Origin of the sequence: Niallia oryzisoli, assembly GCF_043641075.1 — a bacterium.
In the GTDB taxonomy this organism is placed as follows: Bacteria; Bacillota; Bacilli; order Bacillales; family Cytobacillaceae; genus Bacillus_BD; species Bacillus_BD oryzisoli_A.
On record NZ_JBHZRC010000001.1, the window covers coordinates 1,123,212 to 1,180,882 of the forward strand.

General features: G+C 36.9%; 64 protein-coding genes (2 of these 64 cut by a window edge). 16 read left to right on the plus strand and 48 right to left on the minus strand.

Going from position 1 to position 57,671, the window contains the following annotated elements; genetic code table 11:
• From bshC to ACHUFV_RS05705, 5 genes are all read right to left on the minus strand, one after another.
• On the minus strand, positions 1–1,219 hold the 5' portion of the coding sequence (bshC, locus tag ACHUFV_RS05685) for a bacillithiol biosynthesis cysteine-adding enzyme BshC (RefSeq protein ID WP_394232620.1). The gene continues 407 nt to the left of window position 1, outside the view; the window shows 1,219 of its 1,626 coding nt (coding positions 1–1,219); it begins with the start codon at positions 1,217–1,219; its stop codon lies beyond the left edge, outside the window.
• Between the two features lie 26 nt (positions 1,220–1,245).
• Positions 1,246–1,641: a DUF3397 domain-containing protein gene (locus ACHUFV_RS05690; RefSeq protein ID WP_394232621.1), complete on the minus strand. Its 396-nt coding sequence runs from the start codon at positions 1,639–1,641 to the stop codon at positions 1,246–1,248.
• A gap of 4 nt (positions 1,642–1,645) precedes the next feature.
• Positions 1,646–2,542 (minus strand): 2-dehydropantoate 2-reductase, encoded by an 897-nt coding sequence (locus ACHUFV_RS05695; RefSeq protein WP_394232622.1) that lies wholly within the window; start codon positions 2,540–2,542, stop codon positions 1,646–1,648.
• Between the two features lie 149 nt (positions 2,543–2,691).
• Positions 2,692–4,233: an acyl-CoA carboxylase subunit beta gene (locus ACHUFV_RS05700; RefSeq protein WP_394232623.1), complete on the minus strand. Its 1,542-nt coding sequence runs from the start codon at positions 4,231–4,233 to the stop codon at positions 2,692–2,694.
• A 34-nt stretch (positions 4,234–4,267) separates the two neighbouring features.
• The gene (locus ACHUFV_RS05705) at positions 4,268–4,480 is read right to left on the minus strand and encodes a biotin/lipoyl-containing protein (protein ID WP_394232624.1); all 213 of its coding nucleotides are present in this window, start codon (positions 4,478–4,480) and stop codon (positions 4,268–4,270) included.
• A 209-nt stretch (positions 4,481–4,689) separates the two neighbouring features.
• Between ACHUFV_RS05705 and ACHUFV_RS05710 the strand changes: the two genes are divergently transcribed.
• Entirely contained in the window at positions 4,690–5,163 is a 474-nt protein-coding gene (locus ACHUFV_RS05710; RefSeq protein ID WP_394232625.1) for an N-acetyltransferase, read from the plus strand.
• 42 nt (positions 5,164–5,205) lie between these two features.
• Here ACHUFV_RS05710 and ACHUFV_RS05715 read toward each other — a convergent pair whose 3' ends face one another.
• From ACHUFV_RS05715 to ACHUFV_RS05730, 4 genes are all read right to left on the minus strand, one after another.
• The gene (locus ACHUFV_RS05715; protein WP_394232626.1) at positions 5,206–5,844 is read right to left on the minus strand and encodes an RsfA family transcriptional regulator; all 639 of its coding nucleotides are present in this window, start codon (positions 5,842–5,844) and stop codon (positions 5,206–5,208) included.
• Positions 5,845–6,002: 158 nt separating this feature from the next.
• Entirely contained in the window at positions 6,003–6,761 is a 759-nt protein-coding gene (locus ACHUFV_RS05720; RefSeq protein WP_394232627.1) for an enoyl-CoA hydratase/isomerase family protein, read from the minus strand.
• A 126-nt stretch (positions 6,762–6,887) separates the two neighbouring features.
• Positions 6,888–7,061: a 50S ribosomal protein L32 gene (gene rpmF / locus ACHUFV_RS05725; RefSeq protein WP_071395445.1), complete on the minus strand. Its 174-nt coding sequence runs from the start codon at positions 7,059–7,061 to the stop codon at positions 6,888–6,890.
• 82 nt (positions 7,062–7,143) lie between these two features.
• Complete coding sequence (locus ACHUFV_RS05730) at positions 7,144–7,668, minus strand: YceD family protein (protein WP_394232628.1); 525 nt, start codon at positions 7,666–7,668, stop codon at positions 7,144–7,146.
• A gap of 194 nt (positions 7,669–7,862) precedes the next feature.
• Here ACHUFV_RS05730 and ACHUFV_RS05735 point away from each other — a divergent pair, with 194 nt between their 5' ends.
• A complete protein-coding gene (locus tag ACHUFV_RS05735; protein WP_394232629.1) occupies positions 7,863–9,110 on the plus strand; it encodes a nucleotidyltransferase in 1,248 nt (415 codons plus the stop codon).
• A 5-nt stretch (positions 9,111–9,115) separates the two neighbouring features.
• Here ACHUFV_RS05735 and ACHUFV_RS05740 read toward each other — a convergent pair whose 3' ends face one another.
• Together ACHUFV_RS05740 and ACHUFV_RS05745 are read right to left on the minus strand one after the other, a co-directional pair.
• Entirely contained in the window at positions 9,116–10,144 is a 1,029-nt protein-coding gene (locus ACHUFV_RS05740; RefSeq protein WP_394232630.1) for a SepM family pheromone-processing serine protease, read from the minus strand.
• Complete coding sequence (locus ACHUFV_RS05745; protein WP_394232631.1) at positions 10,141–10,932, minus strand: patatin-like phospholipase family protein; 792 nt, start codon at positions 10,930–10,932, stop codon at positions 10,141–10,143. Before ACHUFV_RS05745 ends, ACHUFV_RS05740 begins: the two co-directional genes overlap by 4 nt.
• Before the next feature lie 353 nt (positions 10,933–11,285).
• Here ACHUFV_RS05745 and ylbJ point away from each other — a divergent pair, with 353 nt between their 5' ends.
• Complete coding sequence (ylbJ, locus tag ACHUFV_RS05750) at positions 11,286–12,506, plus strand: sporulation integral membrane protein YlbJ (RefSeq protein WP_394232632.1); 1,221 nt, start codon at positions 11,286–11,288, stop codon at positions 12,504–12,506.
• Positions 12,507–12,548: 42 nt separating this feature from the next.
• On the opposite strand, the gene coaD is transcribed toward ylbJ, so the two are convergent.
• From coaD to ACHUFV_RS05800, 10 genes are all read right to left on the minus strand, one after another.
• Positions 12,549–13,040, minus strand: coding sequence for a pantetheine-phosphate adenylyltransferase (coaD, locus tag ACHUFV_RS05755; protein WP_394232633.1), 492 nt, complete (start codon positions 13,038–13,040; stop codon positions 12,549–12,551).
• 9 nt (positions 13,041–13,049) lie between these two features.
• The gene (gene rsmD / locus ACHUFV_RS05760) at positions 13,050–13,607 is read right to left on the minus strand and encodes a 16S rRNA (guanine(966)-N(2))-methyltransferase RsmD (protein WP_394232634.1); all 558 of its coding nucleotides are present in this window, start codon (positions 13,605–13,607) and stop codon (positions 13,050–13,052) included.
• A gap of 291 nt (positions 13,608–13,898) precedes the next feature.
• Positions 13,899–15,320 (minus strand): hypothetical protein, encoded by a 1,422-nt coding sequence (locus ACHUFV_RS05765; RefSeq protein WP_394232635.1) that lies wholly within the window; start codon positions 15,318–15,320, stop codon positions 13,899–13,901.
• A gap of 155 nt (positions 15,321–15,475) precedes the next feature.
• Entirely contained in the window at positions 15,476–15,751 is a 276-nt protein-coding gene (locus tag ACHUFV_RS05770) for a YlbG family protein (protein ID WP_394232636.1), read from the minus strand.
• 134 nt (positions 15,752–15,885) lie between these two features.
• A complete protein-coding gene (locus ACHUFV_RS05775) occupies positions 15,886–16,326 on the minus strand; it encodes a YlbF/YmcA family competence regulator (protein WP_394232637.1) in 441 nt (146 codons plus the stop codon).
• A 96-nt stretch (positions 16,327–16,422) separates the two neighbouring features.
• Positions 16,423–16,824: a hypothetical protein gene (locus ACHUFV_RS05780; RefSeq protein WP_394232638.1), complete on the minus strand. Its 402-nt coding sequence runs from the start codon at positions 16,822–16,824 to the stop codon at positions 16,423–16,425.
• Between the two features lie 147 nt (positions 16,825–16,971).
• A complete protein-coding gene (locus tag ACHUFV_RS05785) occupies positions 16,972–17,211 on the minus strand; it encodes a YlbE-like family protein (protein ID WP_394232639.1) in 240 nt (79 codons plus the stop codon).
• 20 nt (positions 17,212–17,231) lie between these two features.
• Complete coding sequence (ylbD, locus tag ACHUFV_RS05790) at positions 17,232–17,627, minus strand: spore coat protein YlbD (RefSeq protein WP_394232640.1); 396 nt, start codon at positions 17,625–17,627, stop codon at positions 17,232–17,234.
• Between the two features lie 65 nt (positions 17,628–17,692).
• On the minus strand, positions 17,693–18,727 hold the full coding sequence (locus tag ACHUFV_RS05795) for a CAP domain-containing protein (protein ID WP_394232641.1): 1,035 nt from the start codon (positions 18,725–18,727) through the stop codon (positions 17,693–17,695).
• 215 nt (positions 18,728–18,942) lie between these two features.
• Complete coding sequence (locus ACHUFV_RS05800; protein WP_394232642.1) at positions 18,943–19,374, minus strand: CBS domain-containing protein; 432 nt, start codon at positions 19,372–19,374, stop codon at positions 18,943–18,945.
• 223 nt (positions 19,375–19,597) lie between these two features.
• Between ACHUFV_RS05800 and ACHUFV_RS05805 the strand changes: the two genes are divergently transcribed.
• Entirely contained in the window at positions 19,598–19,960 is a 363-nt protein-coding gene (locus ACHUFV_RS05805; RefSeq protein WP_394232643.1) for a YugN family protein, read from the plus strand.
• A gap of 86 nt (positions 19,961–20,046) precedes the next feature.
• Here ACHUFV_RS05805 and ACHUFV_RS05810 read toward each other — a convergent pair whose 3' ends face one another.
• From ACHUFV_RS05810 to cyoE, 7 genes are all read right to left on the minus strand, one after another.
• On the minus strand, positions 20,047–20,514 hold the full coding sequence (locus ACHUFV_RS05810; protein ID WP_394232644.1) for a DUF420 domain-containing protein: 468 nt from the start codon (positions 20,512–20,514) through the stop codon (positions 20,047–20,049).
• Between the two features lie 224 nt (positions 20,515–20,738).
• The gene (gene ctaG, locus ACHUFV_RS05815; RefSeq protein ID WP_394232645.1) at positions 20,739–21,641 is read right to left on the minus strand and encodes a cytochrome c oxidase assembly factor CtaG; all 903 of its coding nucleotides are present in this window, start codon (positions 21,639–21,641) and stop codon (positions 20,739–20,741) included.
• Between the two features lie 156 nt (positions 21,642–21,797).
• Positions 21,798–22,130, minus strand: coding sequence for a cytochrome c oxidase subunit IVB (gene ctaF, locus ACHUFV_RS05820; RefSeq protein ID WP_394232646.1), 333 nt, complete (start codon positions 22,128–22,130; stop codon positions 21,798–21,800).
• 4 nt (positions 22,131–22,134) lie between these two features.
• Positions 22,135–22,764, minus strand: a complete 630-nt coding sequence (locus ACHUFV_RS05825; protein ID WP_394232647.1) for a cytochrome (ubi)quinol oxidase subunit III — start codon at positions 22,762–22,764, stop codon at positions 22,135–22,137.
• Positions 22,764–24,656 carry a cytochrome c oxidase subunit I gene (ctaD, locus tag ACHUFV_RS05830; RefSeq protein ID WP_394232648.1) on the minus strand — a complete coding sequence of 631 codons (1,893 nt, stop codon included), beginning with the start codon at positions 24,654–24,656 and terminating at the stop codon, positions 22,764–22,766. The genes ACHUFV_RS05825 and ctaD overlap by 1 nt, the downstream gene beginning before the upstream one ends.
• Positions 24,657–24,690: 34 nt before the next feature.
• Entirely contained in the window at positions 24,691–25,749 is a 1,059-nt protein-coding gene (gene coxB / locus ACHUFV_RS05835) for a cytochrome c oxidase subunit II (RefSeq protein WP_394232649.1), read from the minus strand.
• A 233-nt stretch (positions 25,750–25,982) separates the two neighbouring features.
• Positions 25,983–26,921: a heme o synthase gene (cyoE, locus tag ACHUFV_RS05840; protein WP_394232650.1), complete on the minus strand. Its 939-nt coding sequence runs from the start codon at positions 26,919–26,921 to the stop codon at positions 25,983–25,985.
• A 607-nt stretch (positions 26,922–27,528) separates the two neighbouring features.
• Between cyoE and ACHUFV_RS05845 the strand changes: the two genes are divergently transcribed.
• Positions 27,529–28,497: a COX15/CtaA family protein gene (locus ACHUFV_RS05845; protein WP_394232651.1), complete on the plus strand. Its 969-nt coding sequence runs from the start codon at positions 27,529–27,531 to the stop codon at positions 28,495–28,497.
• Positions 28,498–28,533: 36 nt separating this feature from the next.
• On the opposite strand, the gene pyc is transcribed toward ACHUFV_RS05845, so the two are convergent.
• From pyc to ACHUFV_RS05860, 3 genes are all read right to left on the minus strand, one after another.
• Positions 28,534–31,974: a pyruvate carboxylase gene (gene pyc, locus ACHUFV_RS05850; protein ID WP_394232652.1), complete on the minus strand. Its 3,441-nt coding sequence runs from the start codon at positions 31,972–31,974 to the stop codon at positions 28,534–28,536.
• Positions 31,975–32,142: 168 nt separating this feature from the next.
• Positions 32,143–33,366, minus strand: coding sequence for an FtsW/RodA/SpoVE family cell cycle protein (locus ACHUFV_RS05855; protein WP_394232653.1), 1,224 nt, complete (start codon positions 33,364–33,366; stop codon positions 32,143–32,145).
• A gap of 280 nt (positions 33,367–33,646) precedes the next feature.
• Positions 33,647–33,928: an Fpa/YlaN family protein gene (locus ACHUFV_RS05860; protein WP_394232654.1), complete on the minus strand. Its 282-nt coding sequence runs from the start codon at positions 33,926–33,928 to the stop codon at positions 33,647–33,649.
• Between the two features lie 313 nt (positions 33,929–34,241).
• Between ACHUFV_RS05860 and ACHUFV_RS05865 the strand changes: the two genes are divergently transcribed.
• Complete coding sequence (locus tag ACHUFV_RS05865) at positions 34,242–34,736, plus strand: peptidyl-prolyl cis-trans isomerase (protein WP_394232655.1); 495 nt, start codon at positions 34,242–34,244, stop codon at positions 34,734–34,736.
• A gap of 63 nt (positions 34,737–34,799) precedes the next feature.
• Here ACHUFV_RS05865 and ACHUFV_RS05870 read toward each other — a convergent pair whose 3' ends face one another.
• A complete protein-coding gene (locus ACHUFV_RS05870) occupies positions 34,800–36,128 on the minus strand; it encodes a PhoH family protein (protein ID WP_394232656.1) in 1,329 nt (442 codons plus the stop codon).
• A gap of 360 nt (positions 36,129–36,488) precedes the next feature.
• Here ACHUFV_RS05870 and ACHUFV_RS05875 point away from each other — a divergent pair, with 360 nt between their 5' ends.
• Positions 36,489–37,070: a YhcN/YlaJ family sporulation lipoprotein gene (locus tag ACHUFV_RS05875; RefSeq protein WP_394232657.1), complete on the plus strand. Its 582-nt coding sequence runs from the start codon at positions 36,489–36,491 to the stop codon at positions 37,068–37,070.
• 47 nt (positions 37,071–37,117) lie between these two features.
• On the opposite strand, the gene ACHUFV_RS05880 is transcribed toward ACHUFV_RS05875, so the two are convergent.
• The gene (locus ACHUFV_RS05880; protein ID WP_394232658.1) at positions 37,118–37,573 is read right to left on the minus strand and encodes a pyridoxamine 5'-phosphate oxidase family protein; all 456 of its coding nucleotides are present in this window, start codon (positions 37,571–37,573) and stop codon (positions 37,118–37,120) included.
• A gap of 178 nt (positions 37,574–37,751) precedes the next feature.
• On the opposite strand from ACHUFV_RS05880, the gene ACHUFV_RS05885 reads away from it, so the two are divergent.
• Positions 37,752–37,955: a YlaI family protein gene (locus tag ACHUFV_RS05885; RefSeq protein WP_394232659.1), complete on the plus strand. Its 204-nt coding sequence runs from the start codon at positions 37,752–37,754 to the stop codon at positions 37,953–37,955.
• A 48-nt stretch (positions 37,956–38,003) separates the two neighbouring features.
• On the opposite strand, the gene ACHUFV_RS05890 is transcribed toward ACHUFV_RS05885, so the two are convergent.
• The 3 genes from ACHUFV_RS05890 to typA all read right to left on the minus strand — a co-directional run bounded on the left by ACHUFV_RS05890 (position 38,004) and on the right by typA (position 40,610).
• Positions 38,004–38,291: a hypothetical protein gene (locus ACHUFV_RS05890; protein WP_394232660.1), complete on the minus strand. Its 288-nt coding sequence runs from the start codon at positions 38,289–38,291 to the stop codon at positions 38,004–38,006.
• Between the two features lie 15 nt (positions 38,292–38,306).
• Positions 38,307–38,618: a YlaH-like family protein gene (locus ACHUFV_RS05895; protein ID WP_394232661.1), complete on the minus strand. Its 312-nt coding sequence runs from the start codon at positions 38,616–38,618 to the stop codon at positions 38,307–38,309.
• Between the two features lie 150 nt (positions 38,619–38,768).
• A complete protein-coding gene (gene typA / locus ACHUFV_RS05900) occupies positions 38,769–40,610 on the minus strand; it encodes a translational GTPase TypA (RefSeq protein ID WP_394232662.1) in 1,842 nt (613 codons plus the stop codon).
• A 209-nt stretch (positions 40,611–40,819) separates the two neighbouring features.
• Here typA and ACHUFV_RS05905 point away from each other — a divergent pair, with 209 nt between their 5' ends.
• Positions 40,820–41,005, plus strand: coding sequence for a DUF5325 family protein (locus ACHUFV_RS05905; RefSeq protein ID WP_394232663.1), 186 nt, complete (start codon positions 40,820–40,822; stop codon positions 41,003–41,005).
• Positions 41,006–41,045: 40 nt separating this feature from the next.
• Here the strand turns inward: ACHUFV_RS05905 and ACHUFV_RS05910 are convergent, their stop codons facing one another.
• Positions 41,046–41,849: an inositol monophosphatase family protein gene (locus ACHUFV_RS05910; protein WP_394232664.1), complete on the minus strand. Its 804-nt coding sequence runs from the start codon at positions 41,847–41,849 to the stop codon at positions 41,046–41,048.
• Positions 41,850–42,036: 187 nt separating this feature from the next.
• Positions 42,037–42,231 (minus strand): hypothetical protein, encoded by a 195-nt coding sequence (locus ACHUFV_RS05915; RefSeq protein ID WP_394232665.1) that lies wholly within the window; start codon positions 42,229–42,231, stop codon positions 42,037–42,039.
• A gap of 231 nt (positions 42,232–42,462) precedes the next feature.
• Here ACHUFV_RS05915 and ACHUFV_RS05920 point away from each other — a divergent pair, with 231 nt between their 5' ends.
• Positions 42,463–43,086, plus strand: coding sequence for a YktB family protein (locus ACHUFV_RS05920; protein WP_394232666.1), 624 nt, complete (start codon positions 42,463–42,465; stop codon positions 43,084–43,086).
• 133 nt (positions 43,087–43,219) lie between these two features.
• Here the strand turns inward: ACHUFV_RS05920 and ACHUFV_RS05925 are convergent, their stop codons facing one another.
• Positions 43,220–43,495: a UPF0223 family protein gene (locus tag ACHUFV_RS05925; protein WP_394232667.1), complete on the minus strand. Its 276-nt coding sequence runs from the start codon at positions 43,493–43,495 to the stop codon at positions 43,220–43,222.
• A gap of 324 nt (positions 43,496–43,819) precedes the next feature.
• Between ACHUFV_RS05925 and ACHUFV_RS05930 the strand changes: the two genes are divergently transcribed.
• The gene (locus ACHUFV_RS05930) at positions 43,820–45,289 is read left to right on the plus strand and encodes an aminotransferase class I/II-fold pyridoxal phosphate-dependent enzyme (protein WP_394232668.1); all 1,470 of its coding nucleotides are present in this window, start codon (positions 43,820–43,822) and stop codon (positions 45,287–45,289) included.
• A gap of 89 nt (positions 45,290–45,378) precedes the next feature.
• Here the strand turns inward: ACHUFV_RS05930 and ACHUFV_RS05935 are convergent, their stop codons facing one another.
• Both ACHUFV_RS05935 and ACHUFV_RS05940 read right to left on the minus strand, forming a co-directional pair.
• A complete protein-coding gene (locus ACHUFV_RS05935; protein ID WP_394232669.1) occupies positions 45,379–45,501 on the minus strand; it encodes a GapA-binding peptide SR1P in 123 nt (40 codons plus the stop codon).
• A 194-nt stretch (positions 45,502–45,695) separates the two neighbouring features.
• A complete protein-coding gene (locus ACHUFV_RS05940) occupies positions 45,696–45,995 on the minus strand; it encodes a DUF3055 domain-containing protein (RefSeq protein WP_394232670.1) in 300 nt (99 codons plus the stop codon).
• A 186-nt stretch (positions 45,996–46,181) separates the two neighbouring features.
• On the opposite strand from ACHUFV_RS05940, the gene ACHUFV_RS05945 reads away from it, so the two are divergent.
• On the plus strand, positions 46,182–46,604 hold the full coding sequence (locus tag ACHUFV_RS05945) for a DUF1885 family protein (RefSeq protein ID WP_394232671.1): 423 nt from the start codon (positions 46,182–46,184) through the stop codon (positions 46,602–46,604).
• Positions 46,605–46,665: 61 nt separating this feature from the next.
• Here ACHUFV_RS05945 and ACHUFV_RS05950 read toward each other — a convergent pair whose 3' ends face one another.
• Positions 46,666–46,905: a hypothetical protein gene (locus tag ACHUFV_RS05950; protein WP_394232672.1), complete on the minus strand. Its 240-nt coding sequence runs from the start codon at positions 46,903–46,905 to the stop codon at positions 46,666–46,668.
• 186 nt (positions 46,906–47,091) lie between these two features.
• On the opposite strand from ACHUFV_RS05950, the gene ACHUFV_RS05955 reads away from it, so the two are divergent.
• The gene (locus tag ACHUFV_RS05955) at positions 47,092–47,505 is read left to right on the plus strand and encodes a small peptidoglycan-associated lipoprotein (RefSeq protein ID WP_394232673.1); all 414 of its coding nucleotides are present in this window, start codon (positions 47,092–47,094) and stop codon (positions 47,503–47,505) included.
• A 69-nt stretch (positions 47,506–47,574) separates the two neighbouring features.
• On the opposite strand, the gene lpdA is transcribed toward ACHUFV_RS05955, so the two are convergent.
• From lpdA to pdhA, 4 genes are all read right to left on the minus strand, one after another.
• On the minus strand, positions 47,575–48,984 hold the full coding sequence (lpdA, locus tag ACHUFV_RS05960) for a dihydrolipoyl dehydrogenase (RefSeq protein ID WP_394232674.1): 1,410 nt from the start codon (positions 48,982–48,984) through the stop codon (positions 47,575–47,577).
• Positions 48,985–48,987: 3 nt separating this feature from the next.
• A complete protein-coding gene (locus tag ACHUFV_RS05965; protein WP_394232675.1) occupies positions 48,988–50,283 on the minus strand; it encodes a dihydrolipoamide acetyltransferase family protein in 1,296 nt (431 codons plus the stop codon).
• A gap of 125 nt (positions 50,284–50,408) precedes the next feature.
• Positions 50,409–51,386, minus strand: coding sequence for an alpha-ketoacid dehydrogenase subunit beta (locus tag ACHUFV_RS05970; RefSeq protein ID WP_394232676.1), 978 nt, complete (start codon positions 51,384–51,386; stop codon positions 50,409–50,411).
• A gap of 3 nt (positions 51,387–51,389) precedes the next feature.
• Positions 51,390–52,505 (minus strand): pyruvate dehydrogenase (acetyl-transferring) E1 component subunit alpha, encoded by a 1,116-nt coding sequence (gene pdhA, locus ACHUFV_RS05975; protein WP_394232677.1) that lies wholly within the window; start codon positions 52,503–52,505, stop codon positions 51,390–51,392.
• A 687-nt stretch (positions 52,506–53,192) separates the two neighbouring features.
• Between pdhA and def the strand changes: the two genes are divergently transcribed.
• The 3 genes from def to rnjA all read left to right on the plus strand — a co-directional run bounded on the left by def (position 53,193) and on the right by rnjA (position 56,109).
• A complete protein-coding gene (gene def / locus ACHUFV_RS05980) occupies positions 53,193–53,747 on the plus strand; it encodes a peptide deformylase (protein ID WP_394232678.1) in 555 nt (184 codons plus the stop codon).
• A gap of 481 nt (positions 53,748–54,228) precedes the next feature.
• The gene (locus ACHUFV_RS05985; protein WP_394232679.1) at positions 54,229–54,438 is read left to right on the plus strand and encodes a DNA-dependent RNA polymerase subunit epsilon; all 210 of its coding nucleotides are present in this window, start codon (positions 54,229–54,231) and stop codon (positions 54,436–54,438) included.
• Between the two features lie 3 nt (positions 54,439–54,441).
• On the plus strand, positions 54,442–56,109 hold the full coding sequence (gene rnjA / locus ACHUFV_RS05990; RefSeq protein ID WP_394232680.1) for a ribonuclease J1: 1,668 nt from the start codon (positions 54,442–54,444) through the stop codon (positions 56,107–56,109).
• Positions 56,110–56,154: 45 nt separating this feature from the next.
• Here the strand turns inward: rnjA and ACHUFV_RS05995 are convergent, their stop codons facing one another.
• Together ACHUFV_RS05995 and ACHUFV_RS06000 are read right to left on the minus strand one after the other, a co-directional pair.
• A complete protein-coding gene (locus tag ACHUFV_RS05995) occupies positions 56,155–56,814 on the minus strand; it encodes a potassium channel family protein (protein ID WP_394232681.1) in 660 nt (219 codons plus the stop codon).
• A 125-nt stretch (positions 56,815–56,939) separates the two neighbouring features.
• A protein-coding gene (locus ACHUFV_RS06000; protein ID WP_394232682.1) for an N-acetyldiaminopimelate deacetylase crosses the window boundary here: on the minus strand, positions 56,940–57,671 show its 3' portion. 390 nt of this gene lie beyond the right edge of the window; the window shows 732 of its 1,122 coding nt (coding positions 391–1,122); its start codon lies off the right edge, out of view — the gene reads right to left on this strand; it ends in the stop codon at positions 56,940–56,942.

Genomic DNA, 57,671 nt, shown 5'->3' on the forward strand with positions numbered 1-57,671 from the left:
AAACAGTCTCAAGAGATAAGCCCAGCTCTACTATATCTGTTTCTACTGAACGATCTACAAGCGTAATGTTTAGTCGTGGAACGATTGGCGGCATTTTAATGGAATAGCTTTCAAATGCCTTTTTCAATTCAGCCCAATACGCAATCTCACCAGGACCTGCAATAAAAGCTAATGTTGGGAAAAGCAATTCCTGTGTAATGGGACGAGTCACCACATTATTGCTTAATTTCCAAGGGAATTCAGAAGCAATTTGCAATAATTCCTTTAGCGAAAATGTTAATGCACCGTTTTTACCAATAAATTCTTTTTTCCCAGCATTAAACTCAAGTAGAATTCTTTCCCTGTATTTTTCATCGTAATAAAAAATATTTCCAGCTTGGCTGCTTATATCAATTGAATGAGAAAAACCTTCCTTTTCAAGTTCCGCTTGGACTGCTCTCACATGGTTCGTTATACTTGCCGCTTGATTAATCTGTGATATCAGGATTTCTTTTTCAAGACAACGCAGTCCTGGATAACCGGAATCAATCACGAGCAGCCCATAATCCTTAAATAATTCCATTACCATGTGGGCAAAAAAGTCAACAAATGATTCTGATTGCTTTACAGCCTTTTCCAAAAAGGCTAGCAGTTCTTTTGTGTGTGCAGTTTCACCTAACATTTCAATAATTTCTTCGATCCAATCCATACATAACTCATGATCAAGCGATATATCTGAGACCATTTTCTTTTCAAGAACCTTCTCAGGATATACCTTTTTTTGAACTTTCCCCTCATTCTCTACATAAATATGATTAACTTCTTGATAATCATGATCTTCCCCAGCAATCCAAAAAATTGGCACAACTGGAATTCCCAGTTCAACTTCCTTTTGTCTGGCTAATACAATGATAGAAACAATCTTATGTATGGAGTATAACGGACCCGTTAAAATCCCTGCCTGCTGTCCCCCAATTACGACAACACTCTCAGGCCGAGATAATTTTTCCAATGATTCTAATACTTTGTTAGAGGTTGGAAAACGTTCCATATATTTTGCTATACATGAAGCCAATTCTTCTCTCATGAAAGTTCGCTTTTTCAGTTCTACTACTCTTTCGTTATAATCAGAGACACTCTGATACTGATAGTGAAAAAAGCGTTGTATCTCTGGTGCGCCAGCTAAATATCCAGTTGCAAACCGATTAGTAGCCGGCAGTTCGAGATTTAACATCTCCATTTATGACTTCCTTTCTACTTAACGAATTATGACATTGAAATTGACATACTGACACGATGAAAAAGTCCGTATACAATTAAAATAATATAAATGAAACCAAACAGCAAAAAATTGAACCTCCAGTATCCTTTAAAAACCTTTGAAAACTGAATATCATGTTTCATTTTCCAATGAACGAGGACGAATACCACTGCCAATAAAAGCATGATTAGAAGTATTACCCATAGTAAGGAAGTGTCCCAAATAGCCATGATAAAGTAATGTACAGCCAATATTAATAATAACGTTGTTACATCAATTGCAATTCTAACTGACTTACGATGCTGTTTGGTTACGAACTTACTAATCACAAAAACGATTATATACCCAAGCACTGGAATAGTCACGAATGTTGCAATGATGGAAGAAAAGAATCCTGTCAAGTTATTACTCCTCCATTCTAAACTCCTTCCCTTTAACTGCTTGATAAAAAGAATTAATAATCGGAGTGTTTATTTTTCTTTCTGCTGCTTTCTCCAAAACAAACCCAAGAATGGCATCTATTTCAGTAGGGCGATTCTCCACTATGTCGCGAAGCATGGATGATTGGTTATGTGCTGTTTTTTCACAAACAGCCATGACGTTTTGAAAATAGTCTGCTCCATCCTGCAGGCATAAACTAGTTTCAATCTCCGCAAACATCATCTTCACCATTTGAAAAAAATGAGGATTATGAATGAGCTCACCATTTTCAACCTGCAAAATGGCCGTTAATGGGTTTATTACTGCATTAACTACCAGCTTTTTCAAAAGCATTTTCTCATAATCCTCTTCTAACAAGAAAGGAAAACCCTCATCATGTAGATGCAGTAAAAGGTTTTGAGGCTGTACAATAGAATGGCGAAAGGGAGCTAGTTTTGTTAGACCTATACCTGTATGTATCACACGATTGGAATTTTTCTTCAAAGCCCCATGCTCAACGGTGCCCACAAAGATTTCTCCATTTAATTTATTAAGCATTTTTATATGTCCCATACCATTTTGCAAAAATAAAAGGATTTTATCAGAGCTGCTGTATTCATTTAGCTGTTCCATTAGATCCGGTAAATGATACTGCTTGACAGCAATGATGGTTAGGTCTTCTTCCCCACGCCACTCAGATACTGACTTAACCTCGAGCCATATTTGCTTTACCTCTCCATCACGTTCCAAAAATAATCCCTTTTCTTGAAGTTGTTCCGCTTGCTCTTTGGAACGTACATATAAACAGACAGAATGATGAATATGTAAATAATAGGCAAACAATAAACCGAGGGATCCACCGCCTATAATTCCAATTTTCATGAACTAGTACCTTAATCCTTTCCAGCGTCAATTAAAGTCACAAAGAACTTACTCTACATTTATTATAAAGGATTTACTATCCATTCGTATAGAAGATTGGAATAAATAAAGAAACATCCGTTTACCATATGGTAACGGATGTTTCTTTATTAAACAGGATAGACGGGATGTTTCCTGCTGCTAAACGTCATTTCCTTCGTTTCATACATTTCAAAGCGAGAAACAAGAAATGAGCGTAATTCATGTGGAGAAACAATATCATCTATAATGAGTTCTGCAGCCAGCTTATAAATATCAATCGCCTCTTGGTACTCCTTTTGCTTCTCTACCATAAATGCAAGTTTTTCATTTTGATCCTTTATTTCATTTATTTTATTTGAATAAACAGCATTAACTGCAGCCTCAGGTCCCATTACTGCAATTTGAGCTGTTGGCAATGCAACACAGCAATCAGGCTCAAACGCTGGACCGGCCATTGCATAAAGACCTGCACCATAGGCTTTACGAATAATCACAGAAATTTTGGGAACTGTTGCTGAACTCATTGCAGCAATGAATTTTGCACCATGACGAATGATCCCCGCTTTTTCTACCTTTGTCCCTATCATGAAGCCTGGAACATCCGCTAAAAATAACAGCGGGATATTAAATGCATCACAAAGAGTGATGAACCTAGCACCTTTATCGGCAGAATCAACAAACAAGACTCCGCCTTTTACCTTCGGCTGGTTTGCAATAATCCCCACTACTTTTCCATCTATTCTTGCCAATCCTGTGATCAATTCCGCTGCAAACAACCTTTTTATTTCAAAAAAACTTCCCATATCAATAAGCGAGTCAATACAATGATACATATTAAAAGGAATATTTTGATTTGGTGGGATGATCTTCTCTAACTGAAGACCTTCCTTCGGGTTCTTACCCGCAGTGATTGAAGGCTTTTCTTGATAATTAGAGGGAAAATAGCTTAAGTATTGCTTTGCAAGATTTATTGCTTCTTCTTCGTTCGAAGCTAATACATCACCACACCCGCTAATCGTACAATGCATCCTTGCTCCGCCCATTTCCTCCAAGCTAACCTTTTCTCCGATCACTTTCTCAGCCATTCTCGGAGAACCTAAATACATCGAAGCATTTTGATCAACCATGATGACAAGATCACAAAAAGCCGGGATATAGGCACCTCCTGCAGCAGAAGGTCCAAATAACAAACAAATCTGTGGAATCATCCCAGAAAGCTTTACTTGATTATAAAAAATTCTTCCTGCACCTCTTCTGTTTGGAAACATTTCTAGTTGATCTGTAATTCTAGCACCAGCTGAGTCAACTAAATAAAGAAGCGGTACCTTTATTCTCTCGGCTGTTTCTTGAATACGGATGATTTTTTCAACTGTACGGGCCCCCCATGAACCCGCTTTTACAGTCGAATCATTGGCCATTACGCAGACCGTCTGACCATTAATCCTTCCAGTTGCCGTCACAACACCATCCGCTGGAAGGTCATCATCAAGACAATTGGCGAATCTGCCATCCTCATCGTATTCTCCATTGTCAAACAATAATTCAAGACGTTTTCGAACAAAGAGCTTGTTTTGAAACGCGAGCTTTTCATGGTATTGTTTCTTTCCGCCAGCTTCAAGTTTTTGTTTTCTTTGCTGCAATACCTGAAGTAACAACTGTATGGAAGACATATTCCCCCTCCTTTTTTCCATTAAAGTCCCATTGCTACTTTAAGACCATCAACACGTCACCTTCATTTACAAAGTCACCCACCGCTACTCGAATTTCCGATACTTCTCCTTTCTCACTGCTTTCTATTGGGATGGCCATTTTCATTGACTCCAAAATAATCACTTCCTGCCCAACCGAGACTTGCTCGCCCTGGCTTACTGGTATCATCAGTACCACTCCTGCCATAATTGCTTTTACCTCTTTCATTGTTTTCCCTCCTTGAATCTCATTTCGTTAGTCATTTCGATTATTTGTAACCGTTTTCTTTCAATAAAGCAGAATTTTTTAAATAAATAGTATATAATAATATTTACAAAAGTCATATATTGCTTATGTTTATTAAAGGGTTTATAACTATACCTATTCACTTAAAACATTGAACATGCAATTTTTGCTTCAAAAGGAGGATGGATTAAATGTCGATGGAAATAATTAAACTAAAAGTAAATTACAAAACACTTGAGGAATTTAAGAAATTTAAAGAATACGGAATCCAAGAGCTGTCAATGAGCGAGGATCTCGAAGCAAATATAATTGAGAATGACAGCGAATCTCCATTTTACGGTATTTATTTTGGCGATAAGCTCGTTGCAAGGATGAGCGTATATCAAGTAAACGCGAAATATAATCGTTATTTTGAACCACCTGTAGATTATTTGGAAATTTGGAAGCTTGAGGTCCTTCCAGATTATCAAGATAGAGGCTATGGAACGGCTCTCGTGGAATTTGCTAAAGGATTTGGAATGCCAATCAAAACAAATCCAAGGATTAAGTCCAGAGGCTTTTGGGAGAAGATGGGCTTTCAATCTGTTAACTATGAAATGGAGCGTGACTTAGGAGAGAATCCACTCATTTGGCATCCTGACGGAGTGAAGGAAGCCATAAAGTAAAATAAGAAAAACAAGCAGACAAGGCATTGTCCGCTTGTTTTTTTATTTATCAAGCTTTTCCAGATTGCCATTTTTATCCATTTGAAAACGAACCTTTTGGGCAAATTCTTCTTCTTTTAACACAACCATTTTGCGTGCTCGTTCCATTATTTCAATTAGAGCTTTATAATCATGCTCCATTTCATATAGTTCCTTTGATAAACGAGCATTTTCTGCTGTAATATCTTGTATTTTCTGTTCAAGCCTTTTTATGTTGTTTTTATATATTGACAGACTTTCCTGATAATCTGATGAATTTTGCGCACGATCATATAGTTTGTTCAAATAGACTATTAATTCCTCAAACGTTATTTCCTTCATTACTGGTGGAGATATTTCTTCTGTCTTAACAGGAGGGTTATCGGATGCTTTTATTTCCCGAGTGCTGACTTCATTTTTATCAATAGGACTTCTCTTGGCATCTTTACGTTGTTTTTTTGCAAGTTCAATTCCGGATTTATACTGCTTTCTTATTGATGAATTCCAGCGAAATCCACATGCTGCAGCTGTTCTTGACAGCCTTTTTCCAACCTCCTCAAAAGCTTGAAGCTGTGTTCCACCTTCACGAATATGACGAAGTACAACCTCAGCAAGCAGCAAATCCTCATCCTGTGTCCAAGCATCCTGTCGTGTAGTTGACATCTGAAAATCCCTCCTAGTTTTTTTATTCATACATATGCATCTACTAGAAAAGATAGACTGACATCATCTTAGTTTTCAGTTATTTCTTGAATTTTACCTTTCTTGCTGTAGTAAACATAGTAGTTGCGAACAAACTAAACATCGCTCTTTAACACAGCCTACTTTTTATTTAAAAAATTATCTACTTGCTTATGATGTGCTTCTTGTTCCCATAAAACAGCACAACGTCTTACTTCTTCTTCAATTCTTTCAACCACACTACTCTCATTCCATCTTTTTATTAGCATTTCTTTATAAGCCGAAGTGACGCTAGGTTCAAGCTGTACTATTTTCTGGACAAAGGTTTGCAGTCCTTCTTTTGAATCACCCTCGAACAAATAATCAACAAATCCAAGCTCTTGTAATTCTTCTTCATGGTAGAGCCTGGCTTCCATTAACATTCTTAATCCTTTTGCAGGAGGTATTTTTTCAAGTATCATTGTACCTCCACCCCAGCCAGTCGTTATTGCCAAGGTCCCTTGAATAAATCCCGCTTTGATTCCCCTTCTAGCAATTCGAAAATCACATGCTGCTGCTATCTCACAGCCACCCCCTACAGCTGTTCCATTCAACAAGGCGATGGTTGGCTTTGGCAAAAGGAATATCTTTGTTAAAATATGCGACATTTTTGAAAGCATTCCATATGCTTCTTTTTCAGTATGTAATTGATGAAAAACAGACAAATCTCCGCCAGAGCAAAATGCCCTATCACCAGCACCTGTAATAACAAAGGCTTTCACATCCTTATCATTAGCAAGAGTCACAGCCTGCTCTAACCCCTGCATGATGTCATCATTAACTGCGTTACGTTTTTCAGCTCTATTAATCGTAAAAACTAGCAGTCCATCTTTTTGCTTTTGAATCAAATACGGTTCCATGTATAGTTCCTCCTGTCATCGGTCATTATGTAAAGTATCTATTTGATGTTCTACTTACTATTATTAACTAAAATAACAAAAGCACAAGAACATATATGTTCTTGTGCTTTCATTAAACATGGAAAATTAGTCGTTAACTACTTCCTTGCCTTTGTATGTTCCGCATGCTTTACATACGCGGTGAGCAAGTTTCATTTCACCACAGTTTGGGCATTCTGTCATACCTGGCACCTGTAATTTAAAATGTGTACGACGCTTTCTTTTCGCAGTTTTTGATGTTCTTCTAAAAGGTACAGCCATTATTCCCACCTCCTTAAAGAGTATTAAGAAAGTTGCGAAGACCTGTCATCTATGTCCTCAACTGCCTATTTTCTCCTTCTGATTAGGAATCAGAAGTTCGATCATCTTGATCAAAAAATTTAGCAAGCCCAGCAAGACGAGGGTCAATTTTGTCTTTCTTATCATGTTCATGAATAACTTCCCAATCTTTTCCAGATTGAGGAGCACCTTCTTCCGTGCTATCTTCACAGAAAACCTGCATTGGGACTTCAAGCAATAATATTTCATGAATAATCGGCATAACGTCGATAACATCATTTTTCACTTGATGAACCTCTTCATCGCTTTCAAAATCGTAGCCATTCAGAAGGAAAGTTTCGGTTGTTTCAACATTAATTGGATAATTCACGTCAACTAACGTACGAGAACAAGGAAGAGTTAAATAACCGTTTATCCTTAAATGAAACGTTACCTTTGATGAACTAATATCGGCATAGCCTGTGACATGCATAGGCGAAACCTTACGAATCGAAGGATCGATTTTCATTATTTCATCAGCATCAACGATTTCATCAATTGGAAATTCCATACTTCGATGTTTCTGTAACTGACTTAAAGTCCATTTCATTCGAATCACCCCAAGGCAACAAAGGTAATTATAGCTTTCATATAATTATTTGTCAATATTATTTCTTTACAGTAAAAACAACTGAGTTTTAACATTTGTACACACTATTAGTAGTTTACCCCAATAAGTTGTTTACAACCACATTTTAGATTAAAATGGTAAAAAATTCTTTTTGTGAATAAAGGAGTAAGTAAATGAAAGCAGTTGGAGTTGTTGTTGAATATAATCCTTTCCATCATGGACATGCCTATCATATTGAAAACGCAAGAAAAGCAACGGGAGCAGATGTAGTCATTGCAGCGATGAGCGGAAACTTCCTGCAAAGAGGCGAACCAGCTATTGTTTCAAAGTGGACCCGGACGGAAATGGCACTGAAAGGTGGAATTGACCTTGTCTTTGAGCTCCCCTATTCATATGCGGTCCAAAAGGCTGATACATTTGCAGCTGGTGCCGTTTCACTTTTAGGAGCAGCTGGCTGTCAATTTATCTGTTTTGGCAGTGAGTCAGGCAATATCGAAGACTTTTATCATACCTATCACTTTCTCGAAAAACATCATGAACCATACAACTACGAAATTAAACGATTTATCAATAAAGGATACAGTTATCCAAAAGCGTTATCACTTGCATTCAAAGCTTTAGAGCCTGCTGAAAATGTAGTCGACCTAAGTTTACCCAATAATATTCTCGGCTTTCAGTATGTTAAAGCTGCTGAAAAAAGCGGGTACCCTGTCAAAATGGTAACGATCGCAAGAAAAAGTGCAAATTATCATGACCAGCATTTTTCCTCCGCATCGATAGCAAGTGCAACAAGTATTCGTAACGCTCTATTTTCTAATAACGCTGATATCACAAAGATTCAATCGTATGTACCCGTTCATACATATGAAGGTTTAATGCAATATCATCATAATTTTGGAGCATTTCATAACTGGAATATGTATTGGCCATACCTCAAGCTCAATCTACTGCAATTAAGCCCTTATGAGCTAAGAGTGATTTACGAGGTAGAGGAAGGAATTGAAAATCGTCTTCTATCTCTTGCCATCAAATGTGAAACATTCCCGCAGTTTATGGAAGAGTTAAAAACAAAACGGTATACATGGACACGTCTACAAAGAACGTTAACCCATATTCTCACACATACCGTAAAAAATGAAATGTCTGCCTTAAATGATAAGGTGCCATACCTACGATTACTCGGAATGACAGAAACAGGTCGAAAATATTTAAATCAATTGAAAAAGGATTGTCCAATCCCCCTCATATCAAAGCGTTCTTCCTTTACGCATCAGCAGATTGTAACGGATACAAGATCAGCTAGGATTTACGCGATGGGATTGCCGGAGCAGTACAGACAAAAGGCCATTGAGCTGGAATTTAAGCAGCAGCCAATCTATATAGAAGATGATCATAATGAACAAAAAAATAAAGCGATTTAATCGCTTTATTTTTTTGGCTTAAGATTTTCCAAATAACTAACAGCATCAGCAAATGTATTAATCGGAATTATTTTCATATCTGTACCGATATCCTTTGCAGTATGAACAGCAGCCTGATAATTAGAATCCTTCGCGCCATTTTCATTTGGAGCAAGGAAAATATCAGCGCCTGCATGATCTGCTGCAATGACCTTCTGTTCAATCCCACCAATTTTACCAACCGTTCCATCAGGCGAAATCGTTCCTGTACCAGCAATCTCATAGCCTTTTGTTAAATCCAACTCCGTTAACTGGTTATAGATTTCAAGCGAAAACATAAATCCCGCAGAAGGACCGCCGATTTCATCAGTTTTAACCTTTACATCTGGTTTTACGATTAATTCCTTATCGTCTACCAGCCCTATCCCTATTCCGACTCTTTCTTTATTCTCATCATCTTTAAACTCTTCGACGTTCACACTCACTTCATTGACTTGTTCTTCTCTTTCATAGGCCAGCAAAATCTGCTTACCCGCTTTTAAACCACTTACATAGTTAATAAATTCTTCAGACGACTGAAATTCAAACCCATCTACTTTAAAAATTCGATCGCCAGGCTTCAATTTTCCCTCTGCAGGCATTTCAGGAACAACATGCAGAACATAAACACCATTATAACGGTAATCCACTGGGATTCCCGCCTTTTTATATGCGACCTCTATCGCAGCAATTTTTGAAGTATCCATTAAATGCAATTGACGGATATTATATTCTTCATCTGTTTCATCCTTCGCTCTGATATCTTCCATAGGGTAGAGTTCTACGTAATCCATGAATTTTGCTGAAAGATAAGAATAGATGTTAGCTCTTCCCATTCGTACGGTTGTAAGCATAAAGTTACCCTCTTCGTCAAATCCATCTTCAACCTTAATAATAGGTTCGAGCTCCTTTGCCATACCTGGCTTGGAAACGTAGTAAGGAAGATAATAAAAAGAAGAAGCTAACAATAAAATGGCTGTTACAAGAAGGATACGAATAATTTTTGTATTTTTCATTCTTTATGAAGCTCCTCCCAGTTATCCATGATTCTTTTTATTTCGTCAAGATGCTTTCGAGCTTCTTCTTCACCCTTTTGAATCATCTCATCTATATTTGTAAATGCTCTTGAACTATATTCTTCCACACGAGGTCTAATCATAATATCAGAAGCTATCTGCCTGTACTCAACCAGTTCCATCTGCATGATATCCAAGCTTTGCATAATCACATCATAGATAGTCGAGATATCTGCGTTTGTTTTAACACGCGAAACATCAACTGCTATCACAATATCTGCTCCCATTTCTTTTACAACCGAAACCGGCACACGGTCTACCACCCCGCCATCAACCAGCAGCCGTCCGTTTTGTTTTTCCGGAACAAAGATACCCGGAATTGAAATACTTGCCCTAACAGCTTCAGCAATCGGACCTGATCGAAAAATAACCTTTTCTCCTGTCATTAAGTCTGTTGCGACGACAGATACAGGAATCATCAATTCCTCAATTCGTTTCCCTTTTGTAAAAACACGTATAAGCTCCTTCACTCGTTTCCCCGCGATAAATCCCATTTTAGGGACAGTAAAATCAAGATAATACTTTCGCTTAAAAGCCGTTGACAGTTTATAGAGACGATCCATGTCAATCCCCGCTCCATAAAAACAGGCTACTAACGACCCCATGCTGCTCCCAGCTATATAATCAATCGGAATTCCATGTTCAACCAACACTTTTATTACACCAAGATGCGAAAATCCCCGTGCCCCTCCTGAACCAAGTGCCAAACCAATTTTGGGACGACCCAAAAATATCCCCTCCACTATCAAATTCGCCCCGTCGAATTTGCGTCCGGATTTTTATTGAGCTCGCTCGATAAATAACCCTTAAAAAATCCGTGACATCCGCCGGAGGCTTAACTTCATTCAGCCGGGTATAGACCCCACTGAATCGGAGAGCTTTTTGCATTCATCCCTTAACTTTAGAAGTGTAGGACTTCTGCTGAATGAAGTTAAAGGTATATAATATTATGGTCTATTTTGTTCTTCTATGAGTATATTGAAATATATGAGGACAAGACCGAATAGAAATTACACTCTTCATTATTTTACCATTGAATGAATCTATTGAACAATTCGTTAAACTTGAGGGAGGAAAGCAAGTGTTTCGTTCCAAATTAAAAACCATTTTTTTAGCCTCTGCTGCATTATTTATGGCGTTTTCGCTTATAGCCTTTCCTCAAGAAGCTGTTTCCGCTTCCATTCGAGGATTGGATATGTGGCTTCAAATTGTATTTCCTTCACTTCTGCCTTTCTTTATTGTATCTGAGATGTTAATCGGATTTGGCGTCGTGAAATTTATTGGAATTTTATTGGAACCCTTCATGAGGCCTCTGTTTCGTGTTCCAGGTGTTGGCGGCTTTGCATTAGCCATGGGGATGGCCTCTGGATACCCCGCAGGAGCCAAATTAACAGCAAGGCTTAGACAGGAAGGTCAGATAACAAAGACAGAAGCCGAACGTCTTGTCTCGTTTACTAACTCCTCTAACCCTCTTTTCATATTCGGTGCAGTGGCTGTAGGGTTTTTCAACAATGCAAAGCTTGGAATTATTCTTGCCATGGCACATTATTTAGGTAATTTAACAGTTGGTCTTATCATGCGATTTTACGGACACAAAGGATCAAAGCAAAAGCCCGTAAAAAAGCAAGTCACAATCAGAGCAGCATTATCAGCTCTCCATAAAACGAGAATAATGGACAATCGTCCAATTGGAAAATTGCTCGGGGATGCAGTCATGTCTTCTGTCCAGACCTTACTAATGATCGGTGGCTTTATCATATTATTTTCAGTTGTAAACAAACTACTATTTCATCTTCATATTACAGCCTTTTTCGCTGAAGCCTTTGAAATTGTCCTATTAGTATTTCATTTACCGGAAGATTTAAGCATTCCATTCATTTCTGGATTATTTGAAATTACCTTAGGAAGTCAGCTTATCAGCAAAATCCAGGAAGCTACGTTAATGGAGCAGGCAATTATCACGAGCCTTATTCTTGGCTTTTGCGGTTTTAGTGTTCAAGCACAGGTTGCCAGTATTATCGCTCAAACGGATATCAATTTTAAACCGTTTTTCTTCGCTAGAATCATCCATGGTTTGATTGCCGCCTTCTATACCTTTATCCTATGGGAGCCTGTATATGAACGCTTTTACAATACTGAACAGCCATCAAATACAGTACCTGTCAGTTTTTTAAACAAAGAATCCCCACTATACGCCAATATTGGACATTGGGCCGAGTTGGGGTCTTTAATCACAATTGTTATGCTAGCAGTTTATGTTATCATTTATGCACGAAGGATGGTTTTTACTAAAAACAGCTAAAGACGAGCACAGATCTGTACTCGTCTTTTTATTTACTTTGTCTTATTTATTGTTCTCAGCATTCTTTTTCCTTAAAGCATTTTCCACAACTTCAGGAACAAGCTCTGAAATATCAGCTTCGTGACGGGCAACTTCCTTTACAATACTTGAACTCAAAAAGGAGTATTGATTACGAGTCATGATAAAAAAAGTTTCGAGATTTTGATCCAATAAGCGATTCATTGCAGTGATAGACATTTCATACTCAAAGTCAGATACTGCTCGTAATCCTCTAATATTGGCTATGGCGCCGACCTTTTTAGCATAATCTACTAAGAGACCGCTATAGGAATCTACTTCAACCTTTGGTATATCCTTTGTTGTTTCTTTTAATAATGCCACTCTCTCCTCAACTGAAAACAAGGGATGCTTAGACTCGTTATTCAATACAACTACATATAATTTATCAAATATACGCGCACCTCTTGTAATAATATCAATGTGACCGTTCGTCACCGGATCGAAACTCCCCGGACAAATTGCAATTCTCTCCATGATATCCCCCTATTCTCTCTCATAACCATAAATGGAGACAGCGATTATGCCATATTTTTCCTGTCTGTTTTTCGTGAAGTTGCCTACCGTTTGGGGCAATTCAATATCTGAACCATGTTCACAGATAATTGCACCAGTTTTATTTAATAGATTTTGCTGACTTATCATGTCTAAAAGCTTTTCAAGTTGCTGTTTTTTATATGGCGGGTCGAGAAAAATATATTGAAAGGCTAAGTTTCGTTTAGAAACCGCTTTAATTGCTCTTTCTGCATCATTACGATATACCTCAACTCGCTGTTCAAGCCCACATTTATGTATATTATCCCGTATGGTCCCGATCGCTTTTCCATCACGGTCAACAAAAATAACCTGATCCAATCCCCTGCTCAACGCTTCTATTCCTAGACCACCGCTTCCGGCAAATAAGTCCAGACCCATTCCCCCATTAAAATAAGGTCCAATCATATTAAACATTGCTTCTTTTACTTTATCAGTCGTTGGCCTAGTAGAAGTACCTGGAACAGCCTTTAATGAAACCCCTTTACAGCTGCCTGAAACTACTCTCATCCTATCACCACAGCATTTTTGATTTAATTCACTTTTTTATCCTAACATACGGAAACAAAATAGCCAATCACAACGTAAGACAGATTTTTGAAAAAATAATCGATTTGAACGTATAGCAAACCTATTTGTGGAAATAATACTAGTAACAACATCATTCGAGGATGTTGTTGCCAACCGCGGAGAAGACTTACGTTTCCCCATAAGTTCTTCCTCCGGTTTCTCCTCTCCCTTTACCTTCTGTCCTTATAGGATATAGAAGGACCCTGCTTTATAGCAGGGCTTTTTTTTATGTCATTTTTCATTTTTAGCGTAATTTAACTGGATCGACTCCGGATTTTCTATAATCTCAGCATGAAAAATCGGCTGTAATGCTTCAATTCCTATATATACCTGTCCACCTTCCACTTGCAATGGATTTTCAAGCAAGCCAAAGTCTGTACCGTTTCGCGTAAAGATTGGCTGTGCCAAGAAAAAAGTGAATTGGTCAGTTTTGTTTGATGCATAAAATGTGCTCTCTTCCGTATCGACTCGAAAACCCATCGCTTTTAATGTGTCAACAAACGGGAAAAGGATTTTGTCTTGACGGTACGCAATAGTAACATCCGTCACTTTGTCATTTATGATTACTTTTCTCAGATCCATAAAAAGTAAAGGAGTTAATTCGCTATTTTCATCCTTATTAATTGAGAAAAAGGAGGTCTTTAATCCTTTCATGTCTCCGAGCAGATGATCAAGTATAGTAAAATCTAACCTTTTCGTCTTTTGCAATGCATGAACGAATGTATTGCGTTCTTCATTTGTAATGGATTGTGATAACTCCGCCATCATGATTTCGCTTTTCATGGCAGCGGGGGCTTTTTCACGGGTTAGCGAAGTTAAAAAGTCGATTATCCATTTTTCCTGATTTGAAAGCTTCGTAAATTTTTTCATGAAATAGTCATTAATTAATTCACGCTCAATATCCTCCGCTGAACTTGCCGGAGAAATAATTTTTATCCCCTGATACTCGGCTGGCTTTACAGCATCTGTAAAAATGACAGCAAGGTATTCGTCCTGTTCAAGTGATGCAGCAGATTGAAGATCATGTTTCCCAATGGAAAAAGGATTTCCTTGAATAGATAGCCCTTCGTTTAACACTTTTTTCTCAAGCGTATCAGATTGCCAGTAAAGAGAAGGTGTATCTCCTTTTCCTTTAAAGGAGTAGAAATCGATTAAAGATAATTTTTCATAGCCTGTTTGCGGCATCCCTGCTACCCAGGTACTTCCTCTTCTTTCTTTTTCGACTATATCTATGGTTGTTTCCATGATGCTGCTATCCTTTATCCTAGTCGTCCAATCCGTAAGTATATAGGCTGGCTGCTCCGGTATTGGGATAACATATGTAAAATTCAGTTCACCATTTTCGGCTATCACTTTTGATGAATCCACATTATAGGATTTGCAGTTCTCTCCATCATCATCAATACATTGCCATCTAAAAAGGCTATCGGGTCTTATTATTTGATAATTCTTATCCTTTATTAACCCTGTTACAGTTTGCGTAATTTGCATTTCTTTTCCTGCCGTTTCTATTGTTATACGCTGTTTAGGGTGTTCAAATTTGTACTCTGAATTTTCCTCAAGTACGCCCGAATAGCTTCTCCATTGCCGTAGAAGTAGACAAGAAGTAACCGCTAAAAGTATAAACAAAAGTATCATTGGCTTTTTTTTCATTGAAACTATTTCCTCCTATACGAAACGAAACAAGCCTATAGGAACTCCTTTAAACAAACAAAAAAGGTCTGAGTCCACAAGCAGCACCCAACCTAAATCATGTTTCAAATTAGACTGGAGCACTTATTGTGGGTTCAGACCCATGGTTATGTTTCCTAAATTCCCATCTTATAATCGTATTCCTTTGCTTTATCAGGCTTAGAATTCTCAAACTCAATTTTAATAAATGGCTTTTGAGAAGGCTCAACTTTTTTAACAAAGGAGTAAGACTTCAATTTCGCCATCAGTTCTTCTATTTCATCTGAATTACAATATAAAACGACATATTTTAATCTCTTTGAAACATAATGAACATTACCAAACCTTCTAAGCATTTTTGCTTGCTTTAGTGAATGCAGCCAAACAATAAGTCCTTGACGTTGACTTAACATAGCATTTCCCCTCGTTACCGTTTCTTACTCTAGTCTAGCATAAATTATCCAACTTTTTCAATGAAACCATTTAATGCTAAGAAAAATCGGATTCATCCCTATGGGATAAATCCGATTTTTTTATATAATTGAATTTAAGCCGAACAACCACAGCTCCCACCTGAGCCGCAGCCTCCCCCGCTATGTTGATCAAAAAATGGGTTTCCTGAAGGCACTTTAATCTGCTCGGAAACAGATCGTCCAATCAACCTACTTACTTCATCAAGCAACTCTTGAAAATCGTTTTCAGCTTTTCGAAATTCAGCAACATGGTCATCCATATCCATTGTTCTTTTACATTCCCTGACCTTTGTCATGACCGTTTTATAATCCGGATGATACTTTCCAAAACGCTGAACTTCCTCATACTGCTCTTTCATCTTTACAAACTCACGAATTTTCCGCTGAGTTTCTTGATTGTTCTTTATATTATCTAAACATGTACGATAATGATCAGCTATCTCCGATTGCAAAATCATTTTCGCTATCACTTCAGCATTTTCTAATATCATTACTCTTTCCATTGTAGCAAGCAAATTAAGCTCACCTCCATTTCATATTTTAACATGAATATGATTGAAAACGAAGTAGATGTTACTAGTACACGTAAAGAAAGTCGGTTTCTTAGCTCATTATTGGATGGAGATCTCCATTTCTTTTACAGCAGCTGCCACATTTTCGTTTTCTTTAAAGAGCTCTAATTTCGCATGATGCGTACCTGACGGGAGGTCTTTAACAATAAAAGCAGCACTATGAAATTCAGTTGTTTTTTTTCCATCAATAGAAAAAACAATCCTTGCACCATGATTGCGAAACGAAGCATTTTTTACAATGCATTCAAAAAAGACATCCTTCCCCCTTACATGATATTTAACATAAAAAGAATCATCTTGTGCACTATTCATTGCTGAAGCATGTACTGCTTCATTTAAATAGAAGGAAACATCTTTCGTTTCCGGCTCCGGGATATCCTTTTGACATGCCGCTAACGGTAATAATAACAACAAAACGATTAAACCATGCATCTTTTTCAAGGTTTATCACTCCTTACATTTGTTCAATGAATGAAACAAATGTCAGTTTGAATCTTTCTAATCGTATTGTTTGCTATTTAGCGGTCTTTTACTCCGTACTTCTTTTCCATATTTAAATAAAAAATAGGGGGATTGCTCCCCCTTCATCTATGATTGGTTATTCATCGTTTGAAACATGGTCATCATCATGGAAGCCATTTGCACTCCATTGGAAATTTTTTCAACCTGATGAGGGATTGTTTTTTTATAATAATGTAAAGCAGCAATTTCCATTGCTTGAATTTGACTGGGATCACGAGTTAATTTTCGATACCAAATCGGCTGTTCTCGAATGAATGATTGTAGTTCTTTACTTTGTTCCAAATAATTGTAGACATCTTTTCTCATCATCAGCCCCCCTTAATCAACTAGTCTTTTCTAAATAAAAAGGGATTGTTCGGCTTTTGATTGGGAGAATGGGGTTTGTTTCTATTGGAGCCTTGTTGAAACTGCGTTAACACTCCTTGAACAGCACCAAGAGCCTGGCTTAAATGATTAATATTATGCTGCAGCTGTTCAGGATCCATTTTTTTCAGCGAACCAAGTATACTGGTTAGCCAATCTCCTTTGGAATCTTTACCACTCCGATTAGTATCAGAACTATCTTGCTGCCACTTTGAATCATTTTCACCCAACAAGTACCAGTCCTCATATAATTCCTGCAGCGTCGCTTTTCCATTCCTAACGTCTTCAAGAGTATTTGGGTGCTTTTTCACAAACGCTTTAAATTCCTCTATCGATGGATGAAGCTTTTTATCTGCCACTTTGATTCACCTCAACCTAAACAATTGCCTATATTACGATATGTACGTAGATAGATTTGGTGATATTATTTCAACATTTGCAGGAGAATTTGCGTGTAGTAACCTTTATAAATTCCAATACCTGTATGTGTAAAATCATTATTTAAGAGTTTTTCTCTATATGCCTCACTATTCATCCACCCTTCCACGATCGCTGGGGCATCTAAATAATCTGTAGCAACATTTTCTTCCGCCATTTGAACGTTTAATTCAGCAGCTATTAGGCGATCTGACAAGTCTTCAAAATGGTCTGCCTGCTTTGACCCTTCCCTGCTTTCATACATATTCTTGCTATGTTCAGATGCAACCATCATCGCCTTCTCATCCCATAACAATGGTTTTAAATTCAAACGCATTCTTACTATATTCACCAGATCAAATAATTGTTTTTCATTGCTCATTGCAAGCTTTTCTTGGTCCACTTTAGTATTCCCCTTTGCTGCCTTTAACTCTTTGTTAGCTAGGTTGAAAGGATGGAGCTTAATTAACGTAGGAACATCCATTAAACGTACACTCGACACTTTCCCTGAAAATTTATCAATGTATAATTGCACAAAAACGTTTCCTAACTGTATGAGTGGTCGTGAATTAATGTCTTCCTCGGAAAGCTCAAAATAATACGAGTTATCATCGTAATTCAGACTAACAATGGATTCAATGAAATAATTAGCATAAATCTCACTTATAGGTTCCCCTATATAGAATGGTCTTATATTAACATCCTTTCCTATCGCAAAAATAGTCACGACTTTATCAGCCAATACACCCACTTGTACATATTTATCTGCATTTGAATTATAAATCCACCATTTATACCCATATGCAGATAAGTCTACCCTTTCCGGTTTTCCAAGCTCTGCTTCAAGCTCCTTTGTGGTATTACCTATAAGGTTAAATAGTCCTTCTGTTTGGATTGTTGTACTCTTATTTTTAGATGGAGGTTGCTCAAGCAATTGGACATCATTAGAATTTTTTCGATTTTGATTCCTTACTACCTCGTCATGATCCTCACGGATAGTCATAAAAAAACCAATGGCAGTTAATATCAGAATGATGACCATAACCCGTATACTTGTTTTCAGAGATATACCTCCTTTCACAGAAGAGAAGAAATTTCACTTATATAAATACTCTATGCCATTATAACATTTCATAGAAAGCGAAAAGTATTAAAAAACCAAAAACGATTGACTTAAAACTATGAATCCTATACTACTTTGTTTACGAAAGTTATTTATGCTCACAGATTATACAAAAAAAGGCACCCTTGGGCACCTTAATGTTGGATTTGATTTGTATGTTCAGAGATATCTGATAACGCTTGTCCAGCTTGTTCATCCGACATTTCTCGAATAGCAAAATCACCTAGACTAACAATTCCAATCAGCTTATCTCCTTCAACTACAGGCAAACGACGAATTTGATGTTCAGCCATTAATTTTGCCGCTTCCTTCACAGATGTATCAGACGTAACCGTTATTAGTGTATCACTCATTATTTTTTCAACTTTTGTGGACCCTGGATTCTTTTCAGCAACTCCACGTACTGCAATATCTCTGTCAGTGATCATACCGACAAGTTTTTCCTGATCAACGATTGGAATGGCCCCGACATTTAATTCCTTCATTTTTAACGCCACTTCATACATATTATCTAATAAAGTACAGCATTCTACTTCATCAGTCATAATGTCACGTATCTTTTCCATTAAATGGTCCCTCCTATTTTTTGTTACATTCATACAAGTAAAGTTATGTAACCATTTGTTAGACTTTCCAAATCATTAATTATTATGCAAAATCTAAAATTCCTTTCGTTAACTGATTGAAACTTGACTGTTTTTACACTATTATTAAATTTGAGTATAATGCGATTTTTAATAACAATATGAAAATTCAAAAGAAACTACATTTTGCTTGGAGGGGACAATAATGAAGTTTGAAAACAAAGGATTCGAAGGATTGAAGGCTGAGTTAAACCGTCTCGACGATATCATGCTTGAATATGGTTTAGTTCGAGAAGGACAATGGGATTACGAAAGAGTTACATATGATCGAAAGTTCGAATTAAAAGAAGGGGTATTCTATCTCCGTATTCTAGGATATGCCGTAGAAGGTGACGTAGGTGCAGGCAAAGCCCTTATTCAACTTAAAACACCTTTACTTGGAAAGCATTATTATCCGCACGGAGTTGAGTATGGCGATGGCGAGAGCTTCCCTAAGTCATTAGTAGCTCAATGCGAGAAAATTTTAACACAGTTAACGTCAGAAATAGCTCAATTTGCGAAAAAGTAAAGAATCAGATTTATATTAAAAAGACGCATGATATAACGCGTCTTTTTTATTTTCACAAAAAATAAGCCGCATTTCTACGGCATAATCTAAAAACCTAATATCGCCTTAATGACTGATGTCGTTTCTCCTCCATGATAAAAAACGTAAAGTAATAAATAAACAGCCACACCAGTAATTGCGGTACAAAACCAAATAACACTTGTAATTGGTCCTAATTTACGATGTTTGGAGAGATTATTTTTAAACCCTGTTATAAGTGAAATAATTCCCAAAACAGCTCCAACTGTTGCCAATGTTATATGGAAAACTAAGAAAATCGTATAATAAATCTTAAGATTCTCAGGTCCTCCAAAGCTTGTATTACCGATAAAAATGGTTCGACTAGCATATATAACAAAAAACACAACTGCAAATATAGCTGCCCATAACATGGCCTTTTTATGGGCTTGAATTTTCCTTTTCCGAATCAGGTTCCATCCAATGGCAACCATTATTGCACTGAGGACAATAAATGATGTACTAATAGTAGGTAAAATTGGCAATGAGTATTCCATATAATAACGACCTCTCGACTTTTAAAGTTATTAACTATTTATCCGTTATATCTATTTATCTATTATTGTAGTAGAGCAGGAATTATTTTTCAATAATAATCAGAATTCGTTCACAAAACATTACTAATTTATTACGATAATCGTTATAAATATGTGATGAATTTACTTGACGACAAATAAAAAGCCTCCCATTTATTCATGAGGGGCTAAAATGAGTACGTTAATTATTCAACCGGCTGCGGATGATAGGCATTTAATTCTTCCGCTTCGGTTTCCTCTTGATCTTTCCGATACCACTCAAAGAAAACATTTGCTAAAACAATACCATAAACAATTTCCTGAATAATTTTCATTAAAACGCCACCTAGCTGCTGGTCATGAACTAGCGATAAGGAAGTAAACATTTCCGGTCCACTTAGATCTAATGAAGCTAATGTTGACTGCGGAACACAAAGCGTTAATGCCTGTGCCCATAGATTTGGATCAGAATAAGCAGCATACATTGGGCTGTCATTAAAAATAATCAATGCACAAGCAGGCAATATCAAGGCACCACTCGCAAAGATATATGCAACCTTCTTTAAGCCAACAATACTTCGATTGATATCTACTTTATTGACAAGCGGCCACCACATGGATAAAGCCAAGATAAACAAAAGACTTGTATATGCCTCGTGAAGCCACATCGTTGTTTTGATGACATCAAAAACAAACGGGATATGGTATAAAGAAAACGTTACATTAAAAAGAACCAGTGCAATTATAGGTCTGGTAAAAAAGGTCAAAATTGTTTTGATAATAGGCATTGACCAAATATAGCGCCATAGCCATTCTGGTACAGCAATAATCAAAATCGGAGGAATAATAAATAATAATACTGACATTTGAATCATATGTGCATAAAACATTAAATGACCCATCAAATCAAGCGGGGATCCCTTTACGATATAGATTAACAGCATAGACAGTATGAAAAGGATTATTTGCGATTTCGTCAGCGATCTTCTTCCTTTAAATTCCAGGCTATATTTTGTTACGAAGAAAAAGTAGCCAACTGTAACCAGCAGGACAAAAATAAAGAAAAATGGACTCCATAATGCCCTAAATCCAAAAATTTCAAGCGACAAAGCTTATTCACCTCTTTCATTTAGAATAATCGGAAGGCAATATGCATTCAAACTATTTACACTAATTATACTATTTTAATATTATATTCTCAAATTTATCCACTGTCTTTAATGTATAAAAAGGAAATCAGCCTAGCTGATTTCCTTTTTATAGCCTTACCACCAAATAATCGTCAAAAATGCAATCACAGTAATGATCGCTACAAAGACACCGCTAAACATAAATAACGCAGGCATCTCATGACCTTTGTGGCTCATATGCATAAAATAGTATAGCTGATAAGCTACCTGAACACCGGCTAGCAGTAGAATAAACGGTATTGTAAACCAGCTGCTAAAGCCTTCATAACCAACAGCAACAAAAGCAATTAAGGTGAGGAAAATCATAAGCGCAAAAGTAATAACCTGATGCCTCATTTCCTCGGCATTTTTTTTACGACGATACTTGATATCATTAGGGTTAACTGAGTTTATTTGTTCATTGCTCATCAGATTATCCCACCATTCCCATTAAATATACAACCGTGAAGATAAATACCCATACAACATCAATGAAGTGCCAGTATAGACTCGCTGTATAAAACTTAGGCGCATTGTAAAGATTTAATCCACGTTTTGCATTTCGAATCATCAAGGTCAAAATCCAGCATAAACCAAAGGCAACGTGAGCTCCATGGAAGCCTGTTAAGGTATAAAAAGCCGACCCAAACGCACTGCTGGTAAACGTATGATGAAATTCATGAACATAATGATTAAACTCATAAATTTCGAGCGTTAAGAAGGATGCTCCTAATAGAACCGTTACACCTAACCACAGCATCATTTTTTTAAACTGAAAATTCTTCATATGATACATGGCGTATACACTTGTTAAAGAACTTGTTAATAGAATCATCGTTGTTGCAAATACTAATGGTAACTCAAATAAATCCTTTGCTAAAGCATGCTCAGTACTTGGAACTTTATCTTTTAATGCAAGATATGTTGCAAAAAGGGTGGCAAAAAGTACTGTCTCGCCTCCTAAGAATATCCAAAACCCAGTAAACTTATTCTTTGCTTCAAGGGTTTGCCTTTCAGGCGAAGCCGGCCACGTTTCAGCAGTCCATTTTTCTTCCGCGTGCATTATGCCTTCCCCCCCTTATCCAAATCATCAATTAAGTCTTCTTTGTGAATGTGATATCCGTGATCATCCTTTGTAGAGCGGAACATCATAGATCCAAATGTAATCGCTAAACCGACAATGAAGACTGCAATGGCAGTTGGATTAGCAAAGACATCATCTGTTTTCATATCATATTGGTACATAGCACCAAATGCAGCAACAAATAATCCTAAAGCAATCATAAATGGAGTAAAAGATGAATTTGGCATATGGATATCTCCTAGCGGCTCTGCCGGAGTCAAACTCTTCTTACCTTCCATTTTTTCAATCCAATATGGATCCAAACCACGAACTAACGGAGTTTGTTTAAAATTATAGAAAGGCGGTGGAGAAGCAATCGCCCACTCTAATGTACGTCCATCTTCCCAAGGATCATTTCCTACCTTTTCGTTCTTAACCACTGTGATTATAACGTTAATTACTAAAATAATAACGGCCACCGCCATAACGAATGCACCGATTGAACTAATTAAGTTAGCACTTTCCCAGCCTTGGTTTGGAAGGAATGTAAACACTCGACGAGGCATACCCATAAGTCCAAGGAAATGTTGAATAAAGAATGTTAAATGGAAACCGATTAAGAATAACCAAAATGAAACTTTACCTAACTTTTCATTTAGCATCGTTCCAAACATTTTAGGCCAATAGAAATGTGTTCCAGCCAATAAAGCTAATACGACCCCACCAACAATTACATAATGGAAATGGGCAACAATGAAGTAACTATCATGAAGCTGATAATCAAGCGGAGCTGCAGCTTGCATGACACCTGTTACACCACCCATTACGAATGATGGGATAAACGCAACAGCATACAGCATCGGAGTTGTAAATGTTACGCTTCCGCCCCACATTGTAAAGAGCCAGTTAAAGATTTTAATACCTGTAGGAACCGCAATCGCCATTGTCGCAACCGCAAATATTGCGTTTGCAATTGGCCCAAGACCCGTTGTAAACATATGGTGAGCCCATACCATGAAACCGAAAAATCCAATTAATACAGTTGCAAATACCATGGATGAATAACCAAACAGACGCTTTCTTGAGAATGTTGAGAAAATCTCAGAGAAAATTCCAAATGCAGGTAATACTAAAATATACACTTCAGGGTGTCCAAAAATCCAGAAAATATGTTCGTAAATAATTGTATTCCCGCCACCTGCTACATCAAAGAAATTAGCTCCAAACAAGCGGTCAAATGTTAATAGGAATAAACCAACTGCAAGTGGAGTAAAGGCAAAAACAATAAGTGTTGATGCGACAAAAGTAGTCCAAGTGAACAGAGGCATCCTCATAAATGTCATACCAGGAGCTCTCATATTAATAATCGTTACAAGGAAGTTTATCCCTGACATTAATGTACCAAAACCAGATATCTGCAATCCGATCGTATAGAAATCAATACCATGTCCTGGAGACTCAAGTGACAATGATGCATAAGAAGTCCAGCCTGCATCAGGTGCTCCTCCAAGGAACCATGAAAGATTTAAAAAGATTCCGCCAAAAAGAAATAACCAAAATCCTAATGAGTTGATAAATGGATACGCAACATCACGCGCACCAATTTGAAGCGGTACAATTGCATTCATAAAGGCAAATAACAATGGTGTTGCCGCTAGGAAAATCATCGTTGTACCATGCATCGTAATAATTTCATTAAATAATCCAGCACTGACAAAATCGTTATTTGGTTCCATAAGCTGAATACGAATCATCATAGCTTCTAGACCGCCGATAACGAAAAATAGTGCACCGGCAATAAAATAAAGGTGTGCAATTTTTTTATGGTCTACAGTTGTTAAATAGTCCCATAAAAATGCTCCTACCCCTTGTTTTTGAGCGTAGCTACTCACAGTTTTACCTCCCCTTTACACGTTCTAATTCCAATTATTTCTGAACTTTCAGATTCATTAAATATTCAGTTAACGCGTCCAACTCTTGATCCGTTAAGTTACCATATGCACCAGTCATTTTATTTCCTGGTTTAACGCTTTCAGGATCCTTTATCCATTTCTTCAGGTTTTCTTCATTATGATCAAGAATACCCGCAATTTTAGTACGGTCACCAAAGTTCGTTAAGTTTGGTGCAAGTCTAGCTGCTTCAGGTGTTGTATTTGCAGGTGTGACAGCATGACAACCAATACAGCTATTGTTATAGATTTCTTGACCTTGCTGCGCTAAATCTGTAGTTGCTTGCTGCGGTTCTTTAATATTCTGCATATCACTTACCCAGTTATCAAATTCCGCACGAGAAACGGCTTTTACTTTAAAGTCCATTAGTGCATGCGAAGGACCACACAGCTCTGCACATTTACCGTAGAAAATATTTTTTGCTTCTTCAGCTTTTTTACTATCAAACTCAAGCCAAAACTTATTGACATTGTCTGTATTAGTATCCATTTTTCCGCCTGCTGCAGGAATCCAAAATGCATGTTTTACATCGGAAGCCTTTAAATTAAAATACACTTTCTCATCCGTTGGGACGATAAGCTCTTGGCCTGTAACAATCTTTTCATTTGGATACTCAAACTCCCACCAATACAGATTTGCACGAACATTTACTACTAGTGCATCTGATTTCTTCTTATCCATTTCATCTACATCACCAAGATGAAATGTAGCAGCTACTGTAGGAACAGCCAAAATCAATAGGAGAATAATTGGAATAGTAGTCCAAAGAATTTCTAATTTATGACTTCCCTCCACTTGTTTTGGAATTCTGTCATCTTTACGTCTAAATTTCAAAAGCACCAATAAGAAAATTAGGACAACGACAACAATAACTCCCACCATAATTGCAGTACTTAGTATCATTAGATTATACTGCTTTTCCGCAACTTCTCCTGCTGGCTGCAGTGTTGATAAAAATGGCTCACCACAACCTGAGAGAACAAGCGCCAGAACCGACAATAACGGAATTAGACGCCATTTAAATAGCCTCTTCATAGCGATAACATACCCCTCTTTCGTGAATAATTTCTTAAAATAAGTAGTGCTAAAAAATATGGATAAATTCCTTCTGTCCTGAATTTACCATAGGAAGAAAGAATTTCCTACCAAACTCTAAAGGAAACGCCACTCATCCCCTTTTTGAGTGACGCCCTTCTTGTAACATAATGTGTGTCATCAATAAAGAGATAACCGTGTACTAACTGAAATTTTTCATAAGACTATATAAATTATATAAATGTCACAATGACCATTGAAACAAACATAATGGTTAAATATTGTAACGAATAGACAAACATTAATTTTGCCCACTTCATATCATTTTTATATCTATTAGCGTAAATCCCTGTTATAATCCAGCCAATGTTAAGCACTGTAGCTAAGACAACAAACGGAATTCCTAATTCGAACATAAAAAACGGAAGCGGTAACAAAGCAATTACCCATAAATAGATATGGCGCTTTGTTTCTTTAAATCCCTTTACTACCGGAAGCATCGGGATGCTTGCTGAGCGATATTCTTCAACCCGTCTCATTGCCAAAGCATAGAAATGAGGCGGCTGCCACGCAAACATAATAAGAAATAGCATCCAGGCCATGACATCCAGATTTGGATCAATAGCCGCCCAGCCAATTAACGGCGGTACTGCACCAGAAACACTGCCAACTACCGTATTCGATACATGTTGACGTTTAGACCACATAGAATAAACAACAACATAGCTGAATACCCCCACTACTCCGATAACCGCTGCGGAAATCGTCGTTAGGAGGAGAAATAGTAATCCAAGTAATATAAATATAGATCCCATTAAAGCTACTTTTACAGGATTCATTTTACCAGTGACTGTAGGTCTTGCTTTTGTTCTCTCCATTAAATGGTCAATGTCACGATCTATGTAGTTATTAAGCGTACAGGCTCCTGCCATGATAAGAGCAGAACCGATTAAAGCACAAAAGATAATATCAAGCTGTTCAAAAAATCGTTTATCAACAACCGTAAGCGCTAGCCATATTCCTGTAAAAGTCGTAATTAAATTTGAATTAACAATACCAATCTTTATTAGCGCAAGAAAATCCTTCCATGCAGTTGTTTCTGGTATCTTTGCTTTTAGGCTATCTCCCTTGCTTGTCATAACAGCCTCTGTAGTGGTCCTAGAACCAGACATACTACTTCCTCCCCTTTTGCGTTATACAAGTGCTTTCACCCGAATCCCCACTAATGTTGTCTTTATCATTATTAAGATAAACAACAGGTTAAACATAAATGAAAAAGTAAATTTATTATTATGTACTATTATTAATACCGATATGTTGTAAACTGAATATTAAATCATTATGCCTCTCTTCAGTATATTAAATCACACTTTCGACGATTTTTGTGAACTTTTTTTGAATAAATTATGAAAAAAGTGTGACTTGCATGATTATTTTAATTCCATTATTGTTATTTTAGTGCCATAATGAAGTAAATTAATATTTGTTTTGAATTTTTCCTAAACAAATTATCTTCAAAATTTTCTTTCTTATTTATATTCTTAACAAACTATCACTTAAGTTTCAACTGTTTTCACGTTAATAACAGCAAAAAATGCATTTAATTTAACATTTCAATACTTATTACAATTATTTTTTTATAAAAAATACAAAATATATCAAAATTTACCAATATTATGTATGATTAAAATAGTGATATTATTTTGCGTATTTATTTTATTATATTTATTAATGTACTACTATAGCAATAATAAGAACATTTCTAAGAAGGTGAAAAAATTGCAACGCTCTCTTAAGTGGTTTTCAGTATTAACAACAATTGGGATGCTCTTGATTCTTTTAGGCGGAGCATTGGTTACAAAGACAGAATCCGGTATGGGCTGCGGGCGATCGTGGCCTCTATGTAATGGACAGCTTATACCAGAGGAGGTCACCAGTGAATTAATTATTGAACTCGCCCATCGCGTTGTTTCTGGGTCAGTCGGAATTATGCTAATCATTCTTTCCATCATGGCATGGCGGGCAATCGGACATATTAGAGAAACCAAGTTTCTTGTCATTACTTCTCTTCTCTTTCTCATCCTACAGGGACTTATCGGAGCAGCGGCTGTCATTTGGGGACAATCCGACTTTATTTTGGCAGCACACTTCGGAATATCTTTAGTATCCTTTTCAACTGTTTTTCTGTTGACACTCCTTATTTTTGAGGTGGATAAGAAGTTTCAAGCTGAAAAGCTTATTCTTGACAAACGTATGAAAAAACATATTGTCGGTGTAACACTTTATAGTTTTATTGTCGTCTACAGCGGTGCTCTTGTCCGACATGTGAATGCAAGTCTTGTCTGCCGCGACTGGCCGCTATGCCTAAATGATCAGCCAGGTCTTCCAACCAATATGTATGAGTGGGTTCAAATGGGACACCGTGCTGCAGCAGGGTTAATATTTATTTGGATTGGATACATTATGTATTTAGCAATTAAACATTATCGTCATGAGAAAATTGTGTATTGGGGTTGGATTATTTCCTTTATTTTAGTCTCATTACAGGTAACAGCTGGTGCTTTCATTGTATTCTTACGAGGTAATTTATTTATCGCTCTAGCACATGCCTTTTTTATTTCTTGTTTGTTTGGGATGTTAAGTTATTTTATCCTGCTTACGTATAGAAGCAATCACAACTCCACTGATTTACAGTCTGAACAAACAGCAGAAATGAAATCTTCATCATCCATGGTAACAGTAAAATAAAAAAGAGTTACAGCTAAGCTGTAACTCTTTTTTATTTTATTTTTCCATTTCGATGAGAAGGTCTCCGGTCTGAATTGCTTCTCCACTCTGAACATAAATATCTTTGACGATTCCGGAGAATGGAGCTTGAACTGTCGTTTCCATTTTCATCGCCTCAGTAATCATTAAGTGATCACCTTTTTCCACTCTTTCACCTTTTTCAACAATCACCTTGATAACAGTACCAGGCATTGTTGCAGATAAATGATTTGGATTTTTTGGATCAGCTTTCACTTTTGACTGGATAGTTGATTTGATGCTCTCATCCTTCACGATCACTTCGCGGGATTGTCCGTTTAACTCAAAATAAACAATTCTCGTACCATCTGCTTGCGGTTGACCAACAGATACCAGCTTTACGATGAGTGTTTTACCAGTTTCAATTTCCACCTGAATCTCTTCGCCAAGACGAAGTCCATATAGGAAGGTTGGTGTATCTAGTACAGACAGATCACCATATAGTTGAACCGTTTTTGCATAATCCAAGAATACCTTTGGATATAGAGCATATGCGATTATATCATGTGCTGTTACTTCTCTACCAAGCTCATGATAAAGTTCATCTCTTAGGGCTTTAAAATCAACCGGCTCGAGCAATTCTCCAGGACGCACTGTAATAGGCTCTTTTCCCTTTAGAATTACTTTTTGAAGATCTTTTGGGAATCCGCCATGTGGCTGACCTAAATATCCCATAAATAACTCAACAACAGAGTCAGGGAAATCAATTGTATCACCTTTTGCTAATACATCTTCCTCCGTTAAGTTGTTTTGAACCATGAATAAGGCCATATCGCCTACAACCTTTGAAGACGGAGTAACCTTTACAATATCACCAAACATTTGATTCACACGGGAGTACATTCTTTTTACATCATCCCATTGATCCCCAAGACCAACACCTTTAGCCTGCTGCTGTAAATTACTGTATTGTCCCCCTGGCATTTCGTGCTGGTACACCTCAGTATGTGGAGCAACCATGCCGGATTCAAAATCTTGATAGTATTTACGAACATCTTCCCAATAATGTGAAAGGTTTTCTAGAGCATCAACCTCTACAGCTGGCTGACGATCGTTTCCTTGAAGCGCATAGAACAGCGTATTTGCACTTGGCTGTGAAGTTAAGCCGGCCATAGAGCTGATTGCGACGTCAACAATATCAACCCCTGCTTCAATCGCACGAGAATACGTATAGATACCATTACCGCTGGTATCATGTGTATGAAGATGAATTGGAATATCTACAGTTGCTTTCAATTCTGAAATTAATTGATAAGCAGCTTCCGGCTTTAATAGTCCAGCCATATCTTTGATAGCTAGGATATGGGCACCTTGAGCCTCCAATTCTCTAGCAATATTTTTATAATAATTAATATCATATTTACTTCTTGTTGGATCCGTAATATCACCTGTATAACAAACAGCAGCTTCTGCAATTTTGCCTGATTGTCTTACCGCATCAATTGCTACTTCCATTCCTTTAACCCAGTTTAAGCTGTCAAAAATACGGAATACATCGATACCTGCATGTGCTGATTTTTCAACAAATTCACGAATCACATTATCAGGGTAATTTGTATACCCGACTGCATTGGCTGACCGCAGCAGCATTTGGAATAAAACATTAGGAATTTGCTTTCTTAACGTTAGTAGACGATCCCATGGATCCTCCTTTAAGAAACGATAGGCAACATCAAATGTTGCTCCGCCCCACATTTCCATTGAGAAAAGCTCAGGCAATAATTTAGCTGTTGGCTCAGCAATATGCGTAAAATCATTTGTTCGAATTCTAGTCGCTAATAATGACTGATGAGCATCACGGAAAGTTGTATCTGTTAATAATACTTCTTTACGATCCTTCACCCATTTAACGAGTCCATCCGCACCCTGTTCATCCAATATTTGTTTTGTACCACTTTGCAGCTCAAGACTATGTGGAATCTTTGGTACTCTTGGCTTTTCAAATACAGGTCTTTTCTTCTTCTCAATTCCCGGGAAGCCGTTAATTGTAACCGTTCCAATATAATTAAGAAGCTTTGTTCCTCTGTCTTTTCGTTTTGGGAAAATAAATAGTTCCGGAGTTTCATCGATGAATGATGTATCATAATCTCCATTTAAGAACTTCTCATGCTTTACCACATTAATTAAAAATGGAATATTGGTTTTAATACCACGAATACGGAATTCATGTAAATTTCGAACCATTTTTGATGCAGCTTGCTCAAATGTATGTGCATGTGTGGTTACCTTCACAAGCAAAGAATCATAAAAAGGTGTAATGATTGAGCCTTGGTATGCATTACCAGCATCTAAACGAACGCCGAAACCGCCGCCAGAACGATAGGCCATAATCTTGCCAGCATCCGGCATAAAATTATTTAATGGATCTTCTGTTGTTACACGAGATTGAATGGCATATCCTAGCGTGATGATATCTTCTTGATGAGGGATACCAACCTTATCTCCAAACAGCTCATAACCTTGTGCTACAAGGATTTGTGTCTGAACAATATCGATTCCCGTAATCATTTCAGTAATGGTATGTTCAACTTGAACACGCGGATTAACTTCAATAAAATAGAATTCATTGTCAGCGACTAAAAACTCTACTGTACCAGCATTCAAATAATTAACATTTTTCATTAAGCTGACAGCAGCTTCACAAATTTCTTTACGTAATTCAAGTGTTAATGAAACACTCGGAGCTATTTCTACAACCTTTTGGTGACGACGTTGAATCGAACAATCTCTTTCATATAAATGAATAATGTTCCCTTGTGAATCACCAATGATTTGTACTTCAATATGCTTTGGTCTGTTAATATATTTCTCTACATACACTTCGTCATTACCAAAAGCAGCTTTAGCTTCTGACTTAGCACGATTATATGCTTCTTCCACTTCTTCGATTCCGTTGACAATCCTCATACCGCGGCCTCCGCCGCCTAATGATGCTTTAATGATAATTGGAAACCCGTACTTTTCTCCAAAGCCTCTTACATCATCTAAGCTTGTCACAGGTCCATCAGTACCAGGGATAACCGGGATGTTTGCTTTAATTGCCTGTTCCCTAGCTTTCACCTTGTCACCGAACATATCTAAATGCTCAGATTTAGGTCCGATAAAAATAATTCCTTCTTCTTCACATCTTTTTGCAAATTGTATATTTTCAGAAAGGAACCCATATCCAGGATGGATGGCATCGACATCACTGTCCTTTGCGATCTCGATAATGCCTTCAATATCAAGATAAGCATCGATCGGTTTTTTTCCTTCTCCTACTAAATAGGCTTCATCCGCTTTATAACGATGTAAAGAATTAGTGTCCTCATTTGAATAAATCGCAACAGTGCGAATATTTAATTCAGTACACGCCCTAAAGACGCGAATAGCAATTTCCCCTCTGTTCGCAACTAACACTTTGTTGATGCGTCTGCTCACATAAAACACCTCATCTATCTAGATAAATTTTTGAATTAATTAATGAATCTTTCGAAAATGAGTGATAGGGTATGGATCATTAATGAAATAGTAAAAAATACAGTCCTATTTACCCCGGTTCAAATTTGAAAGAAACAGTAACCAACTCTTTATTATAAAGCGCGGGAATTAATCCCCACGCCTATTTACGAAATGAAAACGCTTGTCCATTATTTTTTTTGTTTTCCCTTGGTTCGTTTGTTCTTCATTCTTATGTTTAAAATTATGCTCATAATTCACAAACATAGATATATTTGAAAGGATGCCCATGGCTAAGGATAACTGCAGGAGCGACGATCCACCGTAGCTAACAAAAGGCAGAGGGACACCTGTTAAAGGAATCACACCTGAAATTCCACCAAGATTGATAAACGCTTGAATGCCTACCATCGAGGATATTCCGATGGCTAACAGACTGCCAAATGGATCCTTACATTTGATGCCAATAAAAATTCCTCTTAATACAATATACCCTAAGCATATTAAGACAAACCCGACTCCAAAAATTCCTAATTCCTCCGCAATTACTGCCATTATGAAATCTGTATGGGATTCAGGAAGATAACCAAGTTTCTGGATACTTTGTCCAAGTCCCAAACCTTTAAGCCCCCCTGACCCAACGGCCATATAAGAATTTGCCAGCTGCCATCCGATACCTTGCTCATCTTTAAATGGATCTTGATAGGCAAGAAACCGTCCAACGCGTACATCAGAAAACAAAATACCCTTCATAATGAAAAGTGCCGGTATTCCTATGATCAAACCAATTCCAGCGAGCTTACCAATATTGCGAAAGCTCATACCGGATGAAAAGATAATCGTCGCTGCGATTAAAAAAATAATTGCAGCTGTCCCAATATCTGGTTGAATTGCAACAAATGCCAGTACTAGTACTAAATAGACTAAAGGAGGGACAACCCCTTTATCAAATTCATTAATATACGACTGTTTCTTAGCATATACAGCAGATAAGTAAATAATAACACATAGTTTGACAAATTCTGAAGGTTGAAGGCTTGAGGTTCCAATTTTAAACCAACTTTGAGCATTGCCAGCCACATGACCGAAGATAAAAAGAGCACCTAAGCCGAAGAGGGACAAGAAAACCATTGGAACAAGAACTTTATTACTCTGTAGCAGCTTGTAAGGTAACCATGCTGTAACAGAGAATACTAGTGCAGATAAAATAATATTAAGCTTTTGCTTTTGAAAAAAGTAATCACTCGCTACCTCATAACGCTGTACTGCCGAAACCATACTGGCACTGTACACCATGATTAACCCGAAAATAACTAACATGGTTAAAACAATAATTAACGAATAATCATATGATTTTAAGATTTTTTTAAACATCCAACCTCTTCCCTCATCTTCAAAGTTGTATTATTTATTCTACTATACTATCAAATATCCTGCCTATAGAGAGAAGAAAATGTTTACTTTTGAAAGTAAATTGTATTTTTTATATCATACTAGTAATAGAGCACTCACGCAATAATGAATTTTAATTTTTTTGATAACTTTGTCAGTTTTTGTCAGTTAATTTAGATTTTTACCATATTTCGCATACTTTAGATTCCTGCGTTTCAGATAAAAAAACTCAAACAAGAATCCCATTGTTTGAGTTTAACACTTATTTTTGTATGGATGACTGATGTAAAAGTAATAGTTCTTTTTCCAGTTCATCCAAGAGATTTTTCCCATCGATTTCGTCAATTAGCCCGAGTCGAACCGCAAAGTCTATTTCACGCGACAAACCAAACATCTGCGTGTCCAAAACATCTTCATAAAGAGGGCATTGTGGCATTGTCAGATTATCCATTTGTACTTTAATAAGCCTTAATATTTTATCAGCATCCGCTTTTAATAATTCATTTGCTTTTTCTTTGTGATCAATAGCCATTTCAGAAGCCAAAGTTGATCCCCCCTGTTTTGAAAGCGATTATCCTATCTGTTAAATTTTATACTTTTGAATTCAAAAATGCAAGGTATTCTATACAAAAGCGGAAGCGCCTTGCCCAGACCCGACAAGCAGAAGTCGAGCCGGCATGAAGGTTGTTCTTTAACCTTCTTGTCGGATTGGATTCTGACCTCGAGGGTCTAGGCGCTGGAGCTAGATAATACAAAAGCGGAAGCGCCTAAAGTTTCATTCCATGACAGTCGTTTATTTTTAGAGTATAATTTATTTTATAAAAAATCGACTCAACGGATCAGTGAAGGAGGACAACATGGAAAAGATTATTTTACTTACGGGAAAGGTCAAATTCCCTATTACGCTTGATCCTACAGTTTGGATATTTGATGAGCGCAAGCTTGATTTGGATACATACTTTGATGTGCAGGAAAAAGAGATCAATGAATTAGAGGAATATACGAAATCAATATCCGAGCATTGGGACAGAGAAATCATTGAAGGTGCACAGCTGCCGTCCGCTAAAAAATCAGAAAAAAAGTTCATAAAAGAAAGCATGATTACCGGCAGCTTCGGAATCCGCTTCCAGCCATTCCTAGACAATGCAGAGCCTTACGATGATGCAACGACCGTTATCATTGAAAGCGCTGAGCAAGTATATACTGTGCCTGTTGATAAAGTAAAGGACATCATATTAGGTTTTTCTAAGAACGGTAAACCGCTAAATGAAGATGGGCCCGTACATGTGTATCTCAATAAAGACAGTAAAAATCAGCCAATTAAACACATAAAAAGCTTTAGAGTTGAATAGAAGGCCTGCAGCACGTCTTCTCAAAAAAAAGAGAAAAAGCAATGGCTTTTTCTCCTTTTTTCATTATAGTAAATCGGCTGCTAATTGCGCGATACCAGATCTTTCACCTTTGACCAATTTGACATGACCGGCTATTTTCTGATCCTTAAACCTCTCGACCACATATGTAAGGCCGTTATTATACGCATCTAAATATGGATGGTCAATTTGTTCCGGATCTCCCATTAAAACAATTTTACTGCCCTCTCCGACCCTTGTAAGAATCGTTTTCACTTCATGTTTAGTTAGATTCTGCGCTTCATCAATTATGATATACTGATCAGGAATACTTCTCCCTCTTATATACGTTAATGCCTCTACTTCAATCGATCCCATGCCAGCAAGAATGGCTTCAAGTTCACCTGGCTTTTTGGCGTTAAATAGATATTCAAGATTATCATAGATTGGCTGCATCCAAGGTCTTAGTTTCTCTTGCTTTTCACCAGGAAGAAAGCCAAGATCTTTACCTACTGGAACAATCGGTCTTGCTACAAGCAATTTTTTGTAATCTCCCAAGTCCTCCGTCTGCATCAAACCTGCTGCAAGGGCAAGTAACGTTTTTCCGGTTCCTGCCTTTCCGATTAATGTTACAAGTGGCAAATCATTTCGGAGCAAAAGCTCAACTGCCATGGTTTGCTGCACATTTCGCGGTTTAATCCCCCAAATATGGTCATGATCAAACACTAACTTTTTCACTTTATTTGCAGTCTGATCAACCATGCCAATAGCCGAAGAAGAGGATCCTAGAGCATCTTTTAAAAGGATAAATTGATTTGGATAGAATGGATGATTAGCTATTTCGGTTAACAGCAGCTCTCCTTTTTCATAAAATCGGTTCAATAATTCAGTATCAATAAAAATATTTATATACCCCGTGTAAATATGATCATTTTCAACAACCCGATCACTTAAAAAGTCTTCTGATAATAATCCAATGGCATCCGCCTTAACTCTGACAAGTGCATCCTTACTAACAAGTATTACTTGCTTTCCATTTTCCTTCGTTTCCTCTTCAAGGGATAGGTTTTTTGCTACCGCTAATATTCTGTTATCATTTGTTTTTTCAATAAATATCTCTTGAAGCTGATGAAACGAACGATGATTAAGCTCAATGCGGATTTCTCCTCCGTTTTCGAGTGTGATCCCTTCGTGTAATTTTCCTGTTTCTCTTAGGCCATCAATCATCCTTGCAACTTGGCGTGCATTTCTCCCGATTTCATCCATATATCGTTTTTTTGAATCGACTTCCTCCAGTACAACTGCAGGAATAATGACTTCATTATCTTCAAAGGAAAAAATAGAATAGGGATCTTGTAGTAATACATTCGTATCTAACACGTATATTTTACCCAATCCGATGCCTCCTGCTCCTATGCGTTCTATTTGCTGTGATGCGCTCCCTCTTTTTTGGCAAACAATGTGATGTTTTTGTCCTCTATAATATGTTTATTTCCGCAATCTGTTCACCCATTACGCAGAGTAATACTATTATCACTTCACAGAGCCTATTATGAATGCCGTTTCCTTTTCAGGATGCCACACCCTTTCATACTCGTACTAACTTAGGACAGTTAGCTCTTTGGTAAAATATATGTTTTTTTGTATAAAGATAGAAGATATTTTGCACAATAACTAGTAATGATTTCAATAAATAATTGAAATATTTTCGATCACCCAAAAAATTGCTGTCATATTTAAGGAGGTGTTCTAGAATTGAAGGTATTTTTTGTTCTTCTATTCAGTTTGTGTATCCTATGTAGCTGCGGAGTTAAAGAGGAAGCTTCAGATGAAAAACAGCGTACCATCAATGTTAAAAACAGTACCATTCAAGAGGTTGACAAGAAGACAGGACAAGAGATTTCAAAACATTTAGCTGATCTCGCTTCAGGTATCCCAAGTGTCAACGATGCCACAGCAGTTGTACTTGGCAGATATGCTATTGTCGGCATTGATGTGGACAAAAATCTAGACCGATCAGAAGTTGGTTCTATTAAATACACCGTAGCAGAGAGCCTCAAAAATGATCCTAACGGAGCAAGGGCGGTTGTTATTGCCGACCCCGATATAAATGCACGTTTGAAGGAAATTGCAGAAGATATTCAAAAGGGAGAGCCGATTCAAGGTATTATGAATGAGTTAGCGGATATTTCAGGCCGTTTAATGCCAGAGGTTCCCGCTGATTTAACAGACCCTAATCCGAAAAATACGTTAAATAAGCCTAAAAAACAGCTTAATGAAAGTGAAGAAAAGAACCTTAATCAAAAACAGGAAGAACAATCGAATTATCATAAATAACCCTATTTCTGTCTCTATTTACAGCATTGAAAAAAGCTTAGTTAAAACTAAGCTTTTTTCAATGCTCCCATTACTTGATTATCTAGTTTTTTTGCCGCTTCTAAATCATAGGTTTTATCATACTTGGGTGCAACAGTGATTTTTGAACCATAAAACATTACATCTCTTACTTCATCTATATCCATTTGGATTTGGGCCAGCTTTAATGGAACATCTTCCATTTTTTCCTTCATTACGCTAGCACTGCCACTTATAGAATAAGTGGATTCATTTGCAATTACATTAATGACGATTTTAGGATTTTGCTTAATATTTGTCACAATGCGTGAACGGTTATCGACAGCAAACAAAATGGTTTTTTCATCCTTTGCCAAAACCCAAGAAATGGCACTTACATTAGATCCGCCAGTCTCAAAATCAATTGTAGCAAGAAGAACAAAACGCTCTTTTTGCAGAAAATCGAATAAAGGTTTCGTTAGTTCTGGTTCAACTTGATTTGCCATAAGATTCTCCCCCTTTTAATAAACAACAACATCATATTATTAAAATACCTTACTTTCAACGATTTCACACGCAAATTGACCATTTTACTAATAAAAATTAGTAACTCACTAAAACATATTATATAATTAACATAATTCTATATATAATGGTAAGTAACTTTTCTTTGAGGTGTATACAATGAGAGTAAAATGTGTCATTTGCGATAAAATTGAATCAATTGAAGATAATTCCTTTCAAGCAAAGCGGCTGAGAAATAGACCTATCTATACGTATATGTGTAAGACTTGCACGAATCGTATTACTGAAAAAACCGAGCAAAGAATTGCAACTGGAAATTTTCACCTTTACCGCAGTAAAAAACAGGATGATGAATGGGAATAAGCAGTAGGAAAAAAGACGCCGCAAATGTGGCGCCTTTTTTCCTACTGCTTATTCTGGATAATTTTGATATCTATCCGGACTTTCATTAATTTGATTAATCATCACTTCTATTAATTCCTGGGGGAAACGGGTAGTTTGCTGTTCTCCCTCTTTCACATACGAAATATGGTAAAAACCATTATCCTTCTTTACATAAATTTCAGATAGGCCAAGTTCCACAGTTATAATGGACATAAACATTTGTTCTGTTTCGGCAGCTGCCTGATCGTCAGGCCTTGCATCTGTAACCACCTTTATTGTCAACCAATTATAAATTGCATCTTGTACTTTTTTCATTCAAAATACTCCTCGTCAATTTGATGCTCCTGCGTTTTTATGGCGATGCAGCCGAATTTTGTAGATGATGAGAATAAGAGCAGCTACAACCAGCCCTTCTGCAATCGGAAGAAAAATAGCTAGAAACGTTAAAAAGGTACTGCCGAAGATCAAGAATAAATAAATAATAACTGATTTTAGTAAGGGCAATTTTTGCGCAAAGCCTAGTTTAAATACAATAATACTTAATAGTAATATGGTTATATACAACAGCCACATTCCGAGATCGGAATTCACATTCACTTTATATAATGCAGCAAAAAAAGATAATCTTTCTGTTATATCCATACAGCATGGTCTCCTTTTTTTCAAAACTCCTAATCTTAAGATTACTATACTATTTTTAGACAAAGCGTTCAACAATCAATAGACGATTCTCTTTGGATAATAACCAATACAAAAAAAAAGGAGACAACATGTCTCCTTTTTTTATTATGTTTAGGCCTGAACCTCAGCACCTTTTTTCTTTTTTGCCGCTTTTTCTCTTTCATTCTTGTTAAGAATCTTCTTACGTAAACGAATGGATTCCGGAGTTACCTCACAGTATTCGTCATCATTTAAGTATTCCAATGATTCTTCCAGCGTTAAAATACGAGGTCTTTTCATCGTATTTGTTTGATCCTTCGTTGCAGAACGGACATTTGTTTGCTGCTTCATTTTCGTAATGTTAACAGTTAGATCGTTTTCGCGATTATGTTCTCCTACAATCATGCCTTCATAGATTTCTGTACCAGCATCAACAAAAATAACACCGCGATCTTCTACACCCATGATGCCATAGGTAGTAGCTTTACCATTTTCCATCGAAACAAGTACACCCTGTCTTCTGCCGCCTACTTGACCTGGCTGCATTGGCTGGTAGCTGTCAAAGGTATGGTTCATGATTCCATATCCGCGTGTTAATGTTAAGAATTCTGTAGAATAACCAATTAAGCCTCTTGCAGGTACATTAAAGACAAGTCGAACTTGCCCGTTACCATTGTTAATCATATCAAGCATTTCACCTTTACGGGCACCCATTGATTCCATAACAGCACCCGTATGCTCTTCAGGTACATCAATTTGAACACGCTCAACTGGCTCACAACGGACTCCATCAATAACCCTTACAATTACTTCTGGTTTAGACACTTGAAGTTCAAAGCCTTCACGACGCATATTTTCAATTAGGATTGATAAATGCAGCTCCCCACGTCCAGAAACAATCCAGGCATCAGGAGAATCAGTATTATCAACACGCAAACTCACATCCGTTTGAAGTTGGGCACGAAGTCTCTCTTCGATTTTTCTAGAAGTGACATATTTCCCCTCACGGCCGGCAAACGGGCTGTTGTTCACAACAAATTCCATTTGCAGGGTTGGTTCATCAATTCTTAAAATTGGCAATGCTTCTTGATGCTCTACAGGACAAACCGTTTCACCGACATTAATGTCTTCCATACCAGAAACGGCAATTAAATCACCTGCATATGCTTCTTCAATTTCTAATCGTTTTAAACCAAAAAAGCCCATTAACTTTGTTACCCTGAATTGTTTCACTGACCCATCGAGCTTCATTAATGCTACTGACTGACCAACCTGTATTGTACCGCGGAAAACACGTCCAATACCGATTCTGCCGACGAAGTCATTGTAATCTAACAAAGCAACTTGAAATTGTAGCGGCTCTTCACGATTATCGATTGGAGAAGGAGTATGTTCCAAAATCATATCGTATAATGCTTTCATGTTTTCATCTTGTTTTTCCGGATCCACACTTGCAGTTCCGTTAATAGCAGAAGCATAAACAACTGGGAAATCCAACTGATCTTCATCTGCACCTAGTTCAATAAATAAATCAATTACTTCATCAACCACTTCTGCTGGTCGAGCAAAATCACGGTCAATTTTGTTAACAACAACCATCGTTTTTAACTTTTGCTCTAATGCCTTTTTAAGCACGAAACGAGTTTGCGGCATACAACCTTCATATGCATCAACAACTAATACAACACCGTCAACCATCTTCATAATTCGTTCTACTTCGCCACCGAAATCGGCATGTCCTGGAGTATCAAGAATATTTATTCTTGTATTTTCGTATTGTATCGCTGTATTTTTTGCTAAAATAGTAATACCGCGTTCTCTCTCGATATCATTTGAATCCATGGCACGTTCTTCCACATGTTCATTTGAACGAAATGTACCAGACTGCTTTAACAGCTGATCCACTAATGTCGTTTTACCATGGTCTACGTGGGCAATAATCGCAATATTACGTATATCTTCTCTGGTTTTCAAAAAACTTCCTCCTACCTATATTTAAGGTCAAACCTTTGCTAGCTATCTAATAGAGTGATTTATTTCACAGTAATGAGTTTTAAGCTTAACTGAGACATTATAACACAATAAGAGTGGTAAAGAAAAAAAAATTTGTGTAAAATGTAATTAAAGTTTTTTAAATGGTTTAAATTTTTTCGCTTATTTTACTTTTCATTGGGGGTAGTAACTTGAAAAAAATCAAATGGTTATCATTATTATTAGCATTTCTCGCAGCAACATGCATGGCGGGGATTGGTATCGCCGTTGCTGAAAGAAGTATTATTGGAATAGCAGGCGCCATTATTATACTTATTCTAGTCATGGGATTTGGTTTTATGAATAAGAAAAAAATGAGGGAAAATGGGATGCTTTAATCCCTTTCCCTCATTTTTTATTAACTTCATAAAATTTTTATTATTTCCATTCACCATTATGCAAATATTTCCTAAACACTTCATCATGCAGTCCTGGTTTGGAAATAAAAATGGAGCATTGTTCCAACAAATTTAGCGGTCTCCCTCTTAAATCACTAACAGTTCCACCTAGCTCTTCAATTAGGATCTTACCGGCCGCAAAATCCCATGGTTGTAACCGCAGTGAAATATACGCATCAAGCCTGCCCGCAGCCACATAAGCAAACTCAAGAGCTGCACAACCGTAGGATCTTGTTCCCCTCACTTCTTTAATTAGTGGAGCAAGAATATTCGGGTCAATTCTTCGATTTTCCGTTACCCATGTAGCATTTAGTCCAATGATACTCTCAGACAAGTGGACTGCTTCTAAAGGTCTTAATGGAAGCTCGTTCATGTAAACCCCTTTATTCTTGATAGCATGATATAGTTCATCCCTTACAACATCATAGATTAACCCAACCATCCCAACTCCGTTTTCATATATACCGATGGATATCGCAAAATTCCGCTGCATATGAACAAAATTCATTGTTCCATCAATTGGGTCTATTAACCAAATAACTCCATCTGTTGTCTCAGGTGAATCACCAAAACCTTCTTCACCAATTATTTTGTGCTCTGGATACGTTTTACGAATCCTTTCAATAAAAAACTGCTCTATTTTTTTATCAATTTCCGTGACCAAATCATTTCGATTTGACTTTGTTTGTATATCCAATGTTAGATTAAATGAATCCTTTATGATTTGTGCAGCTTCCATAATCCAGCCTTTTGCCTTTATATCAATATCGGACCAATTTGTCATGCTTTACCTCCGCCATCAATCAAATTCTGTAAATGGATTAAGACTGTTTTTATTGTAAGCTATTTTATTATTTAGAACTAATTTTTAGTATGACCAAACATAAAAAACGAACTCTTTTTTGCTAACAGAGTTCGTTTCTAAATATGAAATATATTCTTCATTTTCTCTCTCTTTCTCCTTTTTCTTTTTACAGAGCCTTTAAAATAAGAAGTTCCTGTCTAATTCTTTCAAGCCTTTCTTTACTTTCTTTTTTCTTGTTTTCGTTGTTTTCACCCATCGCCTCAAACAATACAGCCAATTCATAATCCATTTCTAACCTTAAAACAGCTTTTCTTTCCTTTTCTATTGCTTTCTTTTTCACTGAATTCATCACTTGTTTCATTGACAGTACACCCCTTCCAATTTTATTTATCCAACTGATAGAAATCTGATTATTTGTATTATTATATTATGTGGTTATTCTTATTCTTGCAACAAATTTGCACACTTGCCTATCTAAATTCACTTTTCCCTTTTTAAAACCCATTTTAAACAATTCCAAGGTTAACTTTCTTCTTGTATCATGATGTTTGTGATAAAATATTTGTCAAAGCATGACCAGGAGGTTACTAATATGACATTCACAGGATTTACAGAATCAGACTTTGAAGTTTTTTCTATAGATGGATTAGAGAATCGTATGGATGCTTTAATTACACATATCCGTCCGAAACTAGATGCACTCGGAGAACACTTCGCTCCAACATTATCTGTTATGACTGGAGAAGAAATGTTTGCCCATGTTGCGAAGCATGCACGTCGAAAAGTGAATCCACCAAACGATACATGGGTAGCATTTGCCAACAATTCAAGAGGTTATAAGATGTTACCACATTTTCAGATTGGATTATGGGGGTCTCATGTCTTTATTTGGTTTGCCGTGATTTATGAAGCGCCACAAAAGGCTGATTACGGAAAAAAACTACAATCAATGATTAACCAAATACACGATGACATTCCGAAAAACTTTGTTTGGTCAATCGACCACATGAAGCCAGATGTCTTAAAACATGCTGAGCTGACTAAAGAAGAGCTGACAGACATGTTTGTCCGTTTACAAACGATTAAAAAAGCTGAAATCCTTTGCGGTTATCAAATCCCTAAAGAAGAGGCCGTTCTTATGTCCGGACAACAAATGGTTGACAAAATCCAACTTGTGTTTTCGCAGATTTTACCGTTATACAAATTGATCCGATAAGGCTTGAGATTACCACTCCCATATACAAAAAGACATTGGGGCAATCGGCAATCACGAGGGACTGTTGGAAACAAATCCTCCTAAATTATAACCCATTAGGAGGATTTGTTTGTTTTTCATTATATGCACTAACTCAAGAATGCATTCTTATTATTAGACCGGAATCAGATTCTTTTCCCTTTTTAATCGTTCGATAGGTAGAATATCCACTAACCTCCTCAAACTCTGAGCACAGTTTTTTTTCCTGTGCTTTACTTGGGACTATTTCTTTAAATCTTCTGTATACCTCAAGCAGCTGTTCTCGATTGACCCCCTTCTCATATGCCATTTCAATTGTTTCAAAAAAATGAATCACATCGATGATTTCATCTGTTGTCCAATCATGATCAATCGGGTATTGATATTCCATTTCATTCATCCCTTACCTTCCATTTCATTCATTACTATTAATAGCATACCATCGCCTAATTTAAAACATTCCTATTTTAAATGTTCTCGTTTTATGTTTAATTTCCTTTATTATTTAGAAACTAAAGAATATAGAAGAACTTTTATAAGCAAAAATCAGAGTATTCATTGTGGAAAATTCATTAAAATTCCTATGTATACTTTTAAAATTTATCTTTGCAAAGAATGTTAATAGTGCTATAATTCATATGTTTTATGACTTCAGCTTAGCACTAGAACTCTTTTTCTAGACAATAAGTATTTTAATAAAGGGTGTGGTAATAAATTGTCTCAACAACATACTCCGTTATTTAGCGGCTTAATTGAACACGCAAAAAAGAATCCAATTCAATTCCATATTCCTGGGCATAAAAAGGGAAGCGGAATTGCACCTGAATTTCGTGAATTTGTCGGCGATAATGCCTTGTCAATAGATTTAATTAATATTGGTCCCCTTGATGATTTGCATCAGCCAAAGGGAATAATCAAGGAAGCACAAGATTTAGCAGCAGAAGCTTTTGGTGCTGATCACACATTTTTTTCCGTACAAGGGACAAGTGGAGCCATCATGGCTATGATTATGTCCGTTTGTGGACCAGGAGATAAAATCATTGTTCCACGAAATGTACATAAATCAATTATGTCTGCCGTGATCCTGTCAGGGGCAATTCCAATCTTTATCCATCCTGAAATTGATAAAGAGCTTGGAATTTCTCATGGAATTACCATTGATTCCGTTAAAAGAGCACTGGATCAATACCCAGATGCAAAGGCGTTATTAGTTATAAATCCAACATACTTTGGAATATCCGCCGATTTAAAATCAATTGTCGATCTTGCCCATTCCTATGATATTCCTGTATTGGTAGACGAAGCACATGGTGTGCATATACATTTTCATGATGAGCTTCCGTTATCAGCCATGCAAGCAGGTGCAGATATGGCTGCAACAAGTGTTCACAAACTTGGTGGATCTATGACACAAAGTTCGATTCTTAATGTGAAGGGGAAATTGGTATCTTATAAACGGGTTCAATCCATTTTAAGTATGCTTACAACCACTTCTACTTCCTATTTACTATTAGCATCACTGGATGTAGCGCGAAAGGAACTGGCCACGAACGGGCGGGCACTCGTGGACCGTTCCATCGAGCTGGCAAACATGATTCGAAAACAAATAAATGAAATTGAACATGTATTTTGTGTTGGAGAAGAAATTTTGGAATCCGAAGCAGCATATGATTATGATCCAACCAAATTAATCATTTCCGTTAAGAATCTAGGTTTAACTGGGTATGATGTAGAAAAATGGTTACGGGAAAACTATCATATTGAAGTGGAAATGTCTGACTTATACAACATACTTTGTATCATTACGCCGGGTGACACAGAACGGGAAGCAGATATTTTAATTACCGCATTAAGACATTTGTCAGAGGAACGGCATGAGCTTGCTGAAAAAGTCGAAACACAGGTACTTCTTCCAGAAATACCAGTATTGGCTGTTTCCCCAAGAGATGCGTTTTACTCCGAAACTGAGCTTATTCCGTTTGATGAATCGGAAGGCAGAGTGATCGCTGAGTTTATTATGGTGTATCCCCCAGGCATCCCTATTTTCATTCCAGGCGAAATTATTACCGAGGAGAATTTATTATACATTAAAAAGAACAGAGACGCAGGTCTCCCTGTTCAAGGCCCTGAGGATTTCGACTTCCGTATGCTTCGGGTTATTAAGGAACATCGAGCAATTAGATAAAAAAAATGGCAAATCCAGTTAATTATTGGATTTGCCATATATCACAAAAAAAGGCATGCAAATCGCATGCTTTTTTATTTATATAATCATTATTTTTCTTCTTTATGATCGTGTTTACCGCAGTTACAATTTGAGGAGTAAAGAACCGATACCTTTTCATCCTCAAAGTAATCAATTGTTGAATTGCAATCTTGACATACAATAGTACCCATTATTTCATCTCCCTTGTATTTAATCTTTTTTCGTAAGCGTTTTAATTTCTTTAACCATATAATAATATAACACTATTCAAAAATCAAGCCTAAATTGTATAACACATTTATTTTATTATGCTCATATAAAAAAAACGCTATGGCCATTGGAACCTACTGTTCTAATGACGATAGCGTTTTTTTAAGTAGTACTCTTAATAATATTCAGGTGCATAAGCTAAACCTGGCAATGCTTCCGAGAAAAAGTTTGCTAAATCTGCAGCTTGCTGCAAATCGTCTATTTTAAATATTGCCTGTAAATATTCTATATCTTCGAGATCTTGTGGGTCGAGGAGCGTGGAACGGCCAGTTTGCATACAAACTACTAGAGGCTTACCAAAAAATAAGTTCGTATAGACTATTCCAAAGTCGTAACGTGCAGCTTCAGTAGTAAATCCAACAAAACGAACTTTTACCTTTTCATCTTCATCGTATAATTTTTCAAATAGATCCATTATTATTTCTCCTCTCTAAAGTTCTTTCTTTAGAATATTATTATATTTTAATATAAGCATTTTATGCAATTTATTATGAAAATGTTTTGAAAATTGTCATAAGTTTTCAAACAATGTTAGAATAAATAATGAAGATATATACAATTTCAATTACAGTTACTAGTTATCAAAAGGATGGGGATAGAAATGTCAAATCAAGCCTACATAAAGCTGGTTCCTTCTTCAGCAAAGCAAACCATTACAATCGATGAGTTAAAGGAATTACTTGAGTATTATAAGGAAATCACAACAAAAACTGGTGAGCAGCTAAGCTGGCAATATGGTCAAGCAGCCTTTCCTTATGAAATGGAAGAGGTTATGAACCAGCAGCTGATTTTAACGTCCAATCACGAGCGATACCATTCGATTAAACTGAGTATTGATGAGGAAAAGGATTCTAACAATAATGACCATGCCCCACAAACATCTATTCAGTTTACCCTTACTGCCAGCTCAACTTATGGGGATAAGGGGAAGGCTAATGAACTATGCAAATTTCTAGCAAACAAGCTGCAAGGTGAACTTCATTTATTTAATGGGCGCATCATGTATTATTATAAAAGAAAATAATATTCCCTTTAGTTAGGGACATTCGATTAATATGGTAAAGGTATGTCTTCAAGACATACCTTTACCATATGTTTAACAAAACAATATGAAGCAAACTATATAGACTTAAACTAATAAACGTGATACATATGGTTTTTCTCGTAGAACGAATAAATTGATTTCCAATCACAACGGCTAGATACAAAAAGATAAAAAACATAATAATTTTATAGATATACCAATCTAACGTTGAAAGCCATTCAATAAAAGTAAAGCCACTCCAAATCATAAACTGAATGATGATTACCGTATATGTCCGCATACAACACCACCATTGAAAAAGCATCACAGCACGCTTTAGATATTTTATAAAGTAAATATATGTCGAGCCCTCCATACTTATTTTTCAATTATGTAACAAATGAATAACAATACAGATAATGGCAATTTTGTATGGTATTATAATGCTACTTACTATTGAACAATTTCTCTATAGAGGATTTTGATATTGATTTATCTTGTAAAGCGAGGCTTTGGTTACATGAAAGGGAAACCCATTCTTTTAATGGCCGCTAGTCTGTTACTGATTATTTCCTGTGACAGAAAAGAGCCACAACATTCATTGAGTGTTAACAACAATACAAAGCAGATAGTATTTTTTTCGGATGATGAGGCTTTAGAACAAGAGGTTTCCTATTATGATGCAATAATCGAATTAAAAAAAGCATACCCAGAAGAAATGAAAAACATGAAGATCCTTTCAGCAGCCGAACTAGATGAGTATTCAAACATATTTGAAATAGACCGTTGCCCTGCCCTATTAGTATATTATCGAAATCGGGTAATTGTAGAAATTGAAGGAAAAGCGACAACAGAGGAAATCGTTGCACCAATAGCCAATGTATTATCCGGATCATCCTAAACAGCATTTTTTCATAATATATAAATTAGGATATAAAAAAAGCTGACTCAAAGAGCCAGCTTTTTACTTTTATTTCAATATATGAATTGGGCTGCCTAAGGCAACTTCTGCTGTTTCCATTGTAATTTCACCAAGCGTTGGATGAGCATGAATAGTCATAGCAATATCTTCTGCAGTCATACCTGCCTCAATTGCTAAACCAAGCTCAGAAATCATATCAGAAGCACTAGCACCAGCAATTTGAGCTCCAATTACAATGCCATCTTCTTTTCGTGTAATAAGTTTCATAAATCCATCCGTGCTATCAAGTGATAAAGCACGTCCGTTTGCTGCAAATGGGAATTTCGCTGCTACAATGTCAAGACCTTCGTCTTTCGCCTGTTTCTCAGTATAACCAACAGAAGCAAGCTCAGGCTCTGAAAATACAACTGCAGGAATACCTAAATAATCTATTTCAGATGCGTGTCCAGCAATTGCCTCTGCTGCAATTTTAGCTTCATAGGATGCCTTATGTGCAAGCTGTGGTCCAGGAACAATATCACCAATTGCATAAATATTGCTGATATTTGTACGGCATTGCTTATCAATTTCAATGATGCCTCTATCACTCATTTTCAAGCCAATTTGTTCAAGTCCCATTTCATCAGTGTTAGGACGACGGCCCACCATAACAAATAAATAGTCCGCATCAATTTTCTTCTCTTCGCCGTTAACTTCAAATGTTAAGACAATACCATTTTCAGTTTCTTCTACACCTTTAGCACTTGCCTTCGTATAGAATTCAACACCTTTACTCTTCATATTACGCTTTACAAGTGACGACATTTGTTTTTCAAAACCAAGTAAAATATCGTCAGCACCTTCAATGACTGTCACTTGTGTGCCAAAGTTTGCATAGGCACCACCAAGTTCTAAGCCGATGACTCCTCCACCGATTACAACAATTTTCTCAGGAATCTCATCTAAAGCTAATGCACCTGTAGAGTTTAATACGCGTTTAGAATATTTAAATGCAGGTAATTCAATCGGACGTGAGCCGGTTGCAATAATAGCATTTTTGAAATTATATGTTTGAGAAGAATTCTCACCAATTACACGTAAGGAATTATTATCTACAAAATACGCTTCTCCATATACGATATCTACTTTATTTCCTTTTAATAAACCTTCTACCCCGCCAGTCAGCTTCTTGACAACACTTGCTTTCCATTGTTGTACTTTTGAAAAGTCAACTGTCACATTCTCAGCGCTGATTCCATAATCAGCTGAATGTTTAGCCGTTTCATATCGATGCCCTGCCGCAATTAAAGCTTTAGAAGGGATACATCCGACATTTAAACAAACACCGCCGACAGTATTTTTTTCTACAATCGTTACTTTTTGTCCTAGCTGTGCTGCACGAATTGCTGCAACATACCCGCCAGGGCCCGCTCCAATTACTATAGTATCTGTTTCAATTGGAAAATCTCCAACTACCATTTATTACGCCTCCATTAACAATAGTTCTGGGTCATTTAGTAAACGTTTAATATGATTTAAGGCATTTTGTGCTGTTGCACCATCAATCATACGGTGATCAAAGCTTAAAGAAAGTGACAATACAGGTGCAGCTACAATTTCTCCGTCTTTAACAACAGGCTTTTCAGCAATTCTTCCGATACCAAGAATAGCCACTTCAGGATGATTAATAACCGGAGTAAACCATTGCCCACCAGCAGAACCAATATTTGAAATTGTGCATGAAGCACCTTTCATTTCATCTGGAGCAAGCTTGCCGTCACGTGCTTTTACAGCTAGCTCATTAATTTCGTTTGAAATATTGAAAATAGATTTGCGGTCAGCATCTTTCACTACTGGAACTAACAATACTTTTTCTGTATCAGCCGCAATTCCGATATTATAATAATGCTTATGAACGATTTCATTAGTTGCATCATCAAGGGATGTATTAAGTGCCGGGAATTCACGTAATGCACTTGTTAAAGCTTTTACAACATATGGTAAGAAAGTTAATTTAATCCCTTTATTTGCTGCCACTTCTTTGAATTTTTTACGATTAGCAACAAGCTTTGTTACATCCACTTCATCCATTAATGTAACATGCGGTGCTGTATGTTTTGAATTTACCATTGCTTTTGCAATTGCTTTACGGATACCACTCATTTTTTCACGAGTTTCTGGGTATTGTCCCTGCGGAATAGCTACCGCTGCTGTTGCTTGTGCTTCTGGAGCAGCTTGATCTGCTGCTGCGTTTGAAACATTTGCAGCTGCACCACCAGTAAGGAATGCATCTATATCCTGTTTTAAAATACGTCCGTTATCGCCACTTCCAGGAACTAAACGGATATCGACACCTTTTTCACGTGCATATTTTCTTACCGAAGGCATTGCTACTACATGACGATTCGCATCAACTTCAGCCTGCGCACCTGTTCCTGCATTAGTAACAGCTTCAGCAATAGGAGTTTCTTCTTTTTTTGCTTCCTCTGCTTGTGGCGCTTCTTCTGCTTCGTCACCTTTAAATTGTAGATTTTCGTATCCAGGAGCATCAAATTTAATCAGAACCTGTCCTACTGTTGCAACGGTGCCTTCCCCTACTAATACTTCTTCAACCGTTCCTTCTACTGGGGACGGAATTTCTACAACCGCTTTGTCATTTTGGACTTCACATAGTACATCATCTTCCTGGACTTTATCCCCGGGCTTTACAAACCATTTTACTATTTCACCTTCATGGATACCTTCACCAATATCAGGCATTTTAAATTGAAAGGACATTGAAAATTAACCTCCTGTATATCATGTCTTGTTATCGTTCAAACTGACAATACATGCCCTTCTAATAGTGTATTATTTCATTTATATAGCAGCTATTATCAGAGCAATGTATCATTAAAATCTAATTAAAAAGTTAAAACTTTTTTAGCTGTTTCTATTACATCTTTAAAGTTTGGCAGCCAAACAGCCTCAGCTTGAGGGAATGGGAAAACAGTATCAGGTGCTGCAACACGTAATACCGGTGCTTCAAGACTTAAAATAGCACGATCATTAATTTCTGCAACAACATTCGCTGCAATTCCAGCCTGCTTCTGTGCTTCTTGCACGACAATCGCACGTCCAGTTTTTTCAACTGAAGCAATGATTGTATCAATATCAATTGGGCTGACAGTACGTAAATCAATTACCTCAGCTGAAAATCCTTCTTTTTCAAGCTCTTCCGCTGCTTTTAATGATTCATGTACCATTGCACCATAAGTAATGATGGATACATCTGTACCTTCACGTTTTACTTCTGCTTTTCCTAATGGAATAGTATATTCTTCTTCAGGAACTTCCTGTCGGAAAGAACGATACAGTTTCATATGCTCTAGAAAAACAACTGGATCATTGTCACGGATTGCAGAAATTAACAGTCCTTTTGCATCATAAGGTGTAGCTGGAATGACTACCTTCAAACCAGGGGTTTGAGCCATTAGACCCTCTAAACTATCCGCATGCATATCAGGAGTATGCACTCCACCACCAAATGGTGCACGAACTGTTACAGGCGCATGGAATTTGCCACCTGTACGGTAACGTAAACGAGCTAATTGCCCTGCAATTTGATCAAATACCTCAAATACAAATCCAAAAAATTGAATTTCCGGTACAGTACGGTACCCTTGTAAACTTAAACCGAATGCTAAACCGCCAATTCCTGACTCGGCAAGCGGTGTATCAAATACACGATCTTCACCAAATTCATTTTGAAGTCCTTCGGTAGCACGGAATACACCGCCATTTACGCCAACGTCTTCTCCAAAAATTAATACATTTGGATCATTGCGCAGTTCTGTACGTAACGCATCCGTGATTGCTTGAATCATTGTCATTTGCGCCATGGCTTATTTCGACTCCTTTGCTTGATAAATTTCATATTGTTCTTTTAAGTTGTTTGGCATTTCTTCAAACATAATTGACATTAAGTCTGTAACCTTTTGCTTCGGAGCAGTATCAGCTTTCTTAATAGCTTCTTTGATATCCTCTTTAGCCTGATCAATTACTTCATTTTCCTTTTCTTCACTCCATAAACCTTTACCCTCTAAGTATTTACGGAAACGAACAAGTGGGTCTTTCTTTTCCCATTCATTATCAAGATCAGACGTGCGATAACGAGTTGGATCATCGCCTGCCATTGTATGTGGTCCATAACGATAAGTTAATGTTTCAATTAATGTTGGTCCTTCACCATTTATTGCACGCTCACGCGCTTGGCTTACTGCAGCATATACAGCTAATGGATCCATTCCATCAACGAGAATACCCGGAATACCTGCTGCAACTGCTTTTTGAGCAAGAGTTTGGGCAGCCGTTTGTTTTTCACGCGGAGTTGAAATTGCAAATTGGTTATTTTGTACGATAAAGATAGCAGGGGCTTTAAATGCACCCGCAAAGTTCATTCCTTCATAGAAATCCCCTTGTGACGTACCTCCATCACCTGTATAGGTTATCGCAACAGCCTTTTGTCCACGTTTCTTTAATCCAAGTGCAACTCCAGCAGTTTGAACATACTGTGCACCGATAATAATTTGCGGAACGTATACATTTACACCTTCAGGAATTTGACCGCCTTCAAAATGTCCTCTTGACCATAGAAAAGCTTGGTATAAAGGTAGGCCATGCCAAACGATTTGCGGAACATCACGATATCCAGGAAGAATAAAATCTTCTTTTTCAAGTGCAAATTGAGAAGCTAGTTGTGAGGCTTCCTGTCCTGCTGTTGGAGCATAGAAACCTAAACGACCTTGTCTATTTAATGAAATGGACCGTTGATCAAGTATTCTTGTATATACCATACGGCGCATTAATTCTTGTAACTGTTCATCACTTAATTCAGGCATTGCTGTTTCATTAACAACCTGACCCTCTTCGTTTAAAATCTGAAGCATTTGAAACTGATCAGCAATTTTTTCAATTTGAGCATCAGCATCAAATTGTACATTCTTTATATTAGAAGCCATCCCAGTCATCCTTTCGTTTCTTTTAGACGTTTATAGAGTATCCAAAAATCAAGTAATCATAGCTTTTATATAGAAGAAAAAACTTTTTCAATATATAGATGCATTCCTCTTCATAAATAAAAACAAAGAAAATATCTTTACTTTGATTCGTAATACCTACACTATCTTTTTTAGTTCATGGTAAAGATAACATTTATAATTAATACCATTATAATGTGAACTGTATCAGTCAATGTACCACTAAATTATGATACACATTCCGAACTGCATTATTAGTTTACTTATAAAACCGAGTAGAGTCAACCAATTTGATTAAAGTTTTTCACAAATCTTTCACAAAGTATGCTCAATAATTATCAATCTGTTTCAATATTATCCCTTACCTGTACTATATAACATAATCTATAAATACAATCTGTTATAGGAAAGTGACTGTATAAAAACAAAATCTTTTCTTATATTATTTCAATAAAATAAGAAAAGATAAATAATGATTATTATTATGATAACAAATCGCTTTACCACTACATTTGCGGTGTTTACTACTGCGATGGACCATTATGTTATTATTTCTATTTATTTTTGTACGATACATAGTGGTATTCATGTCATTTCATTTTTATTAACTTTTTACCTTTTCTTTGTTAAAATTGGACTACATGATTTTTTAGAAGGAAGTGTTTATTCATGCTTACAATGGATGATATTATTCGCGACGGACATCCGACATTAAGAAAAGTTGCTGCTGAAGTTAGTCTGCCCGCTTCAGTAGAGGATAAGAAAATATTAATGGAATTATTGGACTACGTTCAAAACAGCCAAGATCCAGAAATCTCGGCAAAATACGGTTTGCGTCCTGGGGTCGGGCTGGCTGCTCCGCAAATCAATGTATCAAAACGAATGATTGCTGTTCATGTTACAGATGAAAATGATAAATTATTCAGCTACGCTCTCATAAATCCTAAAATTATCAGTCATTCTGTAGAGAAGTCTTATCTTGCTGCAGGGGAAGGATGTTTATCAGTAGATGACCCCCATCCAGGCTATGTACCACGTTATGCAAGGATAACAGTTAAAGGGTATAGTGCAGATGGTACCGAAGTAAAGCTTCGCTTGAAGGGTCTACCGGCAATTGTTTTTCAGCATGAAATCGACCATTTAAATGGAATTATGTTTTATGACCATATCGATAAAGCAAATCCGATGAAAGAACCTGAAGATGCAATACAAATAGGACGATAAACCATTATTCTGATAAAGGGCAGACAAACTGCCCTTTTTTTCTTTCAAAAGAGAACCATAAAGTAAATTCCATGTTTCTCCATGATAAATTCCCTGCTTTAAGACAAATAATATAAGTAAAAACAAGAATAAATCTTTTTTAAACACCCATTTCTGCTTTACTTTAGACTAGGATTGTTTAAAATAGAAATAAGGAGATGAGCCACAATGTTAAAGAAGCTGAAAAAAAAGCTTTTAAAACAGTGGAACGATATGTTGCGAAAAAAATCAATTGCCTGATTATTTGAGCCCTTCATTCTTTCGAAGGGCTCCTTCCTTATTTTTTTGCAATAGAGTCTAGATCCAGTCAATGTCCGGAATTTAACTTAATCATCTGATGGCTATACTAGATGAAAAATGGAGAAAATGAAAAAACATACATTTGGATTGTTTTTTTATAAAAATAAATTTAAGAAGAAAAAGGGATTAAGGAGTGATTTACATGATTTTTAAGGTTTTTTTCCAAGAATCAAAAAGCCAGGTGCCAGTTCGTGAGAAAACAAAAACAATCTTTGTTGAAGGTGAATCCGTAAGGGACGTCCGTCGAAAACTAAAGGAATATCCTTACAACATTGAATTTGTAGGCCCAATTGATGGAGCCTTTTTAGAATATGAAAAATTGAACGAAGATTTTAAAGTATTGGAGATATAAATAATGAAATTTGTTAAAAACGATCAAACTGCTGTATTTGCCCTGGGAGGACTTGGGGAAATCGGTAAAAATACGTATGCAGTACAATTTCAGGATGAAATCATCCTCATCGATGCAGGAATAAAGTTTCCAGAGGATGAACTGCTCGGAATTGACTATGTCATACCTGATTATACTTATTTAGTTAAAAATGAAGAAAAGATTAAAGGTCTTTTTATCACACACGGACATGAAGACCATATTGGCGGAATTCCTTACTTACTACGCCAAGTTAATATTCCTATTTATGGTGGGAAACTGGCATTAGGTCTGCTTCGTAATAAATTAGATGAACATGGTTTATTGCGTACAGCCAAGCTTCATGAAATCAAAGAAGATGATGTGGTTAAGTTCAGAAAAACATCAGTTACTTTCTTCCGTACAACACATAGTATCCCTGATTCATATGGTATTGTTGTCAAGACACCGCCGGGACAAGTCGTTCATACCGGTGATTTCAAATTTGATTTCACACCAGTTGGAGAGCCTGCTAATTTAACAAAAATGGCTGAAATTGGTAAGGAAGGTGTACTTTGCTTATTATCTGACAGTACAAACAGTGAAATTCCAAATTTCACGATGTCTGAGAGACGTGTAGGCGATACGATTCATGATATTTTCCGTAAGGTTCAAGGCCGAATCATATTTGCGACGTTTGCTTCAAATATCCACCGCTTACAGCAAGTAACAGAGGCCGCTATCGCAAATGGACGGAAAATTGCCGTATTTGGACGCAGTATGGAAGCAGCGATCAATATTGGATTAGAGCTTGGTTATATTCGTGCACCAAAGGATACCTTTATTGATGCACAGACCATTAACCGCCTCCCAGCCGACCGAGTTACAATTTTATGTACCGGAAGCCAAGGAGAACCTATGGCTGCACTATCAAGAATTGCAAATGGTACTCACCGCCAAATTCAAATCATCCCTGGTGATACAGTTGTATTCTCCTCATCTCCGATTCCAGGAAATACGATAAGTGTCAGCAGAACAATTAATATGTTGTTTAGAGCAGGAGCAGAAGTAATTCACGGAAAACTTAGTGATATTCATACCTCTGGCCATGGTGGACAAGAAGAACAAAAATTAATGCTGCGGTTAATTAAACCAAAGTTTTTCATGCCGATACACGGAGAATATAGAATGCAAATAATGCATGCAAAATTAGCCGTGGACTGTGGTGTAGACGAGAATAATTGCTTTATTATGGATAATGGCGAAGTCCTTGCCCTAAGTGAGGATCAAGCACGAGTAGCTGGCAAGGTTCCTTCAGGAAATGTCTATATTGATGGAAGCGGTATTGGTGATATTGGTAATATCGTGTTGCGTGATCGCCGCATTCTTTCTGAAGAAGGTCTTGTTGTAGTTGTAGTAAGCATTAATATGAAAGAGTTCAAAATATCCGCAGGACCCGATATCATTTCCCGTGGATTTGTCTATATGAGAGAATCAAGTGATTTAATCAATGATGCCCAAAGCCTTATTACTAAGCATTTAAATAAAGTTATGGAAAGACGGACAACGCAGTGGTCTGAAATAAAAAATGAAATTACAGATACTCTTGCCCCGTATTTATATGAAAAAACAAAGCGCCGTCCAATGATCTTACCAATCATCATGGAAGTGTAAGTCCTTTTATAGAAAAAAGAAGCACAGTGATTGTGCTTCTTTTTTCTATAAAACCTTCTTCTCGAAACGGTTAATATCTGCGTCAGCACCAATGACAATCAGAATATCTTGTTCATGGATAATCTCATTTGCTTGTGGAGAGACAATGATCTCATTACTTCGTTTAATCGCCACGATATTAATTCCATATTTGGCGCGAATATCCAAATTAAGGATGGATTGGCCATCAATCTTTTCGCTCGCCACAATCTCAACAATACTGTGTTCATCCGAGAGCTCTAAATAATCAAGAACACTATTGGAAATCATATTATTCGCTATCCGTCTTCCCATATCGCGCTCTGGATGGACAACATGATCGGCACCAATCTTTAGCAATACCTTTTCATGGTAGTCATTTTGTGCTTTTACGGTAATATTTTTCACACCGAGTTCCTTTAAGATGATTGTTGTTAATATGCTCGCTTGGATATTATCACCAATTGCAACTATAACATGGTCAAAGTTACGAATCCCCAGACTTTTTAATACCTTTTCATCCGTTGAATCGCCGACAACTGCATGTGAAGCAATGGCCGAATAATCATTGACCCTGTCCTCATTGTTATCGATAGCCATTACTTCCATTCCTTGTTCAGCAAAAGTTCGGCAAATGCTTCCTCCAAAACGACCTAAGCCGATGACTGCAAATTCCTTTTTCACCATTCATTCCTCCAACAGTAATACAAAATAGGCTCTTCATATTTTAGCATACATACGATTCGCTATATGTATTTAATAAAGTGGAAAACCGTTCGTAAAAAAAACCGGTTACCCGGTTTAATAATTAATCACTCATTCCCTTTATATTCGATATATTGACAAATCATATTGATTGCCGTATCGAGCGCATCCTCATTCGGGTTAAGCTTTGAATGATGTAGCCCATAATCTGAATCAACACCAAGCCAAAACATAAATCCTGGTATTTCCTTCAACATATAACCAAAATCCTCACCCGTCATTGCTTCTTTACATTCAATCACATTCACGTCTGTATGATGCTCCACGAACTCCATAAATTCTCTTGTTAGCTTTGCTTCATTATAAACCTGATGATACATGACACCAAAATCGATTGTCGCTTCACATTGAAATCCGACTTCAATCCCTTTAAGAATTTCTTCAATCCGTTTTTTTACCTTTTCCATTGACTCTACAGACAGAGTACGGATAGTTCCTTCCAGTCTTGCTTTTTCAGCAATAATATTTTGCACGGTTCCACTGGTTATTTTTCCAATGGTAATGACAGCACTATCAAGAGGATCAACATTTCTGGAGATGATGGTTTGCAGTTGCGATACCAAGGAACAGGCAGCAATAATCATATCATTTGTTTGATGTGGAAATGCCGCATGTCCACCCTTCCCCTTTAAATCAATAAACAATTCAGATGTGTTTGCAAATAAGAGTCCTTCTCTGGTTGCAATTGTTCCAACAGGGTACTCAGGGGCAATATGAAGGGCTAGAATCATATCAGGCATCCATGCCTTCATTATTTCTGTTTGTAGCATCGGTTCCGC

Coding starts and splice junctions, on each gene's coding strand:
- ACHUFV_RS05695 (WP_394232622.1), bottom strand. CDS start 2,542: ATGAAAATTGGAATTATAGGCGGTGGATCCCTCGGTTTATTGTTTGCC.
- ACHUFV_RS05700 (WP_394232623.1), bottom strand. CDS start 4,233: ATGTCTTCCATACAGTTGTTACTTCAGGTATTGCAGCAAAGAAAACAA.
- ACHUFV_RS05705 (WP_394232624.1), bottom strand. CDS start 4,480: ATGAAAGAGGTAAAAGCAATTATGGCAGGAGTGGTACTGATGATACCA.
- ACHUFV_RS05710 (WP_394232625.1), top strand. CDS start 4,690: ATGTCGATGGAAATAATTAAACTAAAAGTAAATTACAAAACACTTGAG.
- ACHUFV_RS05715 (WP_394232626.1), bottom strand. CDS start 5,844: ATGTCAACTACACGACAGGATGCTTGGACACAGGATGAGGATTTGCTG.
- ACHUFV_RS05720 (WP_394232627.1), bottom strand. CDS start 6,761: ATGGAACCGTATTTGATTCAAAAGCAAAAAGATGGACTGCTAGTTTTT.
- rpmF (WP_071395445.1), bottom strand. CDS start 7,061: ATGGCTGTACCTTTTAGAAGAACATCAAAAACTGCGAAAAGAAAGCGT.
- ACHUFV_RS05730 (WP_394232628.1), bottom strand. CDS start 7,668: ATGAAATGGACTTTAAGTCAGTTACAGAAACATCGAAGTATGGAATTT.
- ACHUFV_RS05735 (WP_394232629.1), top strand. CDS start 7,863: ATGAAAGCAGTTGGAGTTGTTGTTGAATATAATCCTTTCCATCATGGA.
- ACHUFV_RS05740 (WP_394232630.1), bottom strand. CDS start 10,144: ATGAAAAATACAAAAATTATTCGTATCCTTCTTGTAACAGCCATTTTA.
- coaD (WP_394232633.1), bottom strand. CDS start 13,040: ATGGAGAGAATTGCAATTTGTCCGGGGAGTTTCGATCCGGTGACGAAC.
- rsmD (WP_394232634.1), bottom strand. CDS start 13,607: ATGAGAGTAGTTTCAGGCAGCTGTAAAGGGGTTTCATTAAAGGCTGTT.
- ACHUFV_RS05765 (WP_394232635.1), bottom strand. CDS start 15,320: ATGAAAAAAAAGCCAATGATACTTTTGTTTATACTTTTAGCGGTTACT.
- ACHUFV_RS05770 (WP_394232636.1), bottom strand. CDS start 15,751: ATGTTAAGTCAACGTCAAGGACTTATTGTTTGGCTGCATTCACTAAAG.
- ACHUFV_RS05785 (WP_394232639.1), bottom strand. CDS start 17,211: ATGAGAAAAGATGTCTACAATTATTTGGAACAAAGTAAAGAACTACAA.
- ACHUFV_RS05795 (WP_394232641.1), bottom strand. CDS start 18,727: ATGGTCATCATTCTGATATTAACTGCCATTGGTTTTTTTATGACTATC.
- ACHUFV_RS05800 (WP_394232642.1), bottom strand. CDS start 19,374: ATGGAAAAGATACGTGACATTATGACTGATGAAGTAGAATGCTGTACT.
- ACHUFV_RS05805 (WP_394232643.1), top strand. CDS start 19,598: ATGAAGTTTGAAAACAAAGGATTCGAAGGATTGAAGGCTGAGTTAAAC.
- ACHUFV_RS05810 (WP_394232644.1), bottom strand. CDS start 20,514: ATGGAATACTCATTGCCAATTTTACCTACTATTAGTACATCATTTATT.
- ctaF (WP_394232646.1), bottom strand. CDS start 22,130: ATGAGCAATGAACAAATAAACTCAGTTAACCCTAATGATATCAAGTAT.
- ACHUFV_RS05825 (WP_394232647.1), bottom strand. CDS start 22,764: ATGCACGCGGAAGAAAAATGGACTGCTGAAACGTGGCCGGCTTCGCCT.
- coxB (WP_394232649.1), bottom strand. CDS start 25,749: ATGAAGAGGCTATTTAAATGGCGTCTAATTCCGTTATTGTCGGTTCTG.
- cyoE (WP_394232650.1), bottom strand. CDS start 26,921: ATGTCTGGTTCTAGGACCACTACAGAGGCTGTTATGACAAGCAAGGGA.
- ACHUFV_RS05855 (WP_394232653.1), bottom strand. CDS start 33,366: ATGTTTAAAAAAATCTTAAAATCATATGATTATTCGTTAATTATTGTT.
- ACHUFV_RS05865 (WP_394232655.1), top strand. CDS start 34,242: ATGGAAAAGATTATTTTACTTACGGGAAAGGTCAAATTCCCTATTACG.
- ACHUFV_RS05880 (WP_394232658.1), bottom strand. CDS start 37,573: ATGGCAAATCAAGTTGAACCAGAACTAACGAAACCTTTATTCGATTTT.
- ACHUFV_RS05885 (WP_394232659.1), top strand. CDS start 37,752: ATGAGAGTAAAATGTGTCATTTGCGATAAAATTGAATCAATTGAAGAT.
- ACHUFV_RS05890 (WP_394232660.1), bottom strand. CDS start 38,291: ATGAAAAAAGTACAAGATGCAATTTATAATTGGTTGACAATAAAGGTG.
- ACHUFV_RS05895 (WP_394232661.1), bottom strand. CDS start 38,618: ATGGATATAACAGAAAGATTATCTTTTTTTGCTGCATTATATAAAGTG.
- ACHUFV_RS05910 (WP_394232664.1), bottom strand. CDS start 41,849: ATGACAAATTGGTCCGATATTGATATAAAGGCAAAAGGCTGGATTATG.
- ACHUFV_RS05915 (WP_394232665.1), bottom strand. CDS start 42,231: ATGAAACAAGTGATGAATTCAGTGAAAAAGAAAGCAATAGAAAAGGAA.
- ACHUFV_RS05920 (WP_394232666.1), top strand. CDS start 42,463: ATGACATTCACAGGATTTACAGAATCAGACTTTGAAGTTTTTTCTATA.
- ACHUFV_RS05925 (WP_394232667.1), bottom strand. CDS start 43,495: ATGGAATATCAATACCCGATTGATCATGATTGGACAACAGATGAAATC.
- ACHUFV_RS05935 (WP_394232669.1), bottom strand. CDS start 45,501: ATGGGTACTATTGTATGTCAAGATTGCAATTCAACAATTGATTACTTT.
- ACHUFV_RS05940 (WP_394232670.1), bottom strand. CDS start 45,995: ATGGATCTATTTGAAAAATTATACGATGAAGATGAAAAGGTAAAAGTT.
- ACHUFV_RS05945 (WP_394232671.1), top strand. CDS start 46,182: ATGTCAAATCAAGCCTACATAAAGCTGGTTCCTTCTTCAGCAAAGCAA.
- ACHUFV_RS05950 (WP_394232672.1), bottom strand. CDS start 46,905: ATGCGGACATATACGGTAATCATCATTCAGTTTATGATTTGGAGTGGC.
- lpdA (WP_394232674.1), bottom strand. CDS start 48,984: ATGGTAGTTGGAGATTTTCCAATTGAAACAGATACTATAGTAATTGGA.
- ACHUFV_RS05965 (WP_394232675.1), bottom strand. CDS start 50,283: ATGTCCTTTCAATTTAAAATGCCTGATATTGGTGAAGGTATCCATGAA.
- ACHUFV_RS05970 (WP_394232676.1), bottom strand. CDS start 51,386: ATGGCGCAAATGACAATGATTCAAGCAATCACGGATGCGTTACGTACA.
- pdhA (WP_394232677.1), bottom strand. CDS start 52,505: ATGGCTTCTAATATAAAGAATGTACAATTTGATGCTGATGCTCAAATT.
- def (WP_394232678.1), top strand. CDS start 53,193: ATGCTTACAATGGATGATATTATTCGCGACGGACATCCGACATTAAGA.
- ACHUFV_RS05985 (WP_394232679.1), top strand. CDS start 54,229: ATGATTTTTAAGGTTTTTTTCCAAGAATCAAAAAGCCAGGTGCCAGTT.
- rnjA (WP_394232680.1), top strand. CDS start 54,442: ATGAAATTTGTTAAAAACGATCAAACTGCTGTATTTGCCCTGGGAGGA.
- ACHUFV_RS05995 (WP_394232681.1), bottom strand. CDS start 56,814: ATGGTGAAAAAGGAATTTGCAGTCATCGGCTTAGGTCGTTTTGGAGGA.